At 40.9% G+C, this 42,513-nt stretch carries 34 protein-coding genes, 1 tRNA gene and 1 pseudogene; 17 read left to right on the top strand and 19 right to left on the bottom strand.

Translation table 11 applies throughout. The annotated features are described in order from the left end of the window. Positions 1–318 precede the first annotated feature (318 nt). Positions 319–2,043, bottom strand: coding sequence for a diflavin flavoprotein (locus tag H6G69_RS30790; protein WP_190693090.1), 1,725 nt, complete (start codon positions 2,041–2,043; stop codon positions 319–321). A 101-nt stretch (positions 2,044–2,144) separates the two neighbouring features. Here H6G69_RS30790 and H6G69_RS30785 point away from each other — a divergent pair, with 101 nt between their 5' ends. Both H6G69_RS30785 and H6G69_RS30780 read left to right on the top strand, forming a co-directional pair. Next, on the top strand, positions 2,145–2,942 hold the full coding sequence (locus H6G69_RS30785; protein WP_190693093.1) for a pantothenate kinase: 798 nt from the start codon (positions 2,145–2,147) through the stop codon (positions 2,940–2,942). A gap of 236 nt (positions 2,943–3,178) precedes the next feature. Beyond that, positions 3,179–3,565, top strand: coding sequence for a VOC family protein (locus H6G69_RS30780; protein ID WP_190693088.1), 387 nt, complete (start codon positions 3,179–3,181; stop codon positions 3,563–3,565). Between the two features lie 248 nt (positions 3,566–3,813). On the opposite strand, the gene H6G69_RS34255 is transcribed toward H6G69_RS30780, so the two are convergent. Then, positions 3,814–4,113, bottom strand: a complete 300-nt coding sequence (locus H6G69_RS34255; protein ID WP_242072249.1) for a hypothetical protein — start codon at positions 4,111–4,113, stop codon at positions 3,814–3,816. Between the two features lie 28 nt (positions 4,114–4,141). On the opposite strand from H6G69_RS34255, the gene H6G69_RS30770 reads away from it, so the two are divergent. Next, positions 4,142–4,453: a hypothetical protein gene (locus H6G69_RS30770; RefSeq protein ID WP_313952489.1), complete on the top strand. Its 312-nt coding sequence runs from the start codon at positions 4,142–4,144 to the stop codon at positions 4,451–4,453. A gap of 107 nt (positions 4,454–4,560) precedes the next feature. Here H6G69_RS30770 and H6G69_RS30765 read toward each other — a convergent pair whose 3' ends face one another. Then, the gene (locus tag H6G69_RS30765; protein WP_190693086.1) at positions 4,561–5,637 is read right to left on the bottom strand and encodes a PIN/TRAM domain-containing protein; all 1,077 of its coding nucleotides are present in this window, start codon (positions 5,635–5,637) and stop codon (positions 4,561–4,563) included. 249 nt (positions 5,638–5,886) lie between these two features. Here H6G69_RS30765 and hemW point away from each other — a divergent pair, with 249 nt between their 5' ends. After that, positions 5,887–7,065 carry a radical SAM family heme chaperone HemW gene (hemW, locus tag H6G69_RS30760; RefSeq protein ID WP_190693085.1) on the top strand — a complete coding sequence of 393 codons (1,179 nt, stop codon included), beginning with the start codon at positions 5,887–5,889 and terminating at the stop codon, positions 7,063–7,065. Positions 7,066–7,112: 47 nt separating this feature from the next. Here the strand turns inward: hemW and H6G69_RS30755 are convergent, their stop codons facing one another. Further along, the gene (locus H6G69_RS30755) at positions 7,113–7,670 is read right to left on the bottom strand and encodes a DUF2808 domain-containing protein (protein ID WP_190693083.1); all 558 of its coding nucleotides are present in this window, start codon (positions 7,668–7,670) and stop codon (positions 7,113–7,115) included. Positions 7,671–8,426: 756 nt separating this feature from the next. On the opposite strand from H6G69_RS30755, the gene H6G69_RS30750 reads away from it, so the two are divergent. Beyond that, entirely contained in the window at positions 8,427–10,016 is a 1,590-nt protein-coding gene (locus H6G69_RS30750) for a glycoside hydrolase family 57 protein (protein WP_190693080.1), read from the top strand. A gap of 279 nt (positions 10,017–10,295) precedes the next feature. Here the strand turns inward: H6G69_RS30750 and H6G69_RS30745 are convergent, their stop codons facing one another. The 7 genes from H6G69_RS30745 to purC all read right to left on the bottom strand — a co-directional run bounded on the left by H6G69_RS30745 (position 10,296) and on the right by purC (position 19,189). Further along, positions 10,296–11,561: a DNA cytosine methyltransferase gene (locus tag H6G69_RS30745; protein ID WP_190693078.1), complete on the bottom strand. Its 1,266-nt coding sequence runs from the start codon at positions 11,559–11,561 to the stop codon at positions 10,296–10,298. A gap of 195 nt (positions 11,562–11,756) precedes the next feature. After that, positions 11,757–12,920, bottom strand: coding sequence for a lipid-A-disaccharide synthase (lpxB, locus tag H6G69_RS30740; protein ID WP_190693076.1), 1,164 nt, complete (start codon positions 12,918–12,920; stop codon positions 11,757–11,759). Between the two features lie 318 nt (positions 12,921–13,238). Next, complete coding sequence (gene lpxA, locus H6G69_RS30735; protein WP_190693073.1) at positions 13,239–14,060, bottom strand: acyl-ACP--UDP-N-acetylglucosamine O-acyltransferase; 822 nt, start codon at positions 14,058–14,060, stop codon at positions 13,239–13,241. 251 nt (positions 14,061–14,311) lie between these two features. Beyond that, complete coding sequence (gene fabZ / locus H6G69_RS30730) at positions 14,312–14,821, bottom strand: 3-hydroxyacyl-ACP dehydratase FabZ (protein WP_190693071.1); 510 nt, start codon at positions 14,819–14,821, stop codon at positions 14,312–14,314. Between the two features lie 56 nt (positions 14,822–14,877). Further along, complete coding sequence (gene lpxC / locus H6G69_RS30725) at positions 14,878–15,747, bottom strand: UDP-3-O-acyl-N-acetylglucosamine deacetylase (protein ID WP_190693069.1); 870 nt, start codon at positions 15,745–15,747, stop codon at positions 14,878–14,880. Positions 15,748–15,864: 117 nt separating this feature from the next. Further along, positions 15,865–18,339 (bottom strand): BamA/TamA family outer membrane protein, encoded by a 2,475-nt coding sequence (locus H6G69_RS30720; protein ID WP_190693067.1) that lies wholly within the window; start codon positions 18,337–18,339, stop codon positions 15,865–15,867. A 112-nt stretch (positions 18,340–18,451) separates the two neighbouring features. Beyond that, entirely contained in the window at positions 18,452–19,189 is a 738-nt protein-coding gene (purC, locus tag H6G69_RS30715; protein ID WP_190693065.1) for a phosphoribosylaminoimidazolesuccinocarboxamide synthase, read from the bottom strand. A 1,339-nt stretch (positions 19,190–20,528) separates the two neighbouring features. On the opposite strand from purC, the gene H6G69_RS30710 reads away from it, so the two are divergent. Beyond that, positions 20,529–20,804 (top strand): hypothetical protein, encoded by a 276-nt coding sequence (locus H6G69_RS30710; RefSeq protein WP_190693064.1) that lies wholly within the window; start codon positions 20,529–20,531, stop codon positions 20,802–20,804. 241 nt (positions 20,805–21,045) lie between these two features. Here the strand turns inward: H6G69_RS30710 and H6G69_RS30705 are convergent, their stop codons facing one another. The 5 genes from H6G69_RS30705 to H6G69_RS30685 all read right to left on the bottom strand — a co-directional run bounded on the left by H6G69_RS30705 (position 21,046) and on the right by H6G69_RS30685 (position 27,667). Next, positions 21,046–23,643 (bottom strand): GAF domain-containing protein, encoded by a 2,598-nt coding sequence (locus H6G69_RS30705; RefSeq protein WP_190693062.1) that lies wholly within the window; start codon positions 23,641–23,643, stop codon positions 21,046–21,048. 221 nt (positions 23,644–23,864) lie between these two features. Continuing rightward, positions 23,865–25,001, bottom strand: a complete 1,137-nt coding sequence (locus H6G69_RS30700; RefSeq protein ID WP_190693054.1) for a glycosyltransferase family 1 protein — start codon at positions 24,999–25,001, stop codon at positions 23,865–23,867. After that, entirely contained in the window at positions 24,998–25,648 is a 651-nt protein-coding gene (locus H6G69_RS30695) for a DUF4291 domain-containing protein (protein ID WP_190693052.1), read from the bottom strand. The genes H6G69_RS30700 and H6G69_RS30695 overlap by 4 nt, the downstream gene beginning before the upstream one ends. Positions 25,649–25,659: 11 nt before the next feature. Beyond that, on the bottom strand, positions 25,660–26,814 hold the full coding sequence (locus tag H6G69_RS30690; RefSeq protein ID WP_190693050.1) for an NAD-dependent epimerase/dehydratase family protein: 1,155 nt from the start codon (positions 26,812–26,814) through the stop codon (positions 25,660–25,662). Between the two features lie 343 nt (positions 26,815–27,157). Continuing rightward, positions 27,158–27,667 carry a hypothetical protein gene (locus H6G69_RS30685; RefSeq protein WP_190693048.1) on the bottom strand — a complete coding sequence of 170 codons (510 nt, stop codon included), beginning with the start codon at positions 27,665–27,667 and terminating at the stop codon, positions 27,158–27,160. A gap of 266 nt (positions 27,668–27,933) precedes the next feature. On the opposite strand from H6G69_RS30685, the gene H6G69_RS30680 reads away from it, so the two are divergent. The 4 genes from H6G69_RS30680 to H6G69_RS30665 all read left to right on the top strand — a co-directional run bounded on the left by H6G69_RS30680 (position 27,934) and on the right by H6G69_RS30665 (position 31,195). Further along, a complete protein-coding gene (locus H6G69_RS30680; RefSeq protein ID WP_190693046.1) occupies positions 27,934–28,281 on the top strand; it encodes a hypothetical protein in 348 nt (115 codons plus the stop codon). Positions 28,282–28,375: 94 nt separating this feature from the next. After that, positions 28,376–29,890, top strand: coding sequence for an AAA family ATPase (locus H6G69_RS30675; RefSeq protein WP_190693044.1), 1,515 nt, complete (start codon positions 28,376–28,378; stop codon positions 29,888–29,890). Positions 29,891–30,027: 137 nt separating this feature from the next. Then, complete coding sequence (locus H6G69_RS30670; RefSeq protein WP_015113818.1) at positions 30,028–30,378, top strand: DUF1257 domain-containing protein; 351 nt, start codon at positions 30,028–30,030, stop codon at positions 30,376–30,378. A 382-nt stretch (positions 30,379–30,760) separates the two neighbouring features. Continuing rightward, on the top strand, positions 30,761–31,195 hold the full coding sequence (locus H6G69_RS30665) for a hypothetical protein (RefSeq protein ID WP_190693043.1): 435 nt from the start codon (positions 30,761–30,763) through the stop codon (positions 31,193–31,195). A gap of 189 nt (positions 31,196–31,384) precedes the next feature. On the opposite strand, the gene H6G69_RS30660 is transcribed toward H6G69_RS30665, so the two are convergent. Both H6G69_RS30660 and H6G69_RS34250 read right to left on the bottom strand, forming a co-directional pair. Then, positions 31,385–32,389: an SUMF1/EgtB/PvdO family nonheme iron enzyme gene (locus tag H6G69_RS30660; protein WP_190693041.1), complete on the bottom strand. Its 1,005-nt coding sequence runs from the start codon at positions 32,387–32,389 to the stop codon at positions 31,385–31,387. Positions 32,390–32,453: 64 nt separating this feature from the next. Next, on the bottom strand, positions 32,454–33,215 hold the full coding sequence (locus H6G69_RS34250; protein ID WP_190693033.1) for a GUN4 domain-containing protein: 762 nt from the start codon (positions 33,213–33,215) through the stop codon (positions 32,454–32,456). Positions 33,216–33,490: 275 nt separating this feature from the next. Here H6G69_RS34250 and glcD point away from each other — a divergent pair, with 275 nt between their 5' ends. From glcD to H6G69_RS30625, 6 genes are all read left to right on the top strand, one after another. Further along, the gene (gene glcD / locus H6G69_RS30650; protein ID WP_190693031.1) at positions 33,491–34,963 is read left to right on the top strand and encodes a glycolate oxidase subunit GlcD; all 1,473 of its coding nucleotides are present in this window, start codon (positions 33,491–33,493) and stop codon (positions 34,961–34,963) included. A gap of 322 nt (positions 34,964–35,285) precedes the next feature. Then, the gene (locus tag H6G69_RS30645) at positions 35,286–36,545 is read left to right on the top strand and encodes a glycoside hydrolase family 10 protein (RefSeq protein ID WP_190693029.1); all 1,260 of its coding nucleotides are present in this window, start codon (positions 35,286–35,288) and stop codon (positions 36,543–36,545) included. 142 nt (positions 36,546–36,687) lie between these two features. Then, positions 36,688–37,257: a hypothetical protein gene (locus H6G69_RS30640; RefSeq protein WP_190693027.1), complete on the top strand. Its 570-nt coding sequence runs from the start codon at positions 36,688–36,690 to the stop codon at positions 37,255–37,257. Between the two features lie 400 nt (positions 37,258–37,657). Beyond that, entirely contained in the window at positions 37,658–39,907 is a 2,250-nt protein-coding gene (locus H6G69_RS30635) for a GAF domain-containing protein (RefSeq protein WP_190693025.1), read from the top strand. A gap of 77 nt (positions 39,908–39,984) precedes the next feature. Beyond that, positions 39,985–40,056, top strand: a tRNA-Lys gene (locus H6G69_RS30630). A 454-nt stretch (positions 40,057–40,510) separates the two neighbouring features. Then, entirely contained in the window at positions 40,511–40,657 is a 147-nt protein-coding gene (locus tag H6G69_RS30625) for a ribbon-helix-helix protein, CopG family (protein ID WP_190693016.1), read from the top strand. 439 nt (positions 40,658–41,096) lie between these two features. On the opposite strand, the gene H6G69_RS30620 is transcribed toward H6G69_RS30625, so the two are convergent. Then, positions 41,097–41,285, bottom strand: a complete 189-nt coding sequence (locus tag H6G69_RS30620; protein ID WP_190693014.1) for a CopG family transcriptional regulator — start codon at positions 41,283–41,285, stop codon at positions 41,097–41,099. Between the two features lie 564 nt (positions 41,286–41,849). Between H6G69_RS30620 and H6G69_RS30615 the strand changes: the two are divergent. After that, a pseudogene (locus tag H6G69_RS30615) lies at positions 41,850–42,407 on the top strand (NB-ARC domain-containing protein); the annotation flags it as partial. Positions 42,408–42,513 lie beyond the last annotated feature (106 nt).

The following is a 42,513-nucleotide window of genomic DNA, read 5'->3' as shown; positions in this document are numbered from 1 at the left end:
ATGTCGGGCATGGGCTAAATCGTAGTTTTTGAGTTGTCGTTTGGGAAGACAATAACTCTACTACGACAGCCCTACCTCTTCATACTCTTTTTTTGGCAACGGTATTGTGTTAAACATCTCAATTCATCCCGCATTTATGCAACGCCCGTCTTTTTCACAGGATGTTTGAACAGTCTTGAGCGAAAATAGTACACTTCAGACTTCATACTTCCTCAGGACTTACGCATGAAAAGGAAAAATCAAGGGTGTAGGGGTGTATGTATCCAAAACCCATTAACCCAGCCTTCACAGACAATCTTTGTGCGTAAGTCCTATTCCTTAATAGTGATTTCCCACCTTACGATGATGCACAGCTGTCAGTGCTTCCGGTTTGGAAACTCTGCCACCGTTGACGGTGCTGTATACTGCCCAGTGGTCACCGCAGTCCATCCGGCTGACGACTTCGCATTCCATGTATGCTAAAGCGTCGGCGAGGATGGGTGTACCGTCTTCGGCACTTTGGGTTCGCACACCTGCAAAGCGGTCTGCACCGGGGGCGAACCGTTTGAGGAAGTGGCGCATGAGTGTTTGATAATTGCCTTCTTCTAAGACGTTTAACACAAAGCGATCGCCTACTTGCATTAAGGATTCAATCGCCCGGTCTTTGGCAACTGCAATGGAGAAGCCCAAGGGTTTGAAGCTGGCTTGCGCTACCCAAGAAGCTAACATCGCGCTGGAAACATCACCTTTTTTGGCGGTAATAATATACAACCCACCACTGAGTCTACCCAAAGCTTTATCTAAGTCTGCACTCAGGGATTTCATCGCTTTGATGCTGCGATCGCGTGTGACCCACTGCCCTAAGTCTGTGCCTGCTTCTTCACACTGCTTGTAAGTATTTTCACTGGGAGTTTCGCTCAGTTGAATCACCGGGAATGCGATATGTAGTCCCAACGCCCGGAATTTGTTCAACAGTGGGTAAGTCGGTTCATCGTTACCGCCGCCAGTTTCAAATATACCAATGGCTTGTTTATCTTTAGCCGAGCCTAAAACGGTGCTGAGTGCGGCTTGAGCAATGGTATCACCAGCAGATGGCGGCGCACCAATAACTATCCCCGAACAACGCCCAACTAGTTCGCGCAATTCTTGTAAATCTGTGGCTGAACCCAAATCTACTACTTCTACAGCGACATCGGTTTTGTTGATACCGTTGATAATTGACTGCGCGAGGCGATCGCTATAACCGTATTCTGAAACGTAGAATATTCCAACTGTGGTTTCTGGTTTGGCTTGGTTCTGGCTCCATTTGCGGTAACGTTGGGTGAGTTCCTCAACGTTGTGATAAAGTAACGGCCCGTGACCTGTAGCAATCATTTTAATCTCAGGTAATTCGCCCATCCGCTTTAATGCAGACAGTACTGAGCGCGAATTTGGCCCCATCAGACATTCATAGTAATATTTAAAATCAGCTTCAATAGTTTTTAAGTCTTCGTCAAATGTCGCATCGGAGCAATAGTGCATTCCGAAAGCATCGCAAGTAAATAGGGTTTGGGTTTTATGGTCGAAGCTGAAGATTGTGTCTGGCCAATGCAGGTTAGGCGCAATTACAAATTCTATCTCGTGACCGTTACCTAAATCTAAGCGATCGCCATTTTTAACAATCTGCCGTTTAAATGGCTGATGTACCAAGTCTTCCAAAAATTGAATTGCGACTTTGGAAGCCACAACGGTAATTTCTGGAGCCATTTGTAACAAATCTTTCACTAAGCCGCTATGATCAGGCTCAGTGTGGCTGACAATCAAATAATTGATATCTTGAGGATTAATCAAGCCTGTGAGCGTATCAAAATACAGCTGACGGAACTTCTCATGGGAGGTATCAACTAAGGCAATCTGCTCACCGCGAATCAAAAATGAGTTGTAGGTAGTACCATTTTGTAAACCAAACTCAATATCAAAGCGATCTCGATCCCAATCTAGAGAGCGAATTGCCGTCGTATCTTGAGAAATATCCTCAGTCTGTATTGTCAACCTTTTTTCTGTTTTCTCGGTGAGCGATACCATAAATCCCCTCTCAAACACAATGAGTATTTATTCCGCTTGTTCTATTTTGACACGGTTTAAATGTAAATTTTTATTAAAAACTCTATAGTTATCTTAAAAAAATCAAAAGAGTGAAACCGCGTATACATAAACCTTGGCTGGCTTTAGAGATAGGTAATTCCCGACTACATTGGGGGTTATTCGTAGGCGAAACCCTTGACTGTACATGGAATACAGACTATCTCCCTGATTCAGTTATACAGCAGTTAGGTAACGGTCTAACCTTAGATGATTTCCCAGCCAAGATTTTTACCCTTCCTTCGCCCCTTCCCCTGGTAATTGCTTCTGTTGTTCCTAGTCAAACCGCACTTTGGCAAACTTACCCCAATGTCAAAGTCATTACCTTAGAGAATATACCTTTAAAAAATACCTATCCCACATTAGGAATTGACCGCGCCTTGGCTTTGTGGGGTGCAGGGATAAAGTTAGGATTTCCCATCTTAGTAATTGATGCCGGAACTGCCTTAACTTTTACAGGTGCAGATAGTCAACAGAATTTAGTTGGCGGTGCAATTTTGCCAGGGCTAGGTTTACAATTTGCGACTTTAGGTGAAAAAACCAGCCAATTACCACAATTAGAAACGCAAACTTTCACATCTTTACCACCAAGGTTTGCCCAAAATACCCCAGAAGCTATTCAAAGTGGTGTAATCTACACCTTATTAGCGGGAATCAAAGATTTTATAACCGGGTGGTGGGATTTATATCCTAATAGTAACGTGGTGATCAAAGGGGGCGATCGCACTTTATTATTTAACTATCTACAAACTTTATATCCAAAACTTGCAGTACCTTTGTTTATAGAACCCAATTTAATTTTTTGGGGAATAGCAAAGATTGATAACCTAGATGTAAAATAATATGAGTTATGACAGCATAGATAGCTGCTTCAATCATTTTTGGGAAACGCACATAATCCGAACTTCGACGACGTTACTGGTTAAATCAGCCAAAGTAAATATACGTTAAATGACGTATCTGAATCCTGATGCTCTTTGCTTTTGTTACAAACTACTGACAAAAATAGCTATTTCTTGTATAAACAAGAATAAAATACGACTTTGTACTTCATTTTTTTATTAGTCAACAATTTTTTATGCAAACTACTGGTATTCATCATGTAGCTATCATTGCTTCTAACTATGAACGCTCGAAAAAATTTTATGTCGAGATTTTAGGTTTTTCTATTATTCAAGAGACATTTCGTGCCGAGCGTAATTCTTATAAATTAGATTTGCGAGTAGGAGAAAATAGCCAAATTGAGTTATTTTCCTTTCCTCATCCTCCTCAAAGAGCTAGTAATCCTGAAGCCTGTGGTTTAAGACATTTAGCCTTTAAAGTTCAAGATATTGAGCAAGCTGTAATTGATTTGCAGTCTTACAATGTGGCGGTGGAAGATATTCGAGTTGATGAAATCACTGGTAAAAAATTTACTTTCTTTAAAGATCCAGATAACTTACCATTAGAGATTTATGAACTATGATTTCGAGGCATTAATTAATGTTCAAATTTAAAATATAGCGTTTCCTAGTCTGCTGAAGTACAAATTTCTGCGTAACTCTGCGACCCTCTGCGTTTCAAAATATTACCTGTACCTCACTTAACTGGGAATCGCTATATTATGTAGAATTTATTTGGAAATTTTGATAATCACATTAACATCTCAGCTTCACATTTAACACGCCTACCGTAAACCCAATAAAAATTTTAATTCTAAATTAAAACTTGATACTACTTTCTAACTTTTTTAGCTTTCCAAGTACCACCATAAACATAAAAAGGGTTATCTGCACTAATTGTTGGCCAACATTGAGGGCAGACAAAAACCCATTCGCCGTCTTCTTTGTATTTAACCCTATATAACGTAGGTGCAGGTTGACTACAAAGTTTGCATAATTTAACTCGAATTGAGCCTGACATTTCCTTCACTCTTGTATAGCGTTTACCCATCACTTGATAAAACTGGGAAGAACCAGCCGAAGTATTCTTGCGAACGCCAGGACTTTTACCTTTTGCAGCCTTAAGTAGCACGCATAACCCGGAATCAATACTTAACAATGTGGCGCAACAAATTAACCAGCTAAATGAATTAAAAACTCAAAGTCATATAGCTGCCGCCACAGCAATTTTAGCTGGTTTAGTATTAGATCAAGAGGTTATTAAAAGAATTTTGAGGTCAGATATTATGCGCGAATCAGTAATTTACCAAGATATTTTAGAAGAAGGGAAAGCCGAAGGTAAAGCTGAAGGGAAAGCCGAAGCTTTAATAGAAGTTGCCAGAAATCTCATTAACACTGGTATGCCATTAGAACAAATAGCGCAAGTTACAGGCTTATCAATAGAGCAGTTACAATCTTTACAAGCTCAGTAGAAAGCAGTGAAATTAAACACCACATTAAATAAATAATCGGTGCAGATTAACTACACCGATATTACGGACTGATAGAAGATTTGATTTTGATTGAACAGGCATTTCCCTCACGCCAATGCTGAAGCTTGAGGTTTGGCAAAAATCATACGTCCGGCGGAGGTTTGCAAGGCACTGGTAACTACTACTCGTAGTTCACCACCTACATAACTGCTGCCTTCTTCAACGACCACCATTGTGCCATCATCTAGATAGCCAATGCCTTGACTTGGTTCTTTCCCTTCTTTGAGAATTTTTAAGTCGAGGTAGTCACCTGGTAAATAGGTGGGACGGACGGCGTTAACTAAATCGTTGACGTTTAATACAGGTACTTTCTGGACGCTGGCAACTTTGGATAAGTTGTAGTCGTTAGTAAGCAAGGTAGCGTTGATTTCTTGGGCAAACCGGACTAGTTTTGCATCAACTGTAGCGATATCATCGTAGTCAATGGAATTAATGAGAATGCGATCGGGGTAGGCTTCTTTAATGCGGTTGAGAATTTCTAAGCCGCGTCTTCCCCGCACTCGTTTTTGGTCTTTACTAGCATCAGCTACTTGTTGCAATTCTTGTAGGACAAATTGTGGCACGATAATCTGCCCTTCTAAAAACCCTGTTTCTAGTAGTGCTTCAATACGACCATCAATAATGCAGCTAGTATCTAACACTTTGGTATTAGCAGGTTTTAATGTACCTTCTACTACCATTGTTTCCACAGTGTTTGGATTAATTAACCTTAATAATCCTCGCCCGTGGGTATCTGCCAAATTCATACCAGTAACCGCTAGAATAATACTGCCCACAACTGCTACCAAGGGCTTAATAAAACTAAAGTCTGGTGGGATTGGTAGCAAAAATAGCGGAGCCAGCATCAAGTTGGCTAGCAACAACCCAATGACTAATCCGATCGCACGAGTTAAGATAACTTCGAGTGGCATTTCCCGGACTTGGGCTTCGAGGCGGCGATAGGTTGTCTGGAAACTGAGTCCGACTGCACCGCCAATGATGGCGGCAAAAACAGCAACGGTGAGGCGTAAAGCTTCTAGGTTGGTGACTCGATCTAGCGTACCATCAGGTAGCAAATCGGTACTGTAGAACCCTACACCTGCTGCTGCCAAGATAAATGAGAGAATGATAATGGCATCAAGCATGGTTGTCTTGTTTTCCTGCAATTGTTTTACCCGATAAAGCCAAATTTCTTTGATTTCATCGCTAAAAGGGAATAATCAATATTGACTTAGGCTACGAGTTTAAGCAGGGAATATCTGCAAATATTATAACTAAAGAGCTTTATTTTAATATTTTTCATGGTTTTGTTGTAAAACGATAAGAAACTGTAAAAAAACTACTTATTTTGGGATTTTCTAATTCTTTGTTAAGTTAAGTAATAATTGCTGAAAATGATTCACAAACTAGATATTTCTTGCATTGTAAGTTCTGCTTATGTGCATATTCCCTTTTGCCGACGGCGATGCTTTTATTGTGATTTTCCTGTGTCTGTGGTAGGCGATCGCTTGCGGGGAGAAACTTCTGGTACTATCTCCCAATATGTAGAAGTGTTATGTCAAGAAATTGCTAGCACTCCCAATTTTGGTAAACCCCTTAACACAATTTTTTTTGGTGGGGGAACACCTTCATTACTTTCTATTGAGCAATTGGAACGGATATTAACAGCATTGGAAAAACGTTTTGGCATTGCACCACAAGTAGAAATTTCAATGGAAGTAGACCCAGGAACATTTGATTTAGCACATATCACAGGCTATCGCAGCTTGGGTGTAAATCGAGTGAGTTTGGGTGTACAAGCGTTTCAAGAAGAATTGTTAAAATTAGCTGGGCGATCGCATTCAGTTACAGATATCTTTGCAGCTATAGAATTAATTCACCAAGTCGAGATTCCCGAATTCAGCTTAGATTTGATTTCTGGACTACCTCACCACTCATTAGACCAATGGCAAGATTCTTTAACTCAAGCTATTGCTGCTGCACCAACGCACATATCTATCTATGACTTAACAATTGAGCCGGGAACTGCATTTGGTCGCTATTACCAACCAGGGGATAATCCTCTACCCAGCGATGAAACTACAGTCAAAATGTACCAAATGAGTCAACAAGTATTGACTGGTGCAGGCTATGAACATTACGAAATTTCTAATTATGCTCAAATTGGGCATCAATGCCAGCATAATCGGGTTTATTGGGAAAATCGTCCTTATTATGGCTTTGGTATGGGCGCAGCAAGTTATTTAGAAGGAAAACGCTTCACTCGTCCCCGCAAAACTCAAGCATATTCTGAATGGGTAAAAGCTGGTTGTGTAATTGATTGCGAAGTCACTCCACCCGCAGACATATTACTCGAAACTTTAATGTTAGGGTTGCGTTTAGCTGAAGGGATCAATCTCTCGTTATTAGAGAGGGATTTTGGCCAAATGATGACGAAAATCCATCACTGCTTACAACCATACTCGGAAAAAGGTTGGGTCGAAGTTGTCGAAGGAAGATTGCGTTTAACTGACCCAGAAGGTTTTTTATTTTCTAATGTAGTTTTGGCTGATTTATTTAATCAGTTGGGATAAACAGGGAACAGGGAACAGTCAAAAGTTGTTTCCCTATTCCCCATTCATTAACTCTCACTATAGGTGTCTTGATAAAATTGCAGACGACCAACACCGAGAAATTGACCTACTGGTTGTTCACCAGAGGGAAATCCTTTCACACCAAATAAATAAACTCCACTATTAGCGGGGTTACGATCGGGGCGTAACGCAATAGTAACAGTTTGACCTGGTTGAATAGGTTGAGCAAAGTTAACTGTGAAATTTTGTTGATCTTTGCTAGTTACAGACTTAAGCTCTAACTTTTCGCCACGACTATCGCGTGTTCCCACAAAAGCCGTAGTTTCATTTTGATTGAACTCAATATTTTCTACCCCTGCAACTTGGGTAAAGGTCACTTGTTGCAGTGATTCCCCGGCATTTGATGGTACTTCTACCGTAAAGTAGTAAGTTGTATTCGGCGCACTAGCATCATTATAGGGAGTGCCAGTACTAACTAGACGCGGTGGTTGAGCAAAAGCGATCGCGCCACTACCCAAAGTAACCGCATTAGCAGCTAATTGGGGCAAAGAAAAAATTCCCGCGCCAATTAACAGCGTGCTAACAAAGCTGCTGAAGTATTTCATATTTCTATATATTGTGTCTAACTCGTTAACTCATCACATGGGTTTGACAACCCATAACAAACTCATCAGCAAATTTATTTTCTTTGCTGAAAATTTGCTATTTCTTTACAGTGTTCATACAGTATAGCAATTATTTTTTTCGGATATAAACGCGTAAAATTACATAAAAAATATAAGTTTTTTCTGGGTTTTATTCCTCCTAAGACGATGGTTTTATGAGGATTTGGGCATAGATAAATTATCAATAATCCTCCATAAGACGTAGAGTTTTGGGCGTAAGGTCATATCTTTTAATGACTAATTAATTAACATCTAAATCTTTGAATATTAATTAAATGACAACAACGCTAATTTTGATTTTACCCACTTCTGAAAAATTCGATGAGATAGTTATTCAATCATTATTGATAACTGCTCTAATTGCTCACTTTTAAGCCAATCAAAACAAAAGTCTGATATAAATAGGACTTACGCACAGCCTACGAAAAATCGAACCACAGAGACGCAGAGTTCACGGAGAAATGAGAGTTTGAGAGTTTTTTTGCGTAAGTCCTAATAAATATTTCCCATCAAATCAAGCTACTGAGTCCGCATTAGTTTTCGTCTGTCCTGTCCTTTTGCCATAACGCCTTATCCCGCAAATCCAACTTTCTCAATACAATCGCACTACCACGATCCCCAGAAGGTCTTAAAATATTGTTAATTTCCGCCAAATCCCTCGGCTTTCAATTTTAGAAGTATCACCCCGGAATTACTATGGCTATTGGCTACGTCGCGCTTGTACTCCATGCACACCTGCCTTTCGTGCGTCACCCAGAAAGTGATTATGTCTTAGAGGAAGAATGGCTATATGAAGCTATCACCGAAACATACATTCCTTTACTGAAAGTTTTTGAAGGCTTAAAGCGAGACGGTATCGACTTTAAAATTACGATGAGTATGACACCACCTTTAGTGTCAATGCTCCGCGATCCTTTGTTGCAAGAACGCTATGATGCCCACTTAGCCAAACTAGAAGAACTGACAGAACTGGAAGTCGAGCATAATGCCCACAACGGACACATTCGTTATCTGGCTGAACACTACGCTACAGAGTTTAATGAAGCACGCCAGATGTGGGAACGCTACAACGGTGATTTGGTGACTGCGTTTAAGCAGTTCCAAGACACCAATAATTTGGAAATCATCACTTGTGGTGCTACTCACGGCTATTTACCGTTGATGAAAATGTATCCACAAGCCGTGTGGGCGCAAATTCAAGTAGCTTGCGAACATTACGAACAAACCTTTGGTCGTCCACCTAAAGGTATTTGGTTGCCAGAATGTGCCTATTACGAAGGTCTGGAACGGATGCTGGCGGATGCTGGGTTGCGTTACTTCCTCACTGATGGACATGGTATTCTTTACGCTCGTCCCCGTCCCCGTTTTGGTAGCTACGCGCCAATTTTTACCGAAACAGGTGTGGCAGCTTTTGGCCGTGACCATGAATCTTCCCAACAAGTATGGTCTTCGGAAGTTGGCTATCCAGGCGCAGCAGAATATCGAGAGTTTTATAAAGACTTGGGCTGGGAAGCAGAATATGAATATATCAAACCCTATATCATGCCCAATGGTCAGCGCAAAAATACAGGGATTAAGTATCATAAAATTACTGGACGCGGCTTAGGTTTATCAGATAAAGCACTTTATGACCCTTACTGGGCAAGAGAAAAAGCAGCAGAACACGCAGCTAACTTTATGTATAACCGCGAACGTCAGGCTGAACATCTCTACAATATTATGCAACGCCCGCCAATTATTGTTTCGCCTTACGACGCAGAGTTATTTGGCCATTGGTGGTATGAAGGCCCTTGGTTCATTGATTATTTGTTCCGCAAGTCATGGTATGACCAAGGTACATATCAAATGACCCACTTAGCAGATTATTTACGTGCAGAACCAACGCAACAGGTTTGCCGTCCTTCGCAATCAAGTTGGGGTTACAAAGGTTTCCATGAGTATTGGTTAAATGAAACCAATGCTTGGATTTATCAGCATCTGCACAAAGCTGCAGAACGGATGATTGAAATCTCGAAGTTAGAACCAGCAGATGAGTTAGAATGGCGCGCTCTCAACCAAGCTGCACGGGAATTATTGTTAGCACAATCTTCTGACTGGGCATTTATTATGCGGACTGGGACAATGGTTCCTTATGCAGTGCGCCGCACGCGATCGCACCTGATGCGCTTTAATAAACTCTATGAGGATGTCAAAGTCGGTAAAGTTGACAGTGGTTGGTTAGAAAAAGTTGAATTAATGGATAATATCTTCCCAGAAATTAACTATCGCGTCTACCGTCCTTTATAAGTTTAGGTAGATCAAATATTGGTTTGACTTCAAAATTATTGCTTAAGTTTGGGTGTCAGGTTTTTGTGAACTTACACCCATTTTTTATGAGCAATATGCTAAACGGCAATCATTTAAAAGGAGTTGCTGATTAAGGGGATGAATTTTTTTTCGCGCCTTTGCGCCTTTGCGCGAAAAATCAATCTTTCATTTTGCTTCGACATCTTAATTCATACCGCATTTATGCAATGCCAAAATAAGTGCAGTCCGCCGCAGACATTACTCATTTTGTGACCAACTTTAGAAAATCGGCTTGCTCTCGTTGATTGAATACCGCTGTGCTGCTTGTGATATTTTCAACTGTAATAGTGATTCATCTCCTAATTGCTGGGAAGAATTGGGCTTTATAGGTGATAAATTCAAGCTCCGAATAATTTCTTTTGCCACAGCTTTTGCTAATAACGGTGGTACAGAATTGCCTACCTGGCGAAAGCCGTGCCATTTAGTTATGTGAAATCTAAACCAGTCTGGGTAAGAATGCAGGCGTGCAGCTTCCCGAACGGTGATGCAACGGGGTGTATGTGGATGTATTGGTCGCGGAGAGGTAAAGGAACCCTTTGTTCTATCTGTTCCGGCTCTTAATGTATTGCAGACACCAGCCGGATGTAATTTATAAAAGCGGCTAATGGGTTCTCTTTCTCCTTGGGGAGTTTCCGAAAAACGTTGAATTGTGTTGAGTGAGTGTTTGGTGCGAAAGCTAGAAGAAAGAATGCGGGAATCAAACTGGCGATCGCGGCTATAATCATCTGCTAAAGTTTTCATACCACGCAAAATCAATGCGTAATTACTCGGCTTGCCATACTCGGCAATTATCCAATCTTTTGCTAATAACTCTAAATAGTTTTCTACTTCTGGAATATCGCCAATTGCATCCCACACAGTCGGCCCTATTGGCAAATCATTTTTTTGTGTAGAATTATGGGGTTTTGCTGGTTGGGTAATTGGTTGAGGATACTTTGGTAGGGGAACATCTTTTCGCGCACCCAAGAGAAATAATCGCTCACGAGATTGGGGTACACCAAAATGAGCGGCGTTGAGAATTTGATAATTTTCTTCGACTTGATAGCCGTGGGTTTGAAACTCGCTAATTAAACTTTTGAGGATGCGTTTATGTTCACCAACTGTAATTCCGCGAACATTTTCCATGACAAAATATTTTGGTTGCAACTCTAACACCAAACGATGAAAGTGAAATACTAACGAGTTACGCGGGTCATCAAATACCCGTTTACCCATAAGAGAAAAACCTTGGCAGGGACTACCACAAATCACCGCATCAATTTCACGATCACCTATTTTGGAACGTCGGCGAATTTCTTGGCCTGTGGTGTCTTCTACACTTTTGCACAATACTGTACAAAAAGGAAAGTTAAACTCATGGGTGGCGCAGTGGATAGGGTCAATTTCTACAGATGCTAAAACATCAAAACCCGCTTGTTCAAAGCCCAGGGTCATGCCACCTGCACCTGCAAATAAATCAACTGCGATTGGTCGTCGTTTTTTCATTCAGTGCTGAGTTTTGAGTGCTGTTAGCGGTAGCAAGGCGTTGAGCAGCGTGCTGAGTTTTGAGTGCTGAGTAAGAAGTAATCTACTCTTAGCCTGTTTTTAACTCACACTTCAGAATTCAGACTAGCCGGCGGCAAGCCGCTAAAAGCCTCTACATACTTCATACTTCATACTTCATACTTCATACTTCATACTTCATACTTCATTGAGCATTTGCAAAATTTCTTGAGCAGCGCGATCGCATACACCAAGGTCTCCCAAAGATTTTCGCATTTCGGTATAATCTGTCAAGGTCTGCTGTCTGCGTTCAGGATTCAGTAGTATTTCCATCACGGCTTGGGTAATATTTTCTGGTGTAGCAACTTCTTGCAATAACTCTGGCACAATCTCCTTCATCACCACTAAGTTAACTGGTGAAGCAAAGGGGATAGAACCTTTCAGAATTTTGCGCGCAATCCAGACTGTAATCGGATTTAGCCGATAAACTACAACTTGCGGCACATTCAAAAGTGCCAATTCTAAGTTCACCGTGCCAGATTTAGTAATGGCAAAATCTGCCGCCGCAAAAACTTCTTTTTGTTGACCAGATATAATTGTCGCTCGTAAACCGTAACTTTGAATTGCTGCGGCAATTGGTTCTCTAAAGCTTTCTAAAGATAAGGGAATCCAAAAATGAACTTCTGGTAACTTAGCTTGGATGGTTTGAGCGGCTTGAAAAATTATTGGTACAAGATATTTTAATTCTTGCTGACGAGAAGCAGGTAGAAGGGCGATCGCAATTTGTTCTGATGCAATTCCTAATTTGGCACGCGCCGCCTGACGATTAGGTGCATCCTGCATCCTGTCAATTAATGGATGTCCTACCCAGCTAACATTTGCGCCATTGTTTTGATAGTAACGTGCTTCTTCAGGGAAAATAGCTAAGAGTTTGTCTGTAAAGCCGACAATGCGAGAAGTGTTTCGCAAGCTCATCGACCACACCCACTCTTGAGGGGCAATGTAATATACCACAGGCACACCGGGCAGATTTTTCTGCATATAAGTGCCGATGCCGAGATTTGGCCCCATGTAATCAATTAGCAAAACCAAGTCTGGGGGATTTTGCTGGAGATAGGCGATCGCTTTTCGTTGTACTAATAAAGTGGGCAAGACATAAGGCAGCGATTCTAAAAGACCCATTGAGCCAATACCGCTAGTATTGCCCAAAATCTTGGCTCCCGCCTCTGCCATTTTGTCCCCACCAAGGGCAACAATTTCTAATTCGCACCCAACAGCAGCAGCTTGACGTTGAATCGCTTTAATTAACAGCGACCCCTGCAAATCGCCAGACACCTCGCCAGTGCTGATAAATATCCGCATTTGATAATTAAAAATCTTGTAAAAATTCTTAGATATAAAAGCTGAGAATTAGCAGTTACAGCAAATAGCATTTGGAATATGGCATTTTGGAAGAGCAAATTTTCCGAACAGTTAGTTATGTTTTCACCTTCTAGCTTGAAAGTGCTGAGTGCTGAGTTAAAAGTGCTGAGTAAGCATAGTACTCGCTCTTTCATGCTTGGCTATAAAACAAGTTTCATCAGGACTGCCTTCTGCCTCTTTGCAGTCGCTACAACGGGGGGAACCCCCGCAACGTGCTGCTCTCTGCCTTCTGCCTTCTTCTAATTCCCAGTAACCACCTTAAGACTCATCACTCGCGCTAGAAGTTTTACCTTTTCCAGGAATCAAACCGCGTCTTCCTGGCATTTGAGACAGCAGGATAAAGCGGCGGAGGTGCTGTAGTTCTTCTGTATCTCCTAATTGTTCTAACTGTTCTAATGCTTCTTTGAAAGTCAAGCCAGAACGGTAGAGAATTCGGAAGGCTTTTTTTAGGGTTTGCAAATTGTTAGCTGCCATACCAGAGCGTTTCAGCCCTACTAAATTTAGGGTTCTGACACGTACAGGATTACCCTCAACTAGCATATAGGGTGGCACATCTCGGTCAATGCGTGACATTCCCCCGACCATTGAGTGTCTACCGATATGCACAAATTGATGCACACCTAAAACGCCACCTAGTCTGGCACGAGACTCGATATGTACATGACCTGCTAAAGCTACCGAGTTAGGTATGATCACATGGTCTTCAATTATGCAATTATGTGCCACATGAACATAAGCCATCAGCAAGTTGTTATTGCCGATAATAGTGGCTTCTCCCTCGCCTGTGGCGCGGTTGATGGTGACATACTCTCGAATTACATTGTCGTCACCAATTTTGACCCAGGTAGGTTCTCCCACAAATTTGAGATCCTGGGGTTCCATACCGATAGCTGCACCTGCAAAAATCTGATTTCGCGCCCCAATTTCACAAGGCCCTTCTAGCACTACATGAGCGCCAATAATTGTTTCAGGGCCGACTTTGACGTGCGCTCCAATCACAGCATAGGCACCGACTTGCACTGTAGGGTGGAGTTCCGCTTTAGGATGAACTACAGCCGTTGGATGAATAAGAGTCTTCAAGGGTGAATCTCCAGAACTGTCTTGAGAAGCCAGTGCAGCGAAGCAACTGGCGTTGCTGAGTTTTTAGAACTTCAGTGGCCGAATGTGTGGGGCAAAGCAAGTTGAGTGTGTTCGCGTAGCGTCTCGTCAGAGAGGGCAGCGAAAATCAAGAAATTTTAAAAAGCTATTGTAGGTGATTTTTTTACCTGCTATCCTTTCTCAGGGGTGAGTCAAGGCACATCACGGTTGCACCAAGACTTCACAGCAAGTTTTTAACCAACTAAAGAAAACATCAGTTCGCCTTCAGCAGCTAACTGTCCATCAACTTCGGCCTTGGCTTGCATCTTTCCAAACCGACGTTGTTTGATACACAACAGTTCCACTGTCATGATTAGCTGATCACCAGGGACAACTTGCCGACGGAAGCGAGCTTTATCGATACCAGCAAATACAAACAGTCCACCTGCATTGTATTCGGGCAGTTGTGTTAAGACAACACCGCCTACTTGTGCCATTGCTTCGACAATTAGCACGCCTGGCATCAATGGTCTACCGGGGAAGTGTCCTTGGAATTGAGGTTCGTTAATAGTAACATTTTTAACGCCCACGGCAAGCTTTCCTGGTACGTAGTCAATAATTTTGTCTACGAGTAAAAAGGGGTAGCGGTGGGGTAACAACTGCTGAATCTCTTCAGAGGTGAAGGTTTTTTTGATTTCCGGGGCAGTTGGGGTAGATGAAGATGCGATCGCATCGCTACTATTGACTTCGGCGAGAATTGTCATTGGCAGTTTGGTTGACTTTGACTATAAAAATTTACTTAGGATGGCGCAAAGACCCCTCAGATTTTGTCGCTAGAATTTTGCTGTGCAGCTAAAATCTTTTGAGCGAGTTGAATGTGTAAATTGTGGCTGGCTTTATACGCTAAGAAGTGAGCTTGCGGGAAAATTCCCAATAAACTCAAATCTCCTACTAAGTCCAACATCTTATGACGGACTGGCTCATTTGCAAATCTTAATGGAGGATTTAACCATCCATCAGGGCCGCAAACGAGGGCATTGTCTAAGCTGCCACCTTTAATTAATCCTGTTTGTTGTAAGTATTCTATTTGATGTAATAAACCAAAAGTACGAGCAGGTGCAATTTCCGCCGCGAAACTAGGTGCTGCCACGTCTATATCAGCAGCTAATGACCAACTATGCCATTGATTACCAATTGCGGGTAAGTCAAAATCAATCCCATAACTAAAGCGGGTTTCGGCTGCTGGTAAAGCACAGACAAAAGCATCTTCTTGATAAACCCAGATTGGCTCTTTGACTGTCAAGGTTATATAGTCTTCAGCAGATGTTTGTGGTTGTAAGCCAACTTGGGCAATACTATCTGCCCAAATGCGCGCTGAACCATCTAAAAGCGGTACTTCTGGGCCATCAATTTCGATGCGGGCATTATTCACACCCATACCTGCCAAGCTTGCTAATAAATGCTCAACTGTACGGACAGATATTTCACCTTTACCTAATTGGGTTGAGAGAACTGTCTGATTTACAGCTGCAATTTGCGCCGGAATTATCGGCGCATCTGGCAAATCTACCCGCACAAAATAACGTCCACTGCCTACTGGGGCTGGTAATATCCGCACGTTGGTAGTGATACCGCTATGCAGCCCTACTCCGGTTTGGTAGATTTCCCCTGCTATGGTGTGCTGTTGCATAGGCGAAAATTTAATACACCTTAATAAATAGTCAAGGGTCAATGGTCAAAGAGTCAAGAGAAAGTCTGAAGTCTGAAGTATGAAGTCTGAAAAAGCTAGTGTCAGACTTCATACTTTTTAGAACCTTTCGCCAATGCCGAAGTTAATGCGGCTGTCACCTTCATCGTTGATTCCGTAGTCAATCCGAATTGGCCCTAGGGGAGACTGCACGCGCACACCCAAACCATAACCGTAGCCACTCCCATTCTTTCTGAGAAGTTCAGCCGCTGCGGTACTAGTGCCTAAATCGCTACCAGCATCAAAAAATACTGCGCCACTAACAATGGAGAAGACTGGGAAGCGATACTCAACCGATGCTTGGACGTAACTTCTGCCACTGCCGAGGGTTCCTTCTTCATAACCCCGCACAGAGTTACTACCGCCAAGGGTAAAGGCTTCGTAAGGTGGTAAGTCACCTAAAATAGTTCCGCCTTGGATGTTAAAGGCAAGTGTTTGCGGGCCTTTGGTAAAGTTTGTGAGTTGAACGGGAATGTATTGGCTGTAGCTACCACGCAATCTGGTGAGCAAAATATTACCCAGCCCAACTGGTACTGATTGGTCAAGCCCAAAACGAAGGTAAGAACCATTAGTTGGTTGTAAAGCATTGTTGCGGCGATCGCGTTGGGCGCCAAGTTGTAGTAGTAATAAATCGTCTTCCCCTGTATTGGAGAAGCTTAAGGGAATTGTGTTTCCATGACCGCCTTTGCCGTCATATATTGTACCTTGTTTTCTAATATTCCCATCTGCATCACGGGTAGAAACGCGTTGATATTGCAACCCAGCCGAAGCTGTCCATTCTGATCTTTCGTAGGGATTAGCAGACAAGGGACGGGTGAAGGTGACACCGCCGCCTAAGCGTAACACACGAGGGCGATCGCCATCTTTGTCGGTAGGATTTTTCAAAGTTTCAATATTGTCATCTTTTCCATCAAAAATTAGGGAAATGGAACTGCGACGGAAAATGTTGGCTGTGTAAGAAGTCCGATAGGGATCGCCAGCAATCCAAGGGTCGGTAAAGCGTAGGTCAAATAATAATTCCCTTTGTCCTACCTGGACTTCTGCGCCTAATTTTTGGTTTCTACCGTTGAGGTTTTGCTGTTGATAACTAACTGTACCAAACAATCCACTAGCAGAACTAATACCAGCGCCTGCTGCGATCGAGCCGCTACTGCGTTCTGCTACGTTCACAACCACGTCAACTTTGCTAGGGTCAGTACCAGGGTCAAGGGAAACATTCACATCTTCAAACAATCCCAACCCATAAACCCGTTGCAGGTCTTTTTGAACTGTATTGCGGTTAAAAACTTGTCCCGGCTTTAACTGCAATTCCCGCGTAATAATGTATGGCTGTGTGCGTCCTTTGATTGGTCTGCCTTGGTCATCTGTTTCTTGACCTTCTTTACTGCGGAATCGAACTCGAATGTTTTCAACTATACCCTCGGCGATTTGCAGCGTCACAACTCCATTTTCGGAAACTTGAGGCGCACCTATGACGTTAGCTAATACGTAACCTTGGTCTTGATAGCGTTTGGTTAAAGTTTTAATGCCTTCTTGTAAGTCGCGCAAATTCAAAATTTTGCCGTACTGATCCTTAAAGACTTCATCAGCAGTATTGGATGGCAATACAGAAGTTACATTAGTGCCAGGATTTGCTTGAATTTGGACTTTGGTCAAGATGGGGTTAGGTTGCACAATAAAGCTGACTCGTACACCTAAGGGTGTATCTTCTGGCTGTGCTTGCACGTTGGAAAAGAAACCTGTGCCAAAAATCGAGTTAATATCTTCTTGCAATTGGGTACGGGTGGTTGTCCGTCCTGGTTGAGTGCGAATAACTTGATACACCTGATTTTCCAACTCTGGTGTTAATTGTCCTGTCTGGGAGCGCACCAAAACTTCTGATACTAATACTCGCGGTTCTGTGGTTTCACTATTGCCACTAGGTTGAGTTGTGTCTGGCGTTGTAGGAAAAGCAGGTTGTATTATTGGCGGGGTAGTATTTTCTGGTTCTGTGCCTGGTTGAGTGGTTCCTGGTGTTGTGGGTAGAACAGGTTGTATTGTTGGCGGGGTAGTGTTTTCTGGTTCTGTGCCTGGTTGAGTGGTTCCTGGTGTTGTGGGTAGAACAGGTTGTATTGTTGGTGGGGTAGTATTTTCTGGTTGAGTAGTTGCAGGAGATTGAGGCGCAGCAGGTTCCACTGTGGGTGGAGTAACATTTTCTGGAGTTGGTTGTGTCTCAGGAAGTGTTTCTGGCTGTGGAGTTGAATCTGGGTTTGTTGGTTGATTTTGCGAAGTTTTTGTAGTGGTTGGTACTATAATCCCCGGTGTTAGGCTGGCGGCTGACTGCTTTAAAGTTTGGGGTTGCGCTTCTGCAAGTACCTTGACTTCGGTAAATTTAACCAAAGATGATTGCTCGCCATCCAAATCTTGATTTGCAGCAGATTTTAAAATTTCCGATGTTTTTTGTAAATCTTCAGTAGTTTGGGCATTTGCACTGATAGTCCCAGGCAAAGGTGCTGCAATTGCGACAGCTGCTATTAATACAGGGGATAAACGCATTTTATTTACATTCCTCTTCACGTCCGCACACCACACACTAATCAATAGTTAATAGTCATTGGTCAACAGTCAATGGTCAATACTCATGACCATTGACAACTTACGATTAAATTTAATTTTTACTTTCTACTACTTGCAGCACTCGTTGTAAAACCTCCTGATAAGCATCTTCTACTTTGCCTAAGTCTCGCCGGAAACGGTCTTTATCCATCACCCGGCGGTTGGGGTCTGTTTCTGCTGTGTCCCATAAACGACAGGTGTCTGGACTAATTTCATCTGCCAAGAGTATTTGCTGTTGTCCATCCAAACCAAATTCTAGTTTGAAGTCTACTAAAGTAATGCCGCACTCTTGCCAAAAGTCACGCAGAAAATCGTTGATTTGCAATGCTAGATTGGTAATTTCGTCTACTTGTTCCGGTGTGGCTAGTTCCATTAAGAATAGGCGATCGCGTGTCAACAAAGGATCTCCTAATTGATCGTTTTTGTAATAAAACTCAACCAACGGCTGTTTCAGAACTGTACCTACAGGTAATCCTGTTTGTTGGCTCAGACTCCCAGCCGCAATATTTCTGACAACTACTTCTATTGGTAAAATCTTGACTGCTTTCACCCGCATTTGATTGGGGGCTGGGCTATCAATAAAGTGAGTTTTTATACCTTTAACTTCTAATTGCTTGAATAGCTGAGTAGAAATACTACAGTTAATTTTTCCTTTACCGATAATACTGCCGCGCTTTTGGGCGTTAAATGCAGTTGCATCATCTTTAAAATCGGCTAGCAAAATTTCTGGATTGTCTGTTGTATAAAGTATTTTCGCTTTGCCTTCGTATAACTTGGAATGAACTGACATGGTAGGAAGTAAAGATTTCAGCAATGAGCAGCTTGTGTCCTTTCGGGCTTCACCATTTTATCTTTAGTTAACAGAAATTAGTTAATTACTTAGGCATCTATAGCAATCTGGTTTGATTTGGGAAATTATCTGTATGGGCTGGGAGTTAAGCGTAGGCCGTAGAAAGTAGGAAACAGCTTTTTTTTGATGTTTTGGATGTTTTTCAGCAATCAAATATGAGTCTGATACTTTTGATGAGCGAATATCACTGGTGGGGGAAAAAACAATGAATAGATAACAGTCAAAAAATCTGGTATCAACGTGCAATTTAAATGATGATTAGCGTAGAAATACCTTTGGCTTTCTCAATTATTTTTTTGGACTGATAATATGCGTTAGTTACTCAGGAGTAAGTATATTCATGAAAGGGGTGTAGGGAAGCCCATATTTAAAAGCAGGGGTTTCAAAAAGGACGCGCTCGTTCTCGTACTAAGTATCTCGCCACACATCTTTTTATCAAGTTAAAGGTCAAAAGTAAAAAGTTACAGCGTTTTGCCTTTTGCCCTTCGGGTTCACCATTTGCTTATGCCGGGAAACCCGTCCACCGCAATGGCTCACCTTTTTACTTTTACCTTTTATTTTCTCCATACTTAAGAGCAGGGGCTTGTACCTTGTAGGGTGTGGGAGGGGCGTTTTTCTCTTACACCCCACACCCTGTTCTTAGTCATTCCTACACAGACTGCTATATTACTGCCTGAACTTTTATACGTAGATTTACTTATGCTCTTCATAAGTAAATTGATTGGTTGGACTCAATGTTTAGACTTACACCGGAGAAAATTTGTTACTTAAGTGTAGCTGGTAGATTTTAGTATTGTATTAATGTCATCTGTGCTTGACTTGTATTGCTTCTTTGCAAGACTTGTATAGTCAAAAAACTGATGGAACAAAGACATTTGGGTTATTTGTTAAGTTTGCCTGACAAAAGCTGAACACAAATATGTAACTTGTAAAATCTGGCTTCTAGTAGAGGTGAATTTAGCAAATATTGATTATTTTATAAGAGTACATTTTTTTACTTAGTCACTGATAATATCTATTATTACAAGTAAATTAATCAGTAAAAAGAGGTATAAATTAAAACCTATAGCCATATGATTTAAGTTTTCATCAGACTTAATCAGAAATTAATTATCGGGGATCTGAATTAGCTATTAGCAGGTGGGTACACTATAGACGATTCGCACACAACTTCTGTTTAACAGTTGATGAGAGTGACTAAATTGTGCTTGCCTCAAAACTGCTGAAAATAGCTAATTACTGAACTTTCAGATATTACGTTAATCGGAGAATTTCATCAATGGAGACCAACATAATGAACAAAAGTGATTTTATCTACCCTCGTGGCCGCTATTATGGGCAGGTTAAACCAGAAAACTTAGTATTTAATGCTAATCTTCAAGAATTTGCTCAGAAAGTTAGTTACGTCTGTAGTTTAGAAACAGGTGGAAAACTGCCGCCAGAAGACGCTTATGAACAAATCAAAGCTTTATGGAAGCAGTTAAAACATAGTAAGAAAGAGTTACATATTGGTGAAGATCCTTTTAAAAGTCCAGGGGAAGACGCTGAGGGTTAAATTTCCACAATGGAGAGTCATGAAGATGGGACTGATGCATCAAAATTGTCGATTGAAATTGGTTAAAAGGGAACAGACGGGTTTTTGATGAGGATACCCCCAGATCACTTTGATTTTTCGTTTTGATGCGTCACCCTCAAGCCTGTTTATGGTCAGCCAAAAAATTGGTCAAAATATGAGTGAAACTGTTGCCTGTCTTTCCCCCAACCCTACCCCCACCCAAGAACTTTTTCAGCCAGCCCTATTTAGTAACAATTGTCCAAACACCATCCCAAGAATCTGGCGGTGGATTTTTTTGATAATTGTGGGCGCGTTCTAGGTGCATATCAACAGCCTGGTCTTTGGGACGAATATATTTAGCTGCGTTAAAGCAAGCGATCGCTTGAGTGAAATCACGCCCCAAATAAGCTATCCTACCTGCATGATAATGAAATAAAAATTCTTGGGTGTCAGCATCTAGTGGTTTTTCTCTGTCGCTGATTAATTCATAGATATTCACCGCTTGATGTTTACCCTTGACACGAATTTTATCTAACTGTCGCACCCAAATGCGATCGCTGCATAATTGGTAGGTAAACTCGCTCAAAACAATATCACAACCATATTCTTTTGTCACAGCTTCTAGACGCGCACTTAAATTCACCCCGTCACCAATCACGGTATAATCCATACGTTTGTGAGAACCGATATTACCAGAAACCACTTCTCCTGAACTAATCCCGATGCCGATGCGAATTTGGGGTTGTTCTTCAATAATCCGCCGTTGGTTAAATTCTGCCAAACGTTGACGCATATCTAACGCTGACTGCACCGCCCGCCAAGCGTGATTTTCTGTCAGTGGTAGCGGCGCACCAAACACCGCCATCAAAGCATCACCAATAAATTTATCTAAAGTCCCTTCATAATTAAAAACTGCCTCTACCATTGTTTCAAAATACTGGTTGAGCAGCGATACTACCTCCGCCGCCCCTAAATTTTCGGTGAGTGTGGTGTAACCACGAATATCAGAAAATAAAATTGTTACGTCTTTGCGTTCACCCACCATTAAGGCATCTTCTCCCAAAGCCATGACTTGTTCGGCAACGTGGGGAGTTAAGTAACGATACATGGTAGTTTTGAGGCGTTTTTCTTGGCTAATATCTTCTAAGACGATTAAGCCGCCACGCACACCGCCTTCTGGGTTGGTTAATGGGTTGACAGTGAGATTAAGACTGCGTTCTAACTGTTCTACTTGAGTTTCGGGTATTAACTGCGATGGGGGCGTGAGGGGTAAATTCCAAGGTACAAAAACTTCTGGGTTGAAGCGATCGCGCACTGCTAAAATTAAGTTTTGTGTACTAGTTGCCGAGTCTGGAGAATCGCTACTCACTCGCCCATCTAAACTTAAAACTTTATATAGCCCGACTATCAAACTTTGCTCCGGCACATAATGTTTAGCACCAGTCGTCAAACTGTCTTCTAAACGAATTTGTAAATTGTCAATTGGTACAACTTCCCAAACAAAACGACCAATTAAATTTTGTTCCCAAAATAATTTATTCCCTTTACTATTAGCATCTGTTAAAGGACAGCCTAATAATTCCAAAGCCGCATCATTAATTGTCACAATCCGCCCAATCATATCTGTAGAAATTACCGCATCCGAAAGACTTTGTAAAATGTCTTTTTGATATTGTTTTTCTAACAAGACATTTTCAAATAATCGGGCATTTTCTAAAGCAATTCCGGCTTGAATATTAAATGCCCGCATAAACTCTTCATCAGAGGCAGTAAAACTCCCTTGTTGCTTATTAATTAACTGGGTAACTCCAATTAATTCGTTAGCAGAATTAAATACAGGCAAACATAAAATATTCCGCGTATAATAACCAGTTCTTCTATCTGTACTAGGGTCAAAACGTGGGTCTTTATAAGCATCAGGAATATTGAGTGCTTCTCCGGTAGAAGCCACATATCCAGCAATCCCGCGATTGGCGGGAATCCGAATTTCTAAGAAAGTTGCCGGGTCAGATGCGGCTGCTACTTTCGTCCACAGTTCGCCCATTTCTTTACGTAATAAAAACAGCGTACTGCGGTCTGCCTGCATTAAAATGCGGGCTTGTTCCATAACAATTTGCAACGTTGCTTCTAAATCTAAACTTTGCCCTAAAGTTTGAGTAGCGCGCAATAAAGCCGTTGCCCCACGTTGATTTCTCGCAGCTACATAAAAAGATTGACAGGTTTCTAAAATAATGCCAATGGAAGCAGCAAAATCTCGAAAACTATTTTCATCTTCTTCATTAAATGGAATGTTGCCAGTTTTATTAGCTAGCTGAACCACTGCTACAGTTTGATTTTTACTACTCACCACAGGCATACATAAAAGATTATGAATGCGATAGCCCATTTGTTTTTCTAAGTCTGGACTAAATAAAGGATGGGTAGCAGTTTCGACAATGTTTAAATATTGCCCTGTACTGGCAACATGACCAGGAATGCCAACAGTAATTGGGGTGCGAATTTCTAAGAATTTTTGCGTATTATCTTGGGGAACTTTTGACCATAATTGGCCTTTATCATAGTCAACTAAAAAAATAGCTGTATTTTCAGCTTGGAGAATTTGTCCAATCTTGAGTGTGATTGCTTCTAAGACATTTTCTAACATAGTTTCTAGAGCTTCATTATTAATTAGCTCAATGGCTCTAAGAAACTGTTGAAATTCCGCAGTGATAAAGTCTAATAAGCAAACAAACTCGTTTACTGGTAGGTCTTTAACACGACGCAATAAAGCGTGGGTGCGATTAACTTGTGTGAGTTCAGTTAATGTAGCCAAGACGCTACCAGGATTGGGAAGAGTCATGGAATTTTAGAATTTAGATTAAACTTTTAATTGTTAGCTGTGCTGAGATTTTCAGACATTGCAGTTAAGTAGTTATTTTTTGTTTTAGTTGACTATTTACCTCTGTGGCTGGGAAAATTTAAGAGTTTGTGTTTTTACTGCATAATACTGACTTATCTCTAACGATAATCAATATTCCAAAAATTGTGGAGCAAAATTGCCCCACAATTCAAAGCCATAGTTTAAACTGCGGCTTTCGGTTGTTCTGCACAGACTATTTTGTGATAGTAATCTTGTAACTGGCGCGTAGCCGCCGCCCATCCCCATTTTTCTGCTTCTTTACGAGCATTTTGACGGATGATCTCGCGTTCTTGTTTATTTTCCAAAAGACGAACTGTTGCAGAAATAGCATCTTGAATATCCGCTTTGGGATTAAATAAATATCCATTTACGCCATCTGTAACAATATCAGGAATTCCCCCAGAACGGGCGGCCACAACTGGACAACCAGCTGCCATTGCTTCTAATAATACTAAGCCCAAGGTTTCAGTTCGGGAAGGAAAAATAAAAGCATCTGCACTCGCAAAAGCAGAACCTAACTCTCGTCCCATGAGATAGCCGACAAAATGTGTGTTTGTCCCAGCAAAGTGTTTTTCGAGCGCTTGACGATGGGGGCCATCTCCGACTAGTGCCAATCGTGCTTGGGGAATGGCTTCTAGTATAGGTTTAATCCGTTCAATTTCTTTTTCGGCAGATAAGCGCCCAACATAAAGCAGTAAAGGACTTTCAGGGTGATTTTGAGAAAGATGCGATCGCATTTCTAAACTAGCTAACTCAGGCTGAAATAATTCTGTATCCACTCCCCTCTGCCACAAGTCTACTCGTTCTATGCCATGTGATGATAGTTCCTCCATCATGGCTGTCGAGGTACAAAGATTCAACAACGCCTGATTATGCGCTCCTTTGAGCAATTCCCACAATAACCCTTCTAACATTCCCAAACCGTAATGCTGGAGATACTGTGGCAAGTGGGTATGGTAAGAAGCTACTAAGGGAATTTTCAAAACTTTGCTATAAAAAATTCCTGATAATCCTAAAACGGCTGGATTTACCACATGAATTATATCTGGCTGAAATTCTTCTAAGATATGGCCAATTGCTGGGCGCGGCAGCGCCATTTTTAACTCTGGATACAGAGGCAAAGGAAAGCCACTAACGCCGTAAACTTTCGCTCCTTTATGTTCGGTGATTCCGCCTTCTGGGGCAATAACTAAAACTTGATTTCCATTGCGTTGTAGATGGTCAACGGTGTGGCGTAGGCGTGTGACTATACCATCAACTTTTGGCAAAAAGGTTTCGGTGAATAGGGCTATTCTCATAAAAAATTAGTCCAGGCAGATAATCCCAGCTTTTTTTGGATTTCGCTATCAAAAACAGGGTAAACCCTCTCCTGTGGCACAATCAATTCTGTGTAGTCACAATTGAGATTTTGTCGCTGCTGTTTCACAAAATCCGAGATATCTTCAATCTTGACAATCCAATCTTTAGCGTAAGCAGCCAGCACTTGATGGCGTAGTCCTAACTGAATCGCCCGTCGTTCTAATGTCTCTCCTGATGGATGATGATCAGGATCCCATTGCAAACGCACTTGTGACTGCTTTAAAGCTTTTTGCCATTCGCTTTTATGAGGGTAAAGTTCAGGTACGAAGCTAGAATGAACTGCTTCGCGCAAAATTTCTTCAAAAGCCGAACGTTGAATCCAAATTGCTAACACCACCTCTTGACTATCTTTTGTACCCCAGCCACAACGGTACATCATCCACAAAAAGTTAGGCTTAATCCAACTCATGCGTTCTAAACTAAATTCTCCACCAAAATAACCATTGCTGGCGGCAAAGTGACCAATGGCTGGACGATAGGCTTGATAAACTACAACTGTCTGGTCGTCATACTGGGCTAATATATGACGACCAGTTTGAGGCCAGCGAGTGATTTGATTGAGATAAGATTCTGTCACCAGCCTCATACAGTTTTGACCTAATTTCTATGCCAAGAAACTTTCGGCAGAATTTGTTTTTTATCGACTCGTTGTTGATACTTGATAGCAAAGTTCAGCAGCGAATCAAGTAACGAGTCTGAGAGGTAATGAGGCTGCAAGCCGAGGTCAAGCAGTTTGGTATTTTTAGCATTGAAGTAATGTTCTTCTTTTTCAACTCTGGGGTTATCTATGTTGTTGATTTCGACATTTAATCCCAAGGCGTTACCTGCTTTTTTCACCATCAATGCCAAGTCACCCACACTAAATAGTTCGGTAAATTGGTTGAAGACACGGAATTCTCCAGGTTCAGCAGGATTTGCGATCGCGAGTTCCATACAACGGACTGTATCTCGAATATCCAAAAATCCGCGAGTTTGTCCACCTTTACCATACACAGTTAAAGGATGACCAATCGCAGCTTGAATACAAAATCTGTTCAATGCTGTACCAAATACACCATCGTAATCTAGGCGATTAATTAACAGTTCGTCCATTCCGGTTTCTTCAGTTAAGACACCGTACACAACGCCTTGATTTAAGTCAGTGGCCCGCAATCCCCAAATCCGACAAGCAAAGTGGATATTGTGGCTATCATGCACTTTACTTAAGTGGTACATTGAACCAGGTTGTTTGGGATACGGTAAGGTATCTTTGCGCCCATTATGTTCAATGGTGATATACCCTTCTTCAATATCGATGTTGGGTGTACCATATTCGCCCATTGTTCCCAATTTAACCAAGTGACAGTCGGGGAAGTCTTCACGCATGGCATACAGCAAGTTGAGTGTGCCGACTACGTTATTGACTTGGGTCAAAACTGCGTGTTCGCGGTCAATCATGGAGAATGGCGCAGAACGCTGTTCTCCAAAATGCACGATCGCATTTGGTTCAAATTGATGTAAAGTTTTTTGCAGAAATTCGTAATTAGTGATATCGCCTACAAATAGGTCGATCGATTTGCCGGTCAAATCTTGCCAGCGCTGGATACGTTGCTGAATTGGTGCGATCGGCGTTAGAGTTGCGACACCCAGTTCGTTATCCCAATGCCGACGCACCAAACTATCTAAAATTCCAACATCGTAACCTCGATTAGAGAGGTAAAGTGCGGTTGCCCAACCACAATACCCATCGCCACCAATAACCAGGACTTTCATTTTCACCAGTTTTTACTCGCTGATAGCTAAATCTATCAGGTTTGTGTACCCGCTAAACCATCAAAAGTAGCGATTAGTTATGAGTCAATGGTCATTGCTTAAAAGGCAGTCCCTATAAAACAAGTTTCACCGCCAGAAATGAAAGAGGAGCAAGCATTTTTACTCAGCACTCAGCACTTTCACGTCAAAAGGCAGAAGGGAAATTTCCTACTTCACACTTCACACTAGCCTGCGGCAAGCCGCTGCGCGTCTACACACTTCATACTTCATACTTCACACTTCATACTTCATACTTCATACTTCCTACTTCACACTTCACACTTCATACTTCATACTTCATACTTCATACTTTAATTCGATATTGCTGGGCAATGTAATAAAACAAAGGGTAATAGTGAGAAAATTCTTGACTGGGGCTTTGTCCTTGCCAATAGTAAGTGATATTACCTTGATTTAGAGTTAATTTCATAGAACCGACTTGCTGACCTACTTCTACTAATAAAACCCCTGAGACGCCTTGATTATTCTGAAAATTAGGCTTGATGCTATTATTTCCGGCATTTGCTAGGCGATTACTAGCCCAAGCTCGAATTTGTACTGTTTGGCTGCGTGGTGAAACTAAAGCAATGCCATCTTGATTATCTGGTGTCGCTAACACAGTCCAATTGCTGGGGTAGGGAAATTCAAAGCCATAACGGGGATTACTATAAGTTTGCCATTGGGTATCTAAGACGCTGAAAGGTTTGCTGCATCCCGACAACAGCCATGATAAAGCGATCGCACCCGCAATATTTTTACTATTTGTATAAATACTTTGTTTATAACTACAAGTTTTCACTGAAGAACAAAACATGATTGCGTTTTTTACTTCATCTTATTGAGGTTATTTAATTCCGATTTTTCTTCATTTGGCGATATTATCTCAGCTTTAACTGGTCTTTAGCCATATCTATTTTAAATAAAGCAATGTTTTAAATATAACTTAGCCGATTTTGATAGTCTAAACGTAGTGTAAATAAATGTAACAAAATAGCCGTCAAAACGTTTTAATGGCTTGACAAGAGACAAGGGAGCAGATAACGTGATATACATACCCGGGTAAGACCGCCAAAGAGTTATATGCAAACTAAGCAAAAGGTTACTTTTTATATATCGCCGGAACTGCACAAAAGGTTGAAGATACGTTCCGCCATTGATTCTGAGCCAATGTCAGACCTTGCCGAACGCGCTCTCTACTTTTACCTGGCGAACCCAGAGTTGGTAGAAGAGCTAGAGGCTTCTACCTATGGGAGAACTCATAGAGTTTATTCCTGTCCCGCTTGCGAAAGTTCATTAGTATTACGCGATGGGGAACTCGTAGCTTTAGGTGATCAACCAGGATTGATTGGGCAAGAACATATTTCCTTGGAAGAAATCGAAGAAGCACAAACCCATCCCAAGAGTGAGGAAGAGCTAGTCCCGTGCTAGATCAGAAATTATGAATATCTAATTTTCATAATTTAATTCAGTCATCGTTACAAGTCTGTTCTTTACTGTATAAGGTCTCAAGTAGGTCGATTGTATGAAAGAAGAGCTCAATATTTTAATTCAAGCTCAATACCCTCTAATCTACCTTGTGACCTCCGAGGAAGAGCGGGCAGAGCAAGCAATTTCCACAATCGCTCAAGTTTTAAAGCCCCAACGCAGAGTCTACGTTTGGACAGTAACTCACGGCATAGTGGAATATGGTCAGCCCCGGAATGTGAGCCAACACAACACCGTTTCCCCAGAGGCGGCAATTGACTGGATAATCCGGCAAAAAGAACCCGGTATATTTATTCTTAAAGATTTACATCCATTTATTGATGCCCCAGCGACAACCAGAGCATTACGTGATGCGATCGCTAGTTTTAAAGGGCAACAAAAAAATATTATTTTAATGTCCCCCATGCATCAAGTCCCCATAGAATTGGAGAAGGAAGTAGTAGTTTTAGACTTCCAACTGCCAGATATGGCGGAGTTGAACAAAGTTTTAACTTCTCATCTAGATCACCATCGTGGGCGACGGTTGACAACAGAAGCACGCGAAAAACTACTCAGAGCCGCTTTAGGTTTAACCAAAGATGAAGCTGAAAAAGTATATCGCAAAGCCCAAGTCACCACTGGGCGGCTGACAGAAGAAGAAGTAGATATAGTTTTATCTGAGAAAAAACAACTAATCCGCCGCAATGGAATATTAGAATATATCGAAGAAGACGAAACCATTGATGCTGTAGGCGGTTTAGAAGAATTAAAGAAATGGCTCAAGCAACGCTCTAATGCCTTTACCGAAAGAGCCAGAGAGTATGGTTTGCCCCAACCAAAAGGGATGCTGATATTAGGAGTTCCTGGTTGCGGTAAGTCATTAATAGCCAAAACAACATCCCGGCTTTGGGGATTACCACTGTTGCGCTTAGATATGGGACGTGTATACGACGGCTCAATGGTGGGAAGAAGCGAAGCAAATCTGCGTAACGCCCTCAAAACAGCAGAATCCATCTCTCCAGCGATTCTGTTTATTGATGAATTAGATAAATCCTTTGCTGGTAGTGCTGGGTCTGGTGATTCTGACGGCGGTACATCAAGCAGGATATTTGGGTCTTTCCTCACATGGATGCAAGAGAAAAAATCTCCAGTATTTGTGATGGCTACAGCCAACCGAGTCGAACGCTTACCTGGAGAATTCTTGAGGAAAGGTCGATTTGATGAAATTTTCTTTGTGGATCTGCCTACTCCTGAAGAACGGAGTGATATTTTCAATATTCACTTAAGCAAACGCCGTCGTGATGACATTGCTCGCTTTGATTTAGAGCAATTAGCCAAGATGTCTGATGGCTTTTCTGGGGCAGAAATTGAACAAGCGATTGTGGCTGCAATGTATGAAGCATTTGCCCAAGACCGCGAGTTCACCCAACTAGATATTATTGCGGCCCTCAAAGCAACCTTGCCACTGTCTCGCACGATGCAAGAACAGGTAACAGCCCTCAGAGACTGGGCTAGACAGCGCGCAAGACCAGCCGCAGCCTCCGTTGCTGAATATCAGCGAATGGAGTTCTAAAAGCTTTCCCTGCTAACCCAGGGGAAAGGCTAGCCGAAAAAGCTAGCAGTTAAAAGAAAAAGCCGCCCCTGATAAGCGCGGCTCGTCGATGATAAACCGTTGTTCTTTTCTCAATCTTCTCATTGGAGGAAACCCAAATGTCTCACTTTAGCACTCTTCGCACCAAAATCACCGATGCAGAAATCCTCAAAGCTTCTTTACGCGACCTGGGTATTACCGTAAAGACAGAAGCTGATGTACGCGGTTATAACGGTCAGCGTGTACGTTCCGACATCGTTGCAGTTTTGGAAGGCGAATATGATCTCGGCTGGTCTCGCAATAGCGATGGTTCCTTCGACCTCATCGCTGACCTGTGGGGCGTTGCTAAAAAGCACAACCAAACCGAGTTGATCAACTCCATCAACCAAAAATATGCAGTTAACAAGACCTTGGCTGAAGTTAAACAGCGCGGTCTGCAAAACGCTAACGTTAAGTTGGTATTGCAATAATCATTTCTCTGCGCGTTCCCAAAGCTGCACGGGTTAACCATGTTATAGCGGTTAGCCCGCTTTTTTTCCCTTGTTTCGGGCCTGGGTTGATTCCCAGTCCCAATTTTTTTATGTCTGTTTGAGCGACAATTAACTTAACGTTTGGTTTTCGCTTTTGTTTGATAATACCTAAATCTCGATTTTGAGGGTCAGCAAAATACTTAACAGGGTCTGTGGTCTGACCTTTTTGATGAGCTATAGTAAAATGATTTGTCTGAGTGTATAATGCTTATCCTGCCTAGTTTTTTAGCCAATCGTGTAAGTTTCTAATTTATACTGCTATGTAGCTAAAATTTGTTAGTAGGAGTAATCTTATAAAGATAATTTATTAACTTGCTTCTGTATGTCACAAGCATCACCTGAGCCGATCCAGTCTTATGCCATAATTCGCTGGATTTATGGAAATAATGAACCTACTAATTTAGAAAACCTTTCCCAAATTACTCAATGGTGGACAAATTTGCACGGTAAAAGTGTTAAAATTAATTGCATTATTGGAAGAGAACAAGAAAGATCCACGGGGGGGTGGAAACTAATTGAGGAAGATACTATTGAGATTCCTGAAATCCAGAATCCTCAAATTACTGACGATGTTCTGACTTTTAATGGTTCTAGTAAAATAAGCAGGATTGAAAAAATTGACTATTTAGATTTTTATCCAAATTTAAATCAACTCGTGGTTAATCTCACACTGATTAAAATAACTCAACAAAACCCTGACATACAACCCCCCGTAGAGTTTGTTCCTGATAAACAGTATGTTTTTACACTTCAGTAAGTTTGATTACAAGTAAGTCAAATTTGAAAAATATCAAACATACATAATTATTTAACATCCTACCCTTTTCAGGTAGGAAGAATCAAAATTTATCTCCTGCAAAAAGAGAAGTTGTTTAATAAAGTAAAAAAGGAAAAAAGTTAATAAGGGCAAAGAGTAAAAGAGCGAGAGTATAAAGAGCCATAAAGTTTACGCAGCATCACACACAACACGAAAACCAGTCGCGGCACTACTGCCATCTGCATGGGGCGCATACCGACGCGCCGAACGGCAATCTTCACGATTATCGTACCAAGAACCGCCGCGTGCTGTCTTATGGATTCCACTACTTTGATTAATCCAAGCACTTCCATCATTAGGAGCGTTTATATAATTATTATGCGGATCATCTTCACACCATTCTGCCACATTACCATGCATATCATATAAACCAAAGGCATTAGGGGGAAAAGTTCCTACAAATTTAGTTTGTTCTTGATTTTCGGGTGCAAATGCGTAAGTAACATTACCACCATAGGTAACTAAATTTGGGGTAATATTTTCACCAAAGTAAAATGGTGTAGTTGTTCCTGCCCTACAAGCATACTCCCATTCAGCTTCACTTGGGAGCCTGTAGGTTTTTCCTGTTTTTTGGCTTAATTTCTCACAGAATTTAATTGCATCATACCAACTTAGATTTTCAACTGGGCGATTGTCACCTTTGAATCGAGAAGGATTATTCCCTACGATAGCTTGGTATTGTACCTGTGTTAATTCATATTTTCCTATGAAAAAACCGGGAACTGTAACTTGATGCCGAGGGCTTTCATAAGAAAGTCTTCCTGCTTCACTTTCCGGTGAACCCATCATAAAACTACCACCAGGAATTGCAGCCATTTCTAAAGTAACACCATTACCCAAACCTTCCGTAAAATATCTAGCTATACGCTGCTGACGCTGAATAATTTGTCCACGTCTGTTGATTGTTATTACTTCAATTTCTTTTAATTTGAAACCTAATTGACGAGGATCTTGTAATATTTGCTTAATTCTTGGTTCTGTTCTTTTATTTAATATTAAATAAGCCGCATTTTGAACATCCCAAGATTTATCTTTTAAACCTGCAATCACTAAATCTAATCCCTGTTCTCCATAATTCACAGCTTGCTCAAGAGCAGCAATCCTCACCTTTACATCTGGATTTTTCAACCGCATTTTTACTCCTTCAATACCACAGATGAATAATTTTTTATAAACCTTAGATATTTAGGTTACAATTCTAAAGTTTCGATGCGAAACGAGAGATGAATAAGCAAGAGCAACCCCATCTTCCAAACCACAAAAGCCTTCCAACTGGAAGATGTCCTTCAGGTGATCTTTTGTCAAAACTTATATCTTTATCTTGCAACCAGCGACCATCTAACTTCCATCCTACTGCTTCACCAAAAGCATTCCAAATTTTTTCGTTGTATTCTTTAGTCCCACCCAAACTTTGATAAATCCGCTTTTGGACAGAAAAACCAAACCGACCACCACTGTATTTTAGCCACAATTGGTCAATAATTTGGAGGTCTTCACAGGGGAAGTTATCAAAATCTTTCATACGTAAATAACCTTTGTGTTCCCTGAATGTGGCTCTTACCATTGCTTCCCTTGTTTCACAATCAGCATCTTCGAGTTTACCCTGTGCAAGATAATTACGTAATTTCGAGTAAGATGTTGATCCTTCTACTCTTAAATGTGCATCTAATTGTATTAATGCCTTTTTAACTTTTATTTCTGTGCGGGATTTTAAGAGAAAATGAGCTTGTTTTTGTACTTCTACAGATTCATCATTTAAACCCTCAATTAATACTAAATCTAAACCCTGCTCTCCATAATTCAAAGCTTGCTCAAGTGCAGCAATTCTCACCTTTACATCTGGATTTTGCAACCGTAATCTTACCTCTTCAATCCCACCTAAAACGGCTGCACCTTCCATTGATGGACTATTACCACCAAGCACAGCATCGTATTCTCGCGGTTGTTGCGGATTATTCATGATTGGTTAAGGGTTGGTTTTATGTACGCTGTATCAAAATTAGCATTAATTCATATCTTGCACCAACCGTAATCACCCTTGTAGCTCAAACAAACCAGCTACCCCGCTTGACAATTTCCCCTTTTCCTTAACTTGTCACCAATGACTAGAATACAGAGATATTTTGATGGTTGTGGGGAGGAGCGATCGCACTTTTTCCCTCTCAAACTGTTATCCTGACAACAATAGTAATTACATTAATTAATTTCCGCTAGCCGATATCTACCATAAACCTTATGCTTACTCAAGATAAACAACAACGTAATTGGCAACCTATTATCAAAGCATTTGAGTCTGTTCTTGGTAAAAATGGTGTTGTCCAACGCCGTGAGGAATTAATTACTTATGAGTGCGATGGTTTGACTAGCTATCGTCAACGTCCGGCTGTGGCGGTATTACCTAGAACGACAGAACAGGTGGCTGCGGTGGTAAAAATATGTAATCAGTATTCTGTTCCCTTCATCGCGCGTGGTTCTGGTACTGGCTTATCTGGTGGTGCATTACCTTTAGAAGATTCTGTTTTGGTTGTGACTTCCTTAATGCGACAGATCCTCAGTGTAGATTTAGAAAATCAGCGCATTGTTGTGCAACCAGGAGTAATTAATAGTTGGGTAACGCAAACTGTTAGCGGTGCGGGATTTTATTACGCGCCAGACCCTTCCAGTCAAATTATCTGTTCCATTGGGGGCAATGTTGCTGAAAATTCTGGCGGGGTGCATTGTTTGAAATACGGTGTCACTACTAACCACGTTTTAGGGTTAAAAATTGTCACCCCAGAAGGTGAAATTGTCGATTTAGGTGGGCAAATTCCCGAAACACCTGGTTATGATTTAACAGGTATATTTGTAGGTTCGGAAGGCACATTAGGAATTGCCACAGAAATTACTTTGCGAATCCTCAAAAGTGCTGAATCAATTTGTGTATTATTAGCCGACTTTACTAGTGTAGAAGCTGCGGGTGCTAGTGTTTCTGATATCATCAGCGCGGGGATAATTCCTGGTGGGATGGAAATGATGGATAACCTCAGCATCAATGCTGTAGAAGATGTTGTGGCAACTAATTGTTATCCGCGCGATGCTATGGCAATTTTGCTAGTTGAAATTGATGGTTTAGAGGTAGAAGTAGAAGTTTTAAAACAAAGAATTACCGCAATTTGTCAGCAAAATGGAGCGCGAAATGTTACTGCGGCAACTGACCCAGAAACTCGCTTAAAATTGTGGAAAGGCAGGAAGGCTGCTTTTGCGGCGGCTGGTCATTTAAGCCCAGATTATTATGTCCAAGATGGGGTAATTCCACGTACTCAATTGCCTTATGTTTTGCAAGAAATTGAGGCGTTAAGTGAAAAATTTGGTTACAAGATTGCTAACGTCTTTCATGCTGGAGATGGTAATCTTCATCCGCTAGTTCTTTATGATAATTCTGTGCCTGGGGCTTTAGAAAAAGTCGAAGAGTTAGGCGGGGAAATACTGAAGCTGTGTGTGAAAGTTGGCGGTAGTCTGTCTGGGGAACATGGCATTGGTTCAGATAAAAAATGTTATATGCCAGAAATGTTTAATGCAACCGATTTAGATACGATGCAATGGGTGAGGCAAGTATTTAATCCTAAAGGTTTGGCTAATCCCGATAAAATATTTCCGACACCACGCACTTGTGGCGAGGCGGCAAATGCTATGAGTAATAAGCAGTTTGAAGGTGTGGAAAGATATTAATATGTTCTTGCTCCCTTTGCGGTAATTTGAAAAACTAGCTTTTTTGGAGGATTATGCGTTAAATCTTAGTTGTTTTAACGCAAAGGTACACGGAGAGAAGTTGCGTGCGGGGGTTCCCCCCGCCCTTGCAAACTTCGGTGGGTTAACGCATTCGCCGTAAGGCGTTCTCGCAGAGTAGGGGCGCGGAGATTTTGTCAGCGATTTGGCATGAAAGTTATTAAGTTTTAAGTTTGGTTATTTGTTAAAATCTCTAATTCTTCCGGAAAATTATGAATTATTTTGTAATAATGAATGTTCTTCAAAGATAGAGTTTAACTCTCTAATGACTCGGTTGGTTAATCGTTTAGTTATTTCATTCATATCTTTAATATTTATTCTTTGTTTATCAGTAATTTTCTTACCTTTATTTTCGGTTTCCTCACAATCTAATACCCAACCAATAGTGACAGAAATTCGGGGGGTTTGGTTAACCAATGTTGCTAGTGGGGTTTTGTTTGTTCCTTGGGGAATTGACCGTGCTATTAATCAGTTAGCGGCTTTACACTTTAATACCATTTATCCTGTGGTTTGGAATCGGGGAAATACTTTTTACAAAAGTAATCTCGCAAAAAGTGTTGTAGGTTCGGAAACTGAGCCTGTATTGAATTTTATGCACGGTGGCCAGGATGTTTTAGCTAAGATTATCAAACTGGCTCAACCAAAAGGTATAACTGTTATTCCCTGGTTTGAATATGGTTTTATGACACCGCCAGATTCTCAATTAGCCAAACTTTATCCTGATTGGTTGACGATTGGACAAGCGGGTGTTGATTCTATTAAGGAAATATTACCAGAAGAAATAAATAATGGTAATGCCAAAAAACAGGCTTGGCTGAATCCTCTACATCCCAAAGTTCAAGAGTTTATTTTGGGACTGATTTTAGAAGTTGTCAGTCAATACAATGTAGAAGGTATCCAGCTTGATGATCATTTTGGAATGCCTGTGCAGTTTGGTTACGATCGCTTCACTGTTCAACTCTATCAGCAAGAACATCAAGGTAAAAATCCCCCTAGCGACCCGTTTAACCCAGAATGGATGCGTTGGCGTGCTGACAAAATTACTGCGTTTATGGGTAGAATCCACCGCAGCATCAAAGAAATTGACCCCAATGTGAAGTTATCTTTGTCTCCTAACACCCAAGCTTTTGCTTACAAATACTATCTGCAAGACTGGCAAAATTGGGTAAAAAATGGCTGGGTAGATGAATTAGTGTTACAGGTATATCGCCATAACAAAAATAGTTTTATGGCAGAACTTGAACAACCAGCCGTGAAATTCGCTCAAACGAAGATTCCTGTGGTTGTCGGTATTTCAACGGGAACTTTGCGTACTCCGGTGCGTATCTCTCAAATTAAAGAACAAATTGATCTAGTACGCGATCGCTCTTTTGTTGGTATGTCTTTTTTCTATTGGGAAAGTTTATGGGGTTACATCTCACCCGAAACCCCACACAAACGCCGCAAGATTTTCCGCGAATTATTTGAGACTAAAGCTATTAGACCATTACCATTTGGGGAAGAAGGTGGAAGGCTGAGATTGTAATTCAGGTTGGGTTTCGGGGTATAGGGGTCTGGGGTGTAAGGGTTTTTCTTTCCTACCGCCCGATTTCTTTAGCAATATCAACTTTTTTGATTTGTCTATGACGGTATAGTAATCTCTACGATGCTGTACTGACGAGAATTCAATGTTCTTCACACCTGGCAAAACACAGTTGAGTTTTACATTACAGTGGTCTGTTGCTACCGTTGGCGGTTTTTTGCTGAGTTTGTGCTGGATTGAAGTTGGCGAAAGGCCAGATGTGGGAATTGTACAAGCATCTTTTGGTGGTTTAGCGATCGCTGTTCCCCAAAGTTTGATGCTACGACAAAATATCTTATCTGGGCGTTGGGTATTAGCTACTTTGTTGGCGTGGGCTGTCATCACCGCTATTGGTGTGGGTGCTGTTGGTTGGATTATTCCGACTACGCAAATTATTTTTCTGAGATTTCTTTGGGGTATGTCATTGGGTGCTGTTGGTGGTTTTGCTATTGGACTTGCCCAATGGACAGCCATTCGCAAGTCGGTGGCTTGGTCTTGGCAATGGATTTTGATTAGTGCAATTAGTTGGGCGATCGCACTTCCAATTGGTTCCACTGTGGGAAGCATTTTCTTGCAGTTGACACGCTTATTTTTAGGTGAAGTTGCCGGATTGGGTATCACTTGGATTTTGGTAGCTTTAATTACGGGGATCAAGGCTTACCGATTATCGCGGTGATTCATCATCACGAAGCCAGTGATAAAAGTGCATTTAATATCTTGTTAATAGGCTGTTAATTGAATTTTGTGTTAAAATTTTATTAAGAAATATAAAAATTGTCCAAAATTGCTTTTGAATATACTTAAGTGTATGTAAAATTTTAGATTATTTTTAATAATAAATGTTTAGTAAACTTGCATTCAATTGCAAAAGTACTCTCAGTTGCCAGAAGCTAATTTATTGAGTTTACTGCTATTAAAATTCGGAAATTTCTGATAAGAAATAAAAGAAGATGCAAATATCAGTCAAATAAAGACTGACAATGCTGTGCTAAAGGCGCAAAACAAGCATTCTTCTTCAGCAATATCATCAGGGGCCGCGCCTAGAGGAGTCATTAATAGCAGATAGGGACGCTCCCATGAATATCAATCCGGGTGAATCAACCATTGAGTTGAAACAACAAGTGCATTCTCAGATTCTTTTTGGCCCAGAAATAAACACACACAGCAGTAGTAGTGAACAGTTTCTCCTGAGTATATATAACTCTGTGCAGACATCTATATTTATTGTTGATGTTTTAGAAAATGGAGATTTTAGCTATGTAGCCCTGAATCCTACCCATGAGCGATGGCTCGGAATTAGTTCGGAAAATCTCAGAGGTAAAAAACCAGAAGATATCCTTTCTCCTGATGATGCGGCTAAAGTACGTCAGCACTACACAGACTGTGTGCAGTTTGGTAAAACTATCTCCTACGAACAATGCTTACAATTTCAAGGAGTACCGACATGGTGGAGTACAACACTCACGCCACTACGGAATGCCAATGCGCGAATTTACCGATTGATTGGCACAAGTAGTAAGATTACTCCAGTTAAGCAGGTAGCTCAAGCTAAAGACACCCAGACAGCCCAAGAACAACTATTAGAAGCGATCGCGCAATGGATCAGGGAATCTTTAGACTTAGATACCCTACTACATCATCTTGTCAAAGAAGTGCGACATTGTATAGGTTGCGATCGCATCTTAGTTTATCATCTTCAACCGGATGATACTTGTCTAGTGATTGCCGAATCAACGGTGACAGGCAATTCATGTTTAGGACAGCAATTTCCCGATTCTGGTTTAATTACCCAATATCAAGAACGTAATGGGCGTGGCTGTCTGCAAATTGTCGGAGATATCTACACATCTGGGTTAAATTCCAGCCAAATCGAGATATTAGACTCATTACAAGTCAGAGCTAATTTAGCCATTCCGATTTGGTCACAGCAGCAATTTTGGGGGCTAATTGTCGCCCAGCATTGCCATCAACCCTATCAATGGCCGGAAATAGAAATTGACTTACTCAAACAACTAGCTACCCAAATAGGAATTGCCGTTTACCAAGCCGCACTACAAGAACAAGTACAAAACCTCAAAGCACAGCTAGAAATACAAAAACAACAGCATCAAGCTCAACTTCAGCAGGCGCAAAACTTTCAAGCGTTAGTGCAACGCCTCACCGAACAAATCCGCGACCAGCAACCCGAAACGCAGGTATTACAAACGGCAACCCAACAACTCGCACAATTACTGCAACTCAGTGCTTGCTACATTGAGATTTACAGTAGCTGTGGCACTCAAACAACCGTTAAAAGTGAATATGCCACCACGACACCAAAATACCAAAGTGTGACGAGAAATGTCGCAGACTGGCCGGAAGTTTATCACTCACTGTTAGCAAAACAGCATTGGCAATCTTTAGAAATAGTTCCAGGATGGCAACCTAAATTAGTTGTAATGACTCAGTTAGCTTGTCCGATCTTCGACAATCAAGGTATTTTGGGGAACTTGTGGCTGAGTAGACCCACACAAGAAAAGTTTGACGAATTTGAGATTAGTTTAGTACAGCAGGTAGCCAATGAATGTGCGATCGCCATTCGTCAAGCCCAACTAACATCTGCAACTCAAGCACAATTACAAAAATTACAACAGCAAGAACGCCGCAAAAACGAATTCTTGAGAACCCTTGCCCAAGAACTACGTACACCCATAACTAGTATTAGCCTAGCCGCTCAAACCCTCGAAAGTGTTCTGACCCCAGAAGGCACTTTAGATATTGAAATAGTTCCCCAACTCTTGCAGATTTTACATAACGAATGCGGACGAGAGAGCAAGTTAATTAACGATTTAATGACACTTACCTATCTGGAAACTGAACCTACCCCCCCGACATTAATTTCTATTGACTTGCAAACATGGCTACCGCCAATTGTTGAATCCTTTCGAGACCTCACCCATTGCCAAAGACAAAAATTACATCTCGATATTGATAAATCACTCCCCTCACTGCAAACCGATATCACCGATTTAGAGCGAATCATCACCGAAATTTTAAGCCATGCTTGCAAATATACTCCAGCCGGAGAAGCGATCGCCATATCAGCCACACTCACCTTCGATGCGGTACAACTGAGTATTAATAGCTCTGGATTAGAAATTCCGGCTCAAGACCTACCGCGCATCTTTGAACCGTTTTACCGTTTAATGAAAAACGATCCTTGGACGTACAGCGGGACAGGATTAGAAATGGCATTAGTAGAAAAAATGGTGAGACATTTAGGCGGCTCGATTTATATCAAAAGTGAAAATCAGCAAACCACCTTTATTGTCAAATTTCCCATATAAACGGCGCTCTAACCCACTGCCTGATTGACTCGAACTTGGCAAAACTGGAAAAAATTTGCTATTATAATTAGCAATATGGGTGACTAGCTCAACGGTAGAGCAGTAGACTCTTAATCTATTGGTTGCGGGTTCAAATCCCTCGTCACCCACTCCAGCTATCCAAACTTAGTCATTTAGTGTTCTCTTAATTGAACAGCAACCTAACCGAGAAAGCACAACCTATCATAGATAGCCGGAATAACAACAATTGATGTTAAGGATTGAGTATTAAATAGCAAAATATGAAACAAACTAGTAACTATTTAAACAATAGTTAGAGATACTGTTACAAACTCTACACTATTTGTCATTAGCTTTACCTATAGTAAAGTGAAGCTATATCTGTATTCTTACAGAAGCTTCACTGCGCATAGTCGGAAATTTAATGGAAAACTTGATAATATTTATAAAAATTGACTATGGCAAATGCTAGAAGCCTCAAATGAAGGAGCAGTATGCTGACTTAGTTGGCGTTTTCTAGCTAATTTCAATGTGATTTTATATCTCCTGCGGGAATGTAAAATCGAGTCTCAAGCTAAATTTACACAATTTACCTGTTGTAGCATGAATAAAAAATGGGCTGTCAAGCGAATTACCATCAACCTAGCTTCTAATGAAGCCAAAAATCTTGAGAAATATTGTGAACAGACAGGCAGGCCAGCAACAGATGTAATCAGAGAACTGATTCGAGCCTTGCCGATGACTAAGTAAAAACAAATGTAAAAATCTTAAAAATCTCAATTCTTTTTCAGACAGATGTATTTAGCTTTGTCGGGAAAAGAGGAGATGATTTAAGATTCTGGAAAAATTGAGTGAATCATCGAGGTGAAGTAAAAATCCAGAGGTTGCGTACTGTACCCGCTTATAGTGGGCGCAGTACGCCGAAAACAAATATCGCGGATCTATTAATAAGTTACATCAGTAATCAGAGGCTGTGATCGAGAATTGGCTAGTATATTGATTAACACTGTCAATTTCTGAATTTAACAATCTCTAAACTTATGTTGTGAATTGTTTTCGCAAGCAGAGTTCAATACTCCTTGAAACAGTTTAATATTGTTTTAGTTAATGCCTCTTGCTGAAATCTGTAAAAATTTTACTTTATTTCCAGATTGTCGATACTTTAACTGTTGCATTCAAATCCAACATTTCAAATCACGGGTAACTCTTGAATCAGCTCCCGGATCAAATCTTGTTCAGATTTTCCTGTTTTTTCGCAATAATGTTTGAGGATTTGGGCTTCATCTGAAGTCAAATTTAAGGTAACTTGTGTTAACTGAGATGTTTGACGATGAGTAACTATGATAGAGCCAGGAGATACAGCGGTGGTCTTATCCATTGCTTGATCTTCTAAGTGTTAGCAAACTTTACTTAATTTAAGATTGCTACTCTCTTGAGTGATTGACCAGTGATCTTCGAGGTTTTAAGATTGAAGTTAAGCTGATTTAAGTTTTTGCTGATATTTAGAGCAACTACACGCCTGTTCTGCGTCTATTAGCTGTCTAAAACTGTATATTATTGATGTATCGCCAACAAATAGTGACTTCTAAGTTAATCAGAAGTTATTTTATGTTGCCTTTTATATCTAGGTATGACATTCTAGCAGCTGATAGCTCTATAGTGTGCAAACACAGGAAATTTTACTCTAAAAATATAATATTCCTGAGAGAATTATAAGTTGATATAGAACTCCTATTGAATTTTGGAAGAAAACTCAGTACACTTTCTGTTCCCTAGCTTCACAAGTAAATTCACAAATCAACTTAGATTGTGATCAATACATAATTGATGAATCAGATAGACAAAAATTATGTATTTGTTAGTTTTATTACGTCATACTGGCAGCAATTTCATAAATTATTTTTCTTAGTCAAAAGCAAGAATACGAACAGCGAGTTCATAAATGAGTTTACATAATGGAAGACGCAAAAGAGGCGTTTTACTGACTACTAAGGGTTTACAAAAATTTCAAGAAGCCAAGCGTAGTTTAGAAGCAAACGACAATTTTGGTAATAGATATACCCTCGAAGATATGAGCGATCGCTCTGGATTATATTCGGGTACAATCTCGAAGGTAATTAATCGTGAAGGAGGAGTTGATAAACAAACTATTGAAAAACTCTTTTCCGCTTTTAATTTAAAGATAGATAAAAGTGACTATTTAAGCTCGAACAATCGTTTAGATTGGGGAGAAGCACTGTTAAATTCAGTGTTTTATGGACGGATAGAAGAACTTACTAAATTCAAGCAATGGATTTTAGACGAACAATGCCGCTTAATTTCAATCCTAGGTATAGGCGGTATTGGTAAAACAGCATTATCTGTGGAACTAGCGCAAAAAATTCAGGATAACTTTGAATTTGTCATTTGGCGATCGCTACGCGAAGCACCACCACAAACTAATATTGTGGCTAATCTGATTCAAATTCTTTCTGATGAACAAGAAACGGATATCAACTTATACCAATTTAATATGAAGCTGCATAGAATAGAGCTTCCAGGATAAAGTTATAAGAAGACACAGAAATTACCTGCTCAAATGTGAGTTGGTCAAAGATTTCTTGGAT

It is taken from the genome of Nostoc sp. FACHB-110 (assembly GCF_014697425.1).
Classification (GTDB): Bacteria; Cyanobacteriota; Cyanobacteriia; order Cyanobacteriales; family Nostocaceae; genus Nostoc_B.
Note: the sequence above shows the minus strand (reverse complement) of the source record. Positions and strands in the feature narration are given on the sequence as shown.

What these genes read in the sequence shown, in the direction of transcription:
- H6G69_RS30790 (WP_190693090.1), bottom strand. Translation starts at nt 2,043, where the DNA reads ATGGTATCGCTCACCGAGAAAACAGAAAAAAGGTTGACAATACAGACT.
- H6G69_RS30780 (WP_190693088.1), top strand. Translation starts at nt 3,179, where the DNA reads ATGCAAACTACTGGTATTCATCATGTAGCTATCATTGCTTCTAACTAT.
- H6G69_RS30765 (WP_190693086.1), bottom strand. Translation starts at nt 5,637, where the DNA reads ATGCTTGATGCCATTATCATTCTCTCATTTATCTTGGCAGCAGCAGGT.
- hemW (WP_190693085.1), top strand. Translation starts at nt 5,887, where the DNA reads ATGATTCACAAACTAGATATTTCTTGCATTGTAAGTTCTGCTTATGTG.
- H6G69_RS30755 (WP_190693083.1), bottom strand. Translation starts at nt 7,670, where the DNA reads ATGAAATACTTCAGCAGCTTTGTTAGCACGCTGTTAATTGGCGCGGGA.
- H6G69_RS30750 (WP_190693080.1), top strand. Translation starts at nt 8,427, where the DNA reads ATGGCTATTGGCTACGTCGCGCTTGTACTCCATGCACACCTGCCTTTC.
- H6G69_RS30745 (WP_190693078.1), bottom strand. Translation starts at nt 11,561, where the DNA reads ATGAAAAAACGACGACCAATCGCAGTTGATTTATTTGCAGGTGCAGGT.
- lpxB (WP_190693076.1), bottom strand. Translation starts at nt 12,920, where the DNA reads ATGCGGATATTTATCAGCACTGGCGAGGTGTCTGGCGATTTGCAGGGG.
- fabZ (WP_190693071.1), bottom strand. Translation starts at nt 14,821, where the DNA reads ATGACAATTCTCGCCGAAGTCAATAGTAGCGATGCGATCGCATCTTCA.
- lpxC (WP_190693069.1), bottom strand. Translation starts at nt 15,747, where the DNA reads ATGCAACAGCACACCATAGCAGGGGAAATCTACCAAACCGGAGTAGGG.
- H6G69_RS30720 (WP_190693067.1), bottom strand. Translation starts at nt 18,339, where the DNA reads ATGCGTTTATCCCCTGTATTAATAGCAGCTGTCGCAATTGCAGCACCT.
- purC (WP_190693065.1), bottom strand. Translation starts at nt 19,189, where the DNA reads ATGTCAGTTCATTCCAAGTTATACGAAGGCAAAGCGAAAATACTTTAT.
- H6G69_RS30710 (WP_190693064.1), top strand. Translation starts at nt 20,529, where the DNA reads ATGGAGACCAACATAATGAACAAAAGTGATTTTATCTACCCTCGTGGC.
- H6G69_RS30705 (WP_190693062.1), bottom strand. Translation starts at nt 23,643, where the DNA reads ATGACTCTTCCCAATCCTGGTAGCGTCTTGGCTACATTAACTGAACTC.
- H6G69_RS30700 (WP_190693054.1), bottom strand. Translation starts at nt 25,001, where the DNA reads ATGAGAATAGCCCTATTCACCGAAACCTTTTTGCCAAAAGTTGATGGT.
- H6G69_RS30695 (WP_190693052.1), bottom strand. Translation starts at nt 25,648, where the DNA reads ATGAGGCTGGTGACAGAATCTTATCTCAATCAAATCACTCGCTGGCCT.
- H6G69_RS30690 (WP_190693050.1), bottom strand. Translation starts at nt 26,814, where the DNA reads ATGAAAGTCCTGGTTATTGGTGGCGATGGGTATTGTGGTTGGGCAACC.
- H6G69_RS30685 (WP_190693048.1), bottom strand. Translation starts at nt 27,667, where the DNA reads ATGTTTTGTTCTTCAGTGAAAACTTGTAGTTATAAACAAAGTATTTAT.
- H6G69_RS30680 (WP_190693046.1), top strand. Translation starts at nt 27,934, where the DNA reads ATGCAAACTAAGCAAAAGGTTACTTTTTATATATCGCCGGAACTGCAC.
- H6G69_RS30675 (WP_190693044.1), top strand. Translation starts at nt 28,376, where the DNA reads ATGAAAGAAGAGCTCAATATTTTAATTCAAGCTCAATACCCTCTAATC.
- H6G69_RS30670 (WP_015113818.1), top strand. Translation starts at nt 30,028, where the DNA reads ATGTCTCACTTTAGCACTCTTCGCACCAAAATCACCGATGCAGAAATC.
- H6G69_RS30665 (WP_190693043.1), top strand. Translation starts at nt 30,761, where the DNA reads ATGTCACAAGCATCACCTGAGCCGATCCAGTCTTATGCCATAATTCGC.
- H6G69_RS30660 (WP_190693041.1), bottom strand. Translation starts at nt 32,389, where the DNA reads ATGCGGTTGAAAAATCCAGATGTAAAGGTGAGGATTGCTGCTCTTGAG.
- H6G69_RS34250 (WP_190693033.1), bottom strand. Translation starts at nt 33,215, where the DNA reads ATGAATAATCCGCAACAACCGCGAGAATACGATGCTGTGCTTGGTGGT.
- glcD (WP_190693031.1), top strand. Translation starts at nt 33,491, where the DNA reads ATGCTTACTCAAGATAAACAACAACGTAATTGGCAACCTATTATCAAA.
- H6G69_RS30645 (WP_190693029.1), top strand. Translation starts at nt 35,286, where the DNA reads ATGACTCGGTTGGTTAATCGTTTAGTTATTTCATTCATATCTTTAATA.
- H6G69_RS30640 (WP_190693027.1), top strand. Translation starts at nt 36,688, where the DNA reads ATGTTCTTCACACCTGGCAAAACACAGTTGAGTTTTACATTACAGTGG.
- H6G69_RS30635 (WP_190693025.1), top strand. Translation starts at nt 37,658, where the DNA reads ATGAATATCAATCCGGGTGAATCAACCATTGAGTTGAAACAACAAGTG.
- H6G69_RS30625 (WP_190693016.1), top strand. Translation starts at nt 40,511, where the DNA reads ATGAATAAAAAATGGGCTGTCAAGCGAATTACCATCAACCTAGCTTCT.
- H6G69_RS30620 (WP_190693014.1), bottom strand. Translation starts at nt 41,285, where the DNA reads ATGGATAAGACCACCGCTGTATCTCCTGGCTCTATCATAGTTACTCAT.